This window comes from Mycolicibacterium wolinskyi (assembly GCF_002101965.1).
In the GTDB taxonomy this organism is placed as follows: Bacteria; Actinomycetota; Actinomycetes; order Mycobacteriales; family Mycobacteriaceae; genus Mycobacterium; species Mycobacterium wolinskyi.
The window spans coordinates 227,787-285,200 of sequence record NZ_LQQA01000010.1 but is presented as its reverse complement, the minus strand read 5'-3'; the positions used below and the strand labels follow the sequence as shown (position 1 = coordinate 285,200).

The 57,414-nt window shown below is 67.3% G+C and carries 54 protein-coding genes and 1 tRNA gene (2 of these 55 running past the window's edge); 26 read left to right on the top strand and 29 right to left on the bottom strand.

The annotated features are described in order from the left end of the window. On the top strand, nt 1-613 hold the 3' portion of the coding sequence (locus AWC31_RS10115; RefSeq protein WP_085144146.1) for an AfsR/SARP family transcriptional regulator. The gene continues 248 nt to the left of window position 1, outside the view; only the last 613 of its 861 coding nucleotides appear in the window; its start codon lies off the left edge, out of view; the stop codon is at nt 611-613. A gap of 2 nt (nt 614-615) precedes the next feature. Here AWC31_RS10115 and lpqN read toward each other — a convergent pair whose 3' ends face one another. After that, nucleotides 616-1,326: an envelope biogenesis lipoprotein LpqN gene (lpqN, locus tag AWC31_RS10110; RefSeq protein ID WP_085144145.1), complete on the bottom strand. Its 711-nt coding sequence runs from the start codon at nt 1,324-1,326 to the stop codon at nt 616-618. A gap of 252 nt (nt 1,327-1,578) precedes the next feature. Between lpqN and AWC31_RS10105 the strand changes: the two genes are divergently transcribed. Beyond that, nucleotides 1,579-3,057 (top strand): PE-PPE domain-containing protein, encoded by a 1,479-nt coding sequence (locus AWC31_RS10105; protein WP_234816790.1) that lies wholly within the window; start codon nt 1,579-1,581, stop codon nt 3,055-3,057. Nucleotide 3,058: 1 nt separating this feature from the next. Here the strand turns inward: AWC31_RS10105 and AWC31_RS10100 are convergent, their stop codons facing one another. Then, the gene (locus AWC31_RS10100; RefSeq protein WP_085144143.1) at nt 3,059-4,030 is read right to left on the bottom strand and encodes a bile salt hydrolase; all 972 of its coding nucleotides are present in this window, start codon (nt 4,028-4,030) and stop codon (nt 3,059-3,061) included. Between the two features lie 33 nt (nt 4,031-4,063). Next, on the bottom strand, nt 4,064-4,315 hold the full coding sequence (locus tag AWC31_RS10095) for a hypothetical protein (protein ID WP_165765940.1): 252 nt from the start codon (nt 4,313-4,315) through the stop codon (nt 4,064-4,066). A 186-nt stretch (nt 4,316-4,501) separates the two neighbouring features. Here AWC31_RS10095 and AWC31_RS10090 point away from each other — a divergent pair, with 186 nt between their 5' ends. Then, the gene (locus tag AWC31_RS10090; protein ID WP_085144141.1) at nt 4,502-5,164 is read left to right on the top strand and encodes a DUF5642 family protein; all 663 of its coding nucleotides are present in this window, start codon (nt 4,502-4,504) and stop codon (nt 5,162-5,164) included. A 28-nt stretch (nt 5,165-5,192) separates the two neighbouring features. Continuing rightward, on the top strand, nt 5,193-5,867 hold the full coding sequence (locus tag AWC31_RS10085) for a DUF5642 family protein (protein ID WP_085144140.1): 675 nt from the start codon (nt 5,193-5,195) through the stop codon (nt 5,865-5,867). Nucleotides 5,868-5,870: 3 nt separating this feature from the next. On the opposite strand, the gene AWC31_RS10080 is transcribed toward AWC31_RS10085, so the two are convergent. Then, the gene (locus AWC31_RS10080) at nt 5,871-6,467 is read right to left on the bottom strand and encodes an alpha-ketoglutarate-dependent dioxygenase AlkB (protein ID WP_067844309.1); all 597 of its coding nucleotides are present in this window, start codon (nt 6,465-6,467) and stop codon (nt 5,871-5,873) included. 33 nt (nt 6,468-6,500) lie between these two features. Beyond that, complete coding sequence (gene soxR, locus AWC31_RS10075; protein ID WP_067844312.1) at nt 6,501-6,932, bottom strand: redox-sensitive transcriptional activator SoxR; 432 nt, start codon at nt 6,930-6,932, stop codon at nt 6,501-6,503. A gap of 48 nt (nt 6,933-6,980) precedes the next feature. On the opposite strand from soxR, the gene arcA reads away from it, so the two are divergent. Continuing rightward, the gene (gene arcA, locus AWC31_RS10070) at nt 6,981-8,189 is read left to right on the top strand and encodes an arginine deiminase (RefSeq protein WP_085144139.1); all 1,209 of its coding nucleotides are present in this window, start codon (nt 6,981-6,983) and stop codon (nt 8,187-8,189) included. On the opposite strand, the gene AWC31_RS10065 is transcribed toward arcA, so the two are convergent. Both AWC31_RS10065 and AWC31_RS10060 read right to left on the bottom strand, forming a co-directional pair. Further along, the gene (locus AWC31_RS10065) at nt 8,186-9,019 is read right to left on the bottom strand and encodes a type IV toxin-antitoxin system AbiEi family antitoxin (RefSeq protein ID WP_085144312.1); all 834 of its coding nucleotides are present in this window, start codon (nt 9,017-9,019) and stop codon (nt 8,186-8,188) included. The genes arcA and AWC31_RS10065 overlap by 4 nt on opposite strands. Nucleotides 9,020-9,204: 185 nt before the next feature. After that, entirely contained in the window at nt 9,205-10,755 is a 1,551-nt protein-coding gene (locus tag AWC31_RS10060) for a dolichyl-phosphate-mannose--protein mannosyltransferase (protein ID WP_085144138.1), read from the bottom strand. A gap of 24 nt (nt 10,756-10,779) precedes the next feature. On the opposite strand from AWC31_RS10060, the gene rsmI reads away from it, so the two are divergent. Beyond that, complete coding sequence (gene rsmI, locus AWC31_RS10055) at nt 10,780-11,616, top strand: 16S rRNA (cytidine(1402)-2'-O)-methyltransferase (RefSeq protein WP_085144137.1); 837 nt, start codon at nt 10,780-10,782, stop codon at nt 11,614-11,616. On the opposite strand, the gene AWC31_RS10050 is transcribed toward rsmI, so the two are convergent. From AWC31_RS10050 to metG, 5 genes are all read right to left on the bottom strand, one after another. Continuing rightward, nucleotides 11,586-12,836 (bottom strand): aminodeoxychorismate synthase component I, encoded by a 1,251-nt coding sequence (locus AWC31_RS10050; RefSeq protein WP_085144136.1) that lies wholly within the window; start codon nt 12,834-12,836, stop codon nt 11,586-11,588. The genes rsmI and AWC31_RS10050 overlap by 31 nt on opposite strands. Before the next feature lie 20 nt (nt 12,837-12,856). Next, nucleotides 12,857-13,765 carry an RNA polymerase sigma-70 factor gene (locus AWC31_RS10045; protein ID WP_085144135.1) on the bottom strand — a complete coding sequence of 303 codons (909 nt, stop codon included), beginning with the start codon at nt 13,763-13,765 and terminating at the stop codon, nt 12,857-12,859. Continuing rightward, nucleotides 13,762-14,946: an NAD(P)/FAD-dependent oxidoreductase gene (locus AWC31_RS10040; protein ID WP_085144134.1), complete on the bottom strand. Its 1,185-nt coding sequence runs from the start codon at nt 14,944-14,946 to the stop codon at nt 13,762-13,764. Before AWC31_RS10040 ends, AWC31_RS10045 begins: the two co-directional genes overlap by 4 nt. Before the next feature lie 99 nt (nt 14,947-15,045). Further along, on the bottom strand, nt 15,046-16,395 hold the full coding sequence (gene gdhA, locus AWC31_RS10035) for an NADP-specific glutamate dehydrogenase (RefSeq protein ID WP_085144133.1): 1,350 nt from the start codon (nt 16,393-16,395) through the stop codon (nt 15,046-15,048). A gap of 1 nt (nt 16,396) precedes the next feature. Next, the gene (gene metG, locus AWC31_RS10030; RefSeq protein WP_085144132.1) at nt 16,397-17,947 is read right to left on the bottom strand and encodes a methionine--tRNA ligase; all 1,551 of its coding nucleotides are present in this window, start codon (nt 17,945-17,947) and stop codon (nt 16,397-16,399) included. A gap of 26 nt (nt 17,948-17,973) precedes the next feature. Here metG and AWC31_RS10025 point away from each other — a divergent pair, with 26 nt between their 5' ends. The 3 genes from AWC31_RS10025 to rsmA all read left to right on the top strand — a co-directional run bounded on the left by AWC31_RS10025 (nt 17,974) and on the right by rsmA (nt 20,945). After that, nucleotides 17,974-18,828: a TatD family hydrolase gene (locus AWC31_RS10025; protein WP_085144311.1), complete on the top strand. Its 855-nt coding sequence runs from the start codon at nt 17,974-17,976 to the stop codon at nt 18,826-18,828. Between the two features lie 81 nt (nt 18,829-18,909). Continuing rightward, nucleotides 18,910-20,037: a resuscitation-promoting factor gene (locus AWC31_RS10020; protein WP_067844340.1), complete on the top strand. Its 1,128-nt coding sequence runs from the start codon at nt 18,910-18,912 to the stop codon at nt 20,035-20,037. Further along, entirely contained in the window at nt 20,034-20,945 is a 912-nt protein-coding gene (gene rsmA / locus AWC31_RS10015; protein ID WP_067844343.1) for a 16S rRNA (adenine(1518)-N(6)/adenine(1519)-N(6))-dimethyltransferase RsmA, read from the top strand. The genes AWC31_RS10020 and rsmA overlap by 4 nt, the downstream gene beginning before the upstream one ends. Nucleotides 20,946-21,005: 60 nt before the next feature. Here the strand turns inward: rsmA and AWC31_RS10010 are convergent, their stop codons facing one another. After that, nucleotides 21,006-21,875, bottom strand: a complete 870-nt coding sequence (locus AWC31_RS10010; RefSeq protein ID WP_110775007.1) for a serine/threonine-protein kinase — start codon at nt 21,873-21,875, stop codon at nt 21,006-21,008. Between the two features lie 52 nt (nt 21,876-21,927). Between AWC31_RS10010 and AWC31_RS10005 the strand changes: the two genes are divergently transcribed. Both AWC31_RS10005 and AWC31_RS10000 read left to right on the top strand, forming a co-directional pair. Further along, nucleotides 21,928-22,896 carry a 4-(cytidine 5'-diphospho)-2-C-methyl-D-erythritol kinase gene (locus tag AWC31_RS10005; RefSeq protein WP_085144310.1) on the top strand — a complete coding sequence of 323 codons (969 nt, stop codon included), beginning with the start codon at nt 21,928-21,930 and terminating at the stop codon, nt 22,894-22,896. A 332-nt stretch (nt 22,897-23,228) separates the two neighbouring features. Further along, complete coding sequence (locus AWC31_RS10000; protein WP_067844347.1) at nt 23,229-24,866, top strand: fatty acyl-AMP ligase; 1,638 nt, start codon at nt 23,229-23,231, stop codon at nt 24,864-24,866. A 41-nt stretch (nt 24,867-24,907) separates the two neighbouring features. On the opposite strand, the gene AWC31_RS09995 is transcribed toward AWC31_RS10000, so the two are convergent. Further along, complete coding sequence (locus AWC31_RS09995) at nt 24,908-26,206, bottom strand: amidase family protein (RefSeq protein ID WP_085144130.1); 1,299 nt, start codon at nt 26,204-26,206, stop codon at nt 24,908-24,910. Nucleotides 26,207-26,324: 118 nt separating this feature from the next. On the opposite strand from AWC31_RS09995, the gene AWC31_RS09990 reads away from it, so the two are divergent. The 3 genes from AWC31_RS09990 to AWC31_RS09980 are packed head-to-tail and all read left to right on the top strand — an operon-like array spanning nt 26,325 to nt 28,940. Then, complete coding sequence (locus tag AWC31_RS09990) at nt 26,325-26,981, top strand: DUF1989 domain-containing protein (RefSeq protein ID WP_085144129.1); 657 nt, start codon at nt 26,325-26,327, stop codon at nt 26,979-26,981. Next, entirely contained in the window at nt 26,957-28,213 is a 1,257-nt protein-coding gene (locus AWC31_RS09985) for an NADH:flavin oxidoreductase (protein WP_234816789.1), read from the top strand. The genes AWC31_RS09990 and AWC31_RS09985 overlap by 25 nt, the downstream gene beginning before the upstream one ends. Beyond that, nucleotides 28,188-28,940, top strand: coding sequence for a polysaccharide deacetylase family protein (locus tag AWC31_RS09980; RefSeq protein WP_337360654.1), 753 nt, complete (start codon nt 28,188-28,190; stop codon nt 28,938-28,940). The genes AWC31_RS09985 and AWC31_RS09980 overlap by 26 nt, the downstream gene beginning before the upstream one ends. A gap of 21 nt (nt 28,941-28,961) precedes the next feature. Here the strand turns inward: AWC31_RS09980 and AWC31_RS09975 are convergent, their stop codons facing one another. Further along, a complete protein-coding gene (locus AWC31_RS09975; RefSeq protein WP_234816788.1) occupies nt 28,962-30,539 on the bottom strand; it encodes a PucR family transcriptional regulator in 1,578 nt (525 codons plus the stop codon). A 90-nt stretch (nt 30,540-30,629) separates the two neighbouring features. On the opposite strand from AWC31_RS09975, the gene AWC31_RS09970 reads away from it, so the two are divergent. Both AWC31_RS09970 and AWC31_RS09965 read left to right on the top strand, forming a co-directional pair. Beyond that, complete coding sequence (locus tag AWC31_RS09970; protein ID WP_085144126.1) at nt 30,630-32,051, top strand: cytosine permease; 1,422 nt, start codon at nt 30,630-30,632, stop codon at nt 32,049-32,051. Beyond that, a complete protein-coding gene (locus tag AWC31_RS09965; protein WP_067844368.1) occupies nt 32,048-32,632 on the top strand; it encodes a VOC family protein in 585 nt (194 codons plus the stop codon). Before AWC31_RS09970 ends, AWC31_RS09965 begins: the two co-directional genes overlap by 4 nt. Before the next feature lie 164 nt (nt 32,633-32,796). Here the strand turns inward: AWC31_RS09965 and AWC31_RS09960 are convergent, their stop codons facing one another. Continuing rightward, nucleotides 32,797-33,327, bottom strand: a complete 531-nt coding sequence (locus tag AWC31_RS09960) for a DUF6611 family protein (protein ID WP_085144125.1) — start codon at nt 33,325-33,327, stop codon at nt 32,797-32,799. 108 nt (nt 33,328-33,435) lie between these two features. Between AWC31_RS09960 and AWC31_RS09955 the strand changes: the two genes are divergently transcribed. Beyond that, the gene (locus AWC31_RS09955; protein WP_085144124.1) at nt 33,436-34,470 is read left to right on the top strand and encodes a 4Fe-4S binding protein; all 1,035 of its coding nucleotides are present in this window, start codon (nt 33,436-33,438) and stop codon (nt 34,468-34,470) included. Nucleotides 34,471-34,476: 6 nt separating this feature from the next. Here AWC31_RS09955 and pth read toward each other — a convergent pair whose 3' ends face one another. From pth to AWC31_RS09915, 8 genes are all read right to left on the bottom strand, one after another. Then, nucleotides 34,477-35,052: an aminoacyl-tRNA hydrolase gene (pth, locus tag AWC31_RS09950; protein ID WP_085144123.1), complete on the bottom strand. Its 576-nt coding sequence runs from the start codon at nt 35,050-35,052 to the stop codon at nt 34,477-34,479. Nucleotides 35,053-35,058: 6 nt separating this feature from the next. After that, nucleotides 35,059-35,718 (bottom strand): 50S ribosomal protein L25/general stress protein Ctc, encoded by a 660-nt coding sequence (locus AWC31_RS09945; RefSeq protein ID WP_067844380.1) that lies wholly within the window; start codon nt 35,716-35,718, stop codon nt 35,059-35,061. Between the two features lie 159 nt (nt 35,719-35,877). Then, a complete protein-coding gene (locus AWC31_RS09940) occupies nt 35,878-36,756 on the bottom strand; it encodes an oxidoreductase (protein ID WP_085144122.1) in 879 nt (292 codons plus the stop codon). Nucleotides 36,757-36,765: 9 nt separating this feature from the next. Beyond that, complete coding sequence (locus AWC31_RS09935) at nt 36,766-37,407, bottom strand: LpqN/LpqT family lipoprotein (protein ID WP_085144121.1); 642 nt, start codon at nt 37,405-37,407, stop codon at nt 36,766-36,768. Then, on the bottom strand, nt 37,404-37,751 hold the full coding sequence (gene arsC / locus AWC31_RS09930; RefSeq protein WP_085144120.1) for an arsenate reductase (glutaredoxin): 348 nt from the start codon (nt 37,749-37,751) through the stop codon (nt 37,404-37,406). Before arsC ends, AWC31_RS09935 begins: the two co-directional genes overlap by 4 nt. Next, a complete protein-coding gene (locus AWC31_RS09925) occupies nt 37,751-38,731 on the bottom strand; it encodes a ribose-phosphate diphosphokinase (protein WP_067844389.1) in 981 nt (326 codons plus the stop codon). The genes arsC and AWC31_RS09925 overlap by 1 nt, the downstream gene beginning before the upstream one ends. A gap of 102 nt (nt 38,732-38,833) precedes the next feature. Beyond that, nucleotides 38,834-40,264, bottom strand: coding sequence for a bifunctional UDP-N-acetylglucosamine diphosphorylase/glucosamine-1-phosphate N-acetyltransferase GlmU (glmU, locus tag AWC31_RS09920; protein WP_085144119.1), 1,431 nt, complete (start codon nt 40,262-40,264; stop codon nt 38,834-38,836). Nucleotides 40,265-40,345: 81 nt separating this feature from the next. After that, nucleotides 40,346-40,417, bottom strand: a tRNA-Gln gene (locus AWC31_RS09915). 85 nt (nt 40,418-40,502) lie between these two features. Between AWC31_RS09915 and AWC31_RS09910 the strand changes: the two genes are divergently transcribed. After that, nucleotides 40,503-41,096 carry a TetR/AcrR family transcriptional regulator gene (locus AWC31_RS09910; RefSeq protein WP_234816801.1) on the top strand — a complete coding sequence of 198 codons (594 nt, stop codon included), beginning with the start codon at nt 40,503-40,505 and terminating at the stop codon, nt 41,094-41,096. Here the strand turns inward: AWC31_RS09910 and lysA are convergent, their stop codons facing one another. Then, on the bottom strand, nt 41,097-42,437 hold the full coding sequence (lysA, locus tag AWC31_RS09905; protein WP_085144117.1) for a diaminopimelate decarboxylase: 1,341 nt from the start codon (nt 42,435-42,437) through the stop codon (nt 41,097-41,099). Nucleotides 42,438-42,543: 106 nt separating this feature from the next. Here lysA and mfd point away from each other — a divergent pair, with 106 nt between their 5' ends. From mfd to AWC31_RS09890, 3 genes are all read left to right on the top strand, one after another. Beyond that, nucleotides 42,544-46,176, top strand: coding sequence for a transcription-repair coupling factor (gene mfd / locus AWC31_RS09900; RefSeq protein WP_085144116.1), 3,633 nt, complete (start codon nt 42,544-42,546; stop codon nt 46,174-46,176). A gap of 235 nt (nt 46,177-46,411) precedes the next feature. Continuing rightward, the gene (locus AWC31_RS09895) at nt 46,412-46,930 is read left to right on the top strand and encodes a hypothetical protein (RefSeq protein WP_085144309.1); all 519 of its coding nucleotides are present in this window, start codon (nt 46,412-46,414) and stop codon (nt 46,928-46,930) included. A 138-nt stretch (nt 46,931-47,068) separates the two neighbouring features. Beyond that, the gene (locus AWC31_RS09890) at nt 47,069-48,181 is read left to right on the top strand and encodes a nucleoside triphosphate pyrophosphohydrolase (RefSeq protein WP_085144115.1); all 1,113 of its coding nucleotides are present in this window, start codon (nt 47,069-47,071) and stop codon (nt 48,179-48,181) included. Nucleotides 48,182-48,747: 566 nt separating this feature from the next. Here AWC31_RS09890 and efeB read toward each other — a convergent pair. Genes efeB through efeU form a run of 3 tightly spaced genes read right to left on the bottom strand, consistent with a single transcriptional unit; the run spans nt 48,748 to nt 52,149 of the window. Next, nucleotides 48,748-50,076: an iron uptake transporter deferrochelatase/peroxidase subunit gene (efeB, locus tag AWC31_RS09885; RefSeq protein ID WP_067844408.1), complete on the bottom strand. Its 1,329-nt coding sequence runs from the start codon at nt 50,074-50,076 to the stop codon at nt 48,748-48,750. Then, on the bottom strand, nt 50,057-51,226 hold the full coding sequence (efeO, locus tag AWC31_RS09880) for an iron uptake system protein EfeO (protein WP_067844411.1): 1,170 nt from the start codon (nt 51,224-51,226) through the stop codon (nt 50,057-50,059). Before efeO ends, efeB begins: the two co-directional genes overlap by 20 nt. Further along, nucleotides 51,223-52,149, bottom strand: a complete 927-nt coding sequence (gene efeU, locus AWC31_RS09875) for an iron uptake transporter permease EfeU (protein WP_085144114.1) — start codon at nt 52,147-52,149, stop codon at nt 51,223-51,225. Before efeU ends, efeO begins: the two co-directional genes overlap by 4 nt. Before the next feature lie 179 nt (nt 52,150-52,328). On the opposite strand from efeU, the gene AWC31_RS09870 reads away from it, so the two are divergent. From AWC31_RS09870 to AWC31_RS09850, 5 genes are all read left to right on the top strand, one after another. After that, nucleotides 52,329-53,060, top strand: coding sequence for a lytic transglycosylase domain-containing protein (locus tag AWC31_RS09870; RefSeq protein WP_085144113.1), 732 nt, complete (start codon nt 52,329-52,331; stop codon nt 53,058-53,060). Nucleotides 53,061-53,148: 88 nt separating this feature from the next. Continuing rightward, on the top strand, nt 53,149-54,432 hold the full coding sequence (gene eno, locus AWC31_RS09865; RefSeq protein WP_085144112.1) for a phosphopyruvate hydratase: 1,284 nt from the start codon (nt 53,149-53,151) through the stop codon (nt 54,430-54,432). A gap of 45 nt (nt 54,433-54,477) precedes the next feature. Continuing rightward, nucleotides 54,478-55,140, top strand: a complete 663-nt coding sequence (locus tag AWC31_RS09860; protein ID WP_067844427.1) for an FtsB family cell division protein — start codon at nt 54,478-54,480, stop codon at nt 55,138-55,140. Beyond that, complete coding sequence (locus tag AWC31_RS09855) at nt 55,133-55,624, top strand: DUF501 domain-containing protein (RefSeq protein WP_067844430.1); 492 nt, start codon at nt 55,133-55,135, stop codon at nt 55,622-55,624. The genes AWC31_RS09860 and AWC31_RS09855 overlap by 8 nt, the downstream gene beginning before the upstream one ends. Beyond that, nucleotides 55,621-56,565 carry a Ppx/GppA phosphatase family protein gene (locus AWC31_RS09850; RefSeq protein WP_085144308.1) on the top strand — a complete coding sequence of 315 codons (945 nt, stop codon included), beginning with the start codon at nt 55,621-55,623 and terminating at the stop codon, nt 56,563-56,565. The genes AWC31_RS09855 and AWC31_RS09850 overlap by 4 nt, the downstream gene beginning before the upstream one ends. Here the strand turns inward: AWC31_RS09850 and AWC31_RS09845 are convergent. Continuing rightward, nucleotides 56,549-57,414, bottom strand: the 3' portion of a protein-coding gene (locus AWC31_RS09845) for an FAD-dependent oxidoreductase (RefSeq protein ID WP_085144111.1). Its footprint extends 490 nt past the window's final position; 866 of the gene's 1,356 nt are visible here — the last part of the coding sequence; its start codon lies beyond the right edge, outside the window; the stop codon is at nt 56,549-56,551. The genes AWC31_RS09850 and AWC31_RS09845 overlap by 17 nt on opposite strands.

Genomic DNA, 57,414 nt, shown 5'->3' with positions numbered 1-57,414 from the left:
CGGTTACCGCCTGAACTTGGGCTCGGATCTCGTGGACATCTGTGAGTTCGAATCGTTGGTGTGCGACGGCCGTCGCCTCCTCGCGGCAGGCGACGATGTCGCTGCCGCACGTGTGCTGGAATGCTCGCTGCGCCTGTGGCGCGGCACGCCACTGGCCGATTTTCGCGATCAGCCGTTCGTCCACCACGAGGTGCACCGGTTACAGGCGCTGCGGGTCGATGCGCTCGAAGCGCGGTTCGACGCGCAACTCGGCATGGGTCGCAACTGGGAGCTGATCGCACCGCTGGAATCCGAGGTGGCGGCCCATCCGTTGCGCGAAAAGCTGTGGGCCCAACTGATGTTGGCGATGTACCGGGCGGGCCGACGCGGTGACGCCCTGCAGGCGTATCGGCGGGCGCAGGCTCTGCTGGACGCCGAGCTCGGTGTCGAGCCCGGTGCTGAGCTGCAACGGATCGCCGCGGCCATCCGTGACGAAGCAACCGAACTTCACTGGAGGCGAACGGGTTCTGCCGTTTCGTCGCCGAGTGCGCGGCCCAGCCACGTCGCGGGGCGCTCGCGCGAGGTGTGGCGCGTGCACAGTGCACTGCGTGCGGCCGGCCGGGGTGGCCGCTGACCTCAGGGCGTGATCGTGGTCTGCTCGTCGATGATCGCAGTGGCGTCGAGCAACGGACCTAGTTGGTCCTCGGTTCCATCGGCGTTGAGCTGCAACACGAACAGACCGTCCTGCCCGGGGACGACCACGGTCTTCTGTGCGATCAACCGGCGGGCACCGTCTTTAACGTAGATACCGCCGATCTGGTATGAGTCGAATCCGCCGAGCGTTCCGGCCGAGCCGTCGCCCTGATTCTCATAACCCGGCAGGTTCCTGATCTCGTTCGGTGCGTACTCGAGGATCTTCGCGGGGTCGACGTTGCCGGTCAGCTTCGACATCAGCGCGATGATCGACGGCGGGTCGGCGGCGAACGCGGGATCGGTCGAGACGATCGCACCCCACGCCCAGTCCGGGGCCGTTGCGCCGGCATCCTCCCACCCTTCCGGGATCGGGAGATTGACGGCGGGTGTTCCCGGATCGCCTCGGTGCACCGGGGTTTCGACGATCTTGTTGTCGCGGATGTAGTCGACGATCGTGTAGTTCGGACCGGACGCCTGCGCCGGTGACGTCGCCGCCGCGGTTGTTTCCTTCTCGGAGGTGGTCGTCTCACTGGTCGCGGTCGCCGACTCCGTGGTGGCATCGCCCGCGGTCGTGTTGGATCCACAGCCGGCCAGCGCGATGCCGAGCGCCATGGCGGCGACGGCGATACCGCCGGCGCGCAGCGATGTGGTCATGGGGTCTCCTATCCGTTGGAGAAATCGGCACGCACCGTAGCGGGTGTCGATTGGAAACGGATTGGAACTGCCGCAGCCGCCGGTTCGATGTTTGCCAGCATTGGGTGTCAACGCCATCTGTTGAGACATCAAGCAACTTTGATTGCGTGTTCACGGATTTCCTGGCCACCTTCGCGAATCTGCTTGACGGTTAGCTGAACGAGTGAAAAATACTGCTTTACCGGACACTTTGTATTGACGTTGGCGTAACTGATGAGGACTGTCCGGTCATTGCCCGAGCGGGGCGGGCATCGGGAGGAGGTCGACACCATGGTGCGTGCCCTACGTTCGCTGGGCTTGGCGGTGCTCGCAATGGTCGGAGTGGTGGCGCTTGCCATCTCGGCCTCCATGTCGACCGTCGTCCAACTCGTGTTGAACCAACCCCATGCCCTCGTCATCGGCGGCAACACCAATCCCGTTCCGAGTCCCGAGTACGTCGACAACATGGTCGACAACTACATCGGGGTGGGGATCCCGGATCAGGACCGCTACCCGGTGCACACGCCCCAGCAGTTCTGGCCGGTCAACGGCACCATGACGTTCGATCAATCTACCGCACAGGGCGTGGCGGACCTCGAAGCCGAGATGGCCAAGCCCGAACATCAAGGCGTGCCGCTGGTGATCCTCGGGTACTCGTCGAGCACGCGGCTGGTGTCGGCCGAGAAGAACAAGCTGATCGCGGCCCAGGACTTCGAAAGGGACATCAGCTTCGTGCTGGTGTCTGACGTCAACAAGGGCAACGGCGGCGTGCTGGCCCGGTTCCCGGGATGGGAAATCCCGTTGCTCGGAGTGACTTTCGACGGCGCCACGCGCACCGACAGCCCGCAGGTCGGACCGGGCGACTACGCGCTGGACACCAAGAGCATCACCATCGTCCACGACGGCTGGTCGGATTTCCCGATCTACCCGTTGAACGGTTTGGCGCTCGCGAACGGGATCGCCGGAATTGTGTTGCTGCACGGCACATATCCGGAGCTGGACCAGCCCGAGCTGGTACCGGTGGGCCGTACCGGCGACACCGAGTACTTCGTCATCGAAACCGAGATCGTGCCGCTACTCATGCCCCTGGAACAGATCGGCGTGCCCCGCCCGATCCTGCTCGCCGTCGACGAGCCCGTGCGGGTGCTCATCGAGTCCGGGTACCGCCGCGACATCGATCCCGGTGCACCCACGCCCGCGTATCTGGTTCCCGTCATCAACCCGGTATCGCTCACCACGAACTTCGTCGCCGCCATTCCGGTCGGTATCGACGACGGTTTGCAGGCAAGCGATCTCGGCCGGCCGCTGGGCACCACGCCGTCCGGCCCGTTCGGGGTCGGTGGCGAAGACGAGGACCTCGAAGGGGCGCCGCCCGGCTTCATACCGCTCGGGAACCCGGCTGCCCCCACCACGTCCACCACCACGGCGTCAACCGATTCCACGACGACGTCGGCCGCACCGGCCGCCGAACCAGCAGCCGACAGTGAAGACGCACCGGAACCCAAGAAATCCGATCGGCCAAAACCGGTGCGCCCCAAGGTTCGTGGACCCATATCCTTCGACGGCCCCAAGCTCTCGGTCAGTCGGCCGCTCAAGCGCGTGGTCAACGCATTGACCGGCCGTCAATCGGACACCGCCGACCAGACGTCGCAGCCCGAGCCGGCATCAGACCCGGAGTCTGGAGCGCAGGCGGGCGCGGACGCCGCCGAGTGACTCAGAAGGCGATGTCGCGCGGCGTGAAGCGTTCGGTGACGTTGCCCACCAGCGACTCGTCGTACGGGTCGATCGCGAGCGTTTGACCCCCGGCATGCAGTGCCAGCCGGTCGAATTCGACCCAGAGGGTGCTCGGGCTGGTGCTGAGCTCGAAGAAATACAGCCGCTGCGTGAGATCGCTGACGGTGCGGTATTCGGTGTTGTAGACGCCGAAGTCACCGTAGGGCGCGCCGAACGGCACCGACACGTTGCGCATGATCGCCATCACGCCGGCCACGGCCTGCCGGATGGTGGCCGGCTCGGGCAGCAGGGCCGAGTAGTAGGCGGCCCGTTGGAACCGGTCGACCGGATTCACGTTGCCCGGCAACGGCAGCTCCCGGCTCGGGTGCGAGAAATCCTGCTTGGCCAACAACGCGAGCTGTTCGTCATACGTCGGGTCGTTGGTCATCAGGGTGTACTGCCTGCCGTGGTGCACGACGAGCTTGCCCGAAGCCATCTCGAGGATCGCCGAGTCGCCGGAGGCGTCCTCGATGGCCAGGTGCAGGGTCGCCTCGCGGCCGCGGGCGCCCACCATGACCAACTGGACGCCGTCCATGAGGGCCAGCGCCTGCTCGACCGTGGCCGCCTGGTCGAGCAGATACTGCGCCCACACCCCCGTGTGCAGACCCGGCAGGTCGGGATTGCGTGGGCCGACGTCGGTGGAGCGCAGGTACAACGCATGGACGCCGAGGCCCTCGGAGTTGATGCCGTCGACGGTGCCGAGTCCGTAGACCGTGGTGGCCAGGCTCGCGTAGCGGCTCGTCCAGCGCAACGGGTTCTCGGCCACCACCGGGTGGCCGGCCAGCAGGCCGCCGTCGCGCGAGCGGCCCGCCGGGAACGCGACGATCAGCGGTTCAGTCGATTCCGGCCAATCCATGCTGCGGCCGGTGAGGACGGCGAGATCGTTGCTGTTCCACAGAACCCGAGTGCACATGGCCGCAGACTAGTTCACTGGCGGCGGTACCGGTCAGCACCTGGCCGTGAGGTAAACCGTCTGCGTCACGGCCTCGCCCGGCCGAACCGAATCCACCGTGCAGCGGTCCAGCGGCGCAGGCCCCATCTTGTAGAGGACGACGCGGTAGCCGCCCTGCTCGAGTTCATTCACGGTGTCCTGCGCCGACCCGATGCCGGACGGTGCGGCCAGCGTCTCAGCCGGGAACCCCAGCGTCAGTGCGGACAACGCACTGCCGGTCAGCGCAGCGACTGCCAATTCGTACACCTGTCGTGCCTCTCGCAATGTCATCGCCGGGGTACCGCGACCTCGGCGCTCTGCTGGTTGAAACCGACCGTGCCGCCGTTAAATTCCGCTGTATCGCAACGCTTGCCGTGTTCTTGCCGCCGGAAAACGGCTTGACATTCCCGCCGGACGGTTCCTCGGTAGCAAACTTTGTGATATCAACGCGCCGTGCGCCTGATTGCTGCCGGAGTTGCCGTTGCCTTGTGTACGGCGGCCTGCGGGCAGCCGCCGGCTCCGGCCCCGACGTCGACACCGGTCACCACCACAGCCCCGGACGGGCCGGTGAATCCCGCGAGAATCGACCGGGTACGCCAGGAGTTGCCGGACGGGTATGAGGTGACGGGCATCGACACCCGAACCAGTCCGATAGCGCTGTGGGGTTTCGGCCCCGACTGGCAGGCCGAGCCGGAACCGTGCGCGACGCTGGCCGCCGCGGCGGTGGACCCGGCAACCGCACGCGGCTGGTCGGCGTCGGGCTCCGGCGGGATCGTCTACGCCGTCGTCGCGCGCACCACCGCGCCCCCGGACCCCGCGCTTGCCGATCGGTGCGGGCAGTGGACGCTGTCGGGTGGGCACGCCACCGCGATCGTCACGGGCCTTGCCGCCCCGGCGATCGACGGCGCACAGACGGCCGGGATGGCGGCCGCCATCGACACCGTCGTCGAAGGCGGCACCGAGACGCGCTCGCACGCCGACACCTTCACCGCGGACCTCGGCGCGTACCACTGCTTCGTCACCGTCGTCACCGACCCGGGATCGCCGAATGCCGCACTCGGCGCGGACTTCGCGGCGGACCTGCTGGTGAAAACGGTGTCGGCGTTACGGGGCTGAACCGGTTGCGGCGGGTACATTTACCGCGATGCCGAACCGGAACGTGCTACCCGTCGTGATGTGCATTGGAGCCTGTGCGGCCGCATTGGTCGCCTGCGGTCAATCCGACGAACCGGAGTATCCCAACGGTGACATCGCCAACGTCAGCAAGGTGCGGTCCAACTTCGGCCCGGAGTACAAGGTCAGCGATGTCGCCCCGACGGGGATTGACCCGAAAATGCTCGCACCGCAGAAGTTGCCGCCCGGGGTCAAGTTCGAACCCGCCGACTGCGCGAAGTTCGCCGAAGGGCAGTCGATGCCGCCTGGGTTGAAGGGCAACATGGCCGCGACCGCGGCCGAAGGCGCGGGCAACCGGTTCATCGTGCTGGCGGTCGAGACCTCGGAGCCCATACCGCTGAGCGATCCGGGCGATGCGTGCAAGCAGGTCAAATTCCTCGGGCCGGGGTCGCGCGGGCAGGTCGACGTGGTCGAATCGCCCCAGATCGATGGCGCGCGCACGGTCGGCACGCATCGTGTCGTGCAGACGACGGTTCAGGGCAAGCCGCGGACCGGCGAGCTCTACAACTACGTCGCCAGCTTCGGGTCGTTCATGGTGATCGTGACGGCCAATCCGCTCGTGGTGCCCGACAAGCCGGTCGCCCCCGTCGACACCGCCCGGGCCCGCGATCTGCTGACGGCCGCCGTCGCCGCCGTGAAAGGGTAGGCGTTAACGCACGTCGTGCGGCCGGAACTGGATGCTGATGCGCGGCCCGATCAAGCGGCTGGTCTTCGGTATCGAGTGCTCCCACGTGCGCTGGCACGAGCCGCCCATCACCAGCAGGTCACCGTGCCGGTGCTGTAGCCGCAGCGCGTGCCCGCCACCGCGTGGCCTAAGCGCGAAAACCCTTGTCGCCCCGAGGCCCACGATGGCCACCATGGTGTCCTGATCACGGCTGCGCCCGATCGTGTCGCCGTGCCAGGCCACACTGTCGTTGCCGTCGCGGTACAGGCACAAACCCGCGGTGGTGAACGGTTCACCGAGCTCACCGCCGTAGGTGTCGTTGAGCCTGCGGCGGATCTGCTTGAGCCGCGGGTGTGGCACCGGCTCGTTCACCAGATGGTGAAAGCTGACCAGGCGCGGCACGTCGACCACGCGGTCATACATCTCCCGTTGTTCGGCCCGCCACGGGATGGCGTCCATGAGCTCTTCGAACAGCGAATCGGCGTCGGGCAACCAGCCCGACCGCAGCTCGACCCACGCGCCACTGCCGAGTCGGCGACGTTCCGCGTGCTCGAACAGCGAGCCTTGCAGCGCCAGCTCCATGCGCGCGAGTGTATCGCACACACGTTCGATATGTCAGAGGCGAGCCGCGCCCGGTCCCTGTTCGGCCAGGACGTCGCCCGGGTTGGTCAGCAGACACGTTTTCAGGCTCAGGCAGCCGCAGCCGATGCAGCCAGTCAGGTTGTCGCGCAAGCGTTGCAGGTGCAGGATCCGGTCGTCGAGATCCTGGCGCCAGCCCGCCGAGAGGCGTGCCCAGTCCTTGCTCGTCGGCACCCGGTCGGTCGGCAGCGTGGCAAGGGCTTCGCGGATTCTGGCCAGCGGGATGCCCAGGCGCTGCGACATCCGGATGAACGCCACGCGGCGCAGCGTCTCGCGCGCGTAGCGGCGCTGATTGCCCGAGGTGCGACGGCTCGTGATGAGCCCTTCGCGTTCGTAGAAATGCAGCGCCGAGACCGCGACGCCGCTGCGCTGCGCCATTTCGCCCGGGGTGAGTTCGTGCATATCCATGACACCTAAACCCTACTTGAGGTGATGGATGGGGTTACCGTTCTAGACGTGACTGATGTGGTGTTGGGCTCGAACTCCGAGGTTGGCACGCTGCGCGTGGTCATCCTGCACCGGCCCGGTCCCGAACTGCAGCGCCTCACACCCCGCAACAACGACGCCCTGCTGTTCGACGGACTGCCGTGGGTGACCAAGGCGCAGCAGGAGCACGACGCGTTCGCCGACCTGCTGCGCTCACGCGGCGTCGAGGTGCTGCTGCTGGCCGACCTGCTGACGGAGGCGCTCGCGCACAGCGGTGCGGCCCGCATGCACGGAATCTCCGCCGCCGTCGACGCACGCCGGCTGGGCCTGCCCCTGGCGCAAGAGCTTTCGGCATACCTGCGCACTCTCGAACCTGTCGCGCTGGCCCATGTCCTGATGGCCGGGATGACGTTCAACGAGCTGCCGTTCAGCGGCGCCGAGCTCTCGCTCGTCCGGCTCATGCACCACGGCGGGGATTTCGTCATCGATCCGCTGCCCAACCTGCTGTTCACCCGTGACTCGTCGTTCTGGATCGGGCCACGCGTGGCCATCACGTCATTGGCGCTGCCGGCCCGTGTGCGTGAGACGTCGCTGACCGACCTGATCTACGCGCACCATCCCCGCTTCCTCGGTGTGCGCCGCGCCTACGAATCGCGGTCCGCGCCCGTCGAAGGCGGCGACGTGCTGCTGCTGGCGCCCGGCGTGGTCGCAGTCGGGGTGGGGGAGCGCACGACGCCTGCCGGTGCCGAAGCCTTGGCCCGCAGCCTGTTCGACGACGACCTCGCGCACACGGTGCTCGCGGTGCCGATCGCGCAAGAGCGTGCCCAGATGCATCTGGACACCGTGTGCACGATGGTCGACGTCGACGCCGTCGTCATGTATCCCAACATCGTGGATTCGTTGTCGGCGTTCACGATTCATCGTGATTCCGGTGAAGTCCGCATCGACGACGAGGTGCCTTTCGTGCGGGCCGCGGCAGAGGCCATGGGCATCGACAAACTGCGGGTCATCGATACCGGGCTCGATCCGGTCACCGCCGAACGCGAACAATGGGACGACGGAAACAACACCCTGGCCTTGGCGCCGGGCGTGGTCGTCGCTTACGAGCGCAACTCCGAAACCAATGCCCGCCTTGCCGATTCCGGCATCGAAGTGCTGCCGATCGCGGCGTCGGAGCTCGGCACCGGCCGCGGCGGGCCACGCTGCATGTCGTGCCCGGCGGCGCGGGATCCGCTCTAGATCGCACCGCGTTGCCGTAACGCCTGGCGCACGCGGTAGATGATCGAGGCGGTCGTGTGCGCGGGTGCCACGCGGATGTCAAACCATCCGAGGCGCTGCCGGAGTTCTGCGCGGGCTATTTTCTGCACGATGGAATAAGGGTCGCTCACCGGAACCTCCGCGATGTCGATGCCGACTTTTGGACCCCTCCAGCCGATGGCCACGGTTGTTTCCCAGTCGGAATCGGCCAAGGCGATAGCCGTTTGCGGCTTCGGCATGCCGGCGTCGATCAGCAACAGCCGCAACCACGTCTGACGCGGAGTCTCGGCGCCACCGTCCATGAGCGCCACGCTCTCGCGTGCTTGACGTATGCCTCGCGTGTGGGGATACCGTTCGGCCAGTGACAGGACCTCCTGAACCGTCACGCCCGTTTTCGAGGCCAATGCATCGAGGTGCGCGACGGCATCGTCTCGTGGAAGACGGCGAGCCAGGTCGAGTGCCGTTCGGGCGGGTGTCGTGACGGGAAGGTTCGCCACTTGGCATATTTCGTCTTCGCCGATTCGTTCATCGCGGATCGTCACGCCTGATTGTCGTCGGCCGTGCTTGCCGATCAATTCGATTGGCACGGTCTCCTCAATCCAACTCACGCCGTACAGTGCCGCGGCAGAACGGCCGGCTACGACGCCTTTGCGCCCGCGCCACAGCCATGCCGCGGCGGCGTTCGTCGACACCGATGGCCGTACGCCTTTCGGCAGGTAGATCTTCGGAAGCAAAGCAGTGTGATTCCAGCGCAGCTCGCCCCGGGTAAGCACGCCCGCTGCGATGGCTTCTGTTCCGATGATTGGCCACATGCGGTTGATGGTGTGCACCGGCGCCGACATTTCTCGGTCGTGAAGGCTTGGCTGACCCGCAGGCTGTGGATAACTGCGGTCACGCTTCCCGGCGTTGACTTCGACACCAGGGCTGCAGTTCATGGCTACGGGCGTGGGTTCACAGCCGTGGCGTCGAAGTCAACGCCAGGCACGAGAACCGAGCACTACCGCCAGCTCGGCAACCAAATCTGCAGGTTCCACGTCGCCTGTGAGATCGGCAGGCCCGTGAGGATCGGATACATCCAGGCGAAGTTCGTGATCACCAGCGCCACATAGAAACACACCGTCAACAGGCCCAAGGTTCGTCGCTCGGGGTTCTGATTGGGTTTGTACAAAATATCGCCGAGGATCAGCGCGATCGCCAGGACGAGGAACGGCGCCATCACGGTCGCGTAGAAGAAGTACATCTGCCGGTCGATGTCGGCGAACCATGGCAGAAAGCCCGCCGAGTAGCCGACGAGCACCGCGCCATAACGCCAGTCACGCCGCACCACCGCGCGCCACAACGCCCACCCGATCACCGGCACCGCGATGAACCACATCGCCGGGGTGCCGACGAGCATCACGGCCTTCACGCACGATTGGGCGCCGCAGCCCGGCACATCCTGGTTGTCGATCGCGTAGAGCACGGGCCGCAAGGACATCGGCCAGGTCCACGGCTTGGACTCCCATGGATGGTGGTTGCCGTCGGCGTTCGTGAGCCCGGAGTGGAACCGGTACGCGGCATACGTGTAGTGCCACAGCGACCGGATCGCGTCTGGCAGCGGGAGGATGCTGTTCTCGCCGATCGACTGGCCGACCTCGTGGCGGTCGACCCCGGTCTCGGACGCGAACCACGGAGCATACGAGGCCAGGTACACCCCGAATGGAATCAACCCGAGGGCGTACACCGCGGGGCCGACATCGCGCCGGAGCACGCCGCGCCACGGTTGCGGCACGTGGTACTGCTTGCGCGCGACGGCGTCGAACACGAGCGTCATCACGCCGAAGAACAGCACGAAGTACAGGCCGGACCACTTTGTCGCACAGGCCAACCCGAGAAGCACCCCGGCGCCGAACCGCCACCACCGCACCCCGAGGCGCGGGCCCCACGGCGTCTCGGCGATGCGGCCCTCCATGAACGCGACGTGCATGCGTTCGCGGACCTGATCGCGGTCGACCATCAAGCAGGCGAACGCCGCGACCACGAACATCGTCAGGAACGCGTCCAGCAGTGCCGTACGCGCCGAGACGAAGCTGACGCCCTCGGCGATGAGCAGCAGTCCGGCGATACCGCCGACGAGTGTCGAGCGGGTGATCCGTCGCGCGATCCGCACGACGAGCATCACGAGGATGACACCGCACACCGCGCCGGAGAACCGCCAGCCGAGCCCGTTGTAGCCGAACAGCCACTCACCGATGGCGATCAGTTGCTTGCCGACCGGGGGATGCACCACGAGCCCGTAGCCGGGGTTGTCCTCGACACCGTGATTGTGCAGAACCTGCCAGGCCTGGGGTGCGTAGTGCTTCTCGTCGAAGATCGGCGTGCCTGCGTCGGTCGGCGAGCCCAGGTTCAGGAATCGGCTCACGGCGGCGAGAGCGGTGATGACGGCCGTCATCGCCCAGCCCTGCAACCGGTCGACCGGACCGAAATCGGGTGCCGGTATGACCGGCGCCGGGCTGATCAGGGGGACCGAGCGTCCAGCCGTCGGCACATCGGTGGCGGGGGCGGTCACGCAAGCGATCGTAGGCTGTCGGTCGTGACACCCGGCAAACTGTTGATCGGCGCCACGCCGTTGGGCCAGCCTTCGGATGCGTCGGCGCGGCTGGTCACGGCGCTGAAGAGCGCTGACATCATCGCTGCCGAGGACACCCGGCGGATCCGGTCGCTCGCGCAGGCCCTTGAGGTCACCCCACGTGGTCGGGTGTTGAGTTTCTTCGACCAGAACGAGGCCAGCCGAGTGCCTGGCCTGATCGACGACATCGCGTCCGGTGCGACGGTCCTGGTGGTCAGCGACGCCGGAATGCCGCTGATCAACGATCCTGGCTACCGCCTGGTGGGTGCCTGCATAGAGGCCGGCCTGCCGGTCAGCTGCCTGCCGGGCCCGTCGGCGGTCACGACGGCGCTCGCGGTATCGGGGCTGGCATCCGACCGGTTCTGCTTCGAAGGTTTCTCGCCGCGCAAGCACGCGGCCCGCATGACGTGGTTGCGGACGCTCGCGGCCGAGCAGCGCACGTGCGTGTTCTTCGAGTCGCCGCGACGGCTCGCCGAGACGCTGCGTGATGCGGTCGACGCGCTCGGCCCGGCGCGTAGAGCGGTGGTCTGCCGCGAGCTGACCAAGACCCACGAGGAGATCGTGCGGGGAACTCTCGAAGAGCTGGCCGAGTGGGCCGCCGACGGAGTCCTGGGAGAGATCACCGTCGTGCTGGCCGGTGCCACGCCGACCGCCGATCTCGACACGTTGGTGGCCGAGGTCGAGGACCTGGTCGCAGGGGGCGCCCGCGTGAAGGACGCGTGCGCCGAGGTGATCGCCGCACATCCCGGCGCACCGTCACGGCGCGAGCTCTACGACGCCGTGCTGCGCGCGCGGAGCTGAGCCGGTTTTCCATCTCGCGTCCGGGCCACGAGGCTCGATGCCTTGTGCAGACACTCGTCCCACTCGCGGTCGGGGTCGGAGTCCGCGGTGATACCGCCGCCGACACCCAGCACCGCGGCCCCCGAGGCGTCGAACTCCACGGTACGGATCGCCACGTTCAGCTCACACCCCGCCACAGGTGACGCCAAACCGACTGTGCCGCAATAGACCCCACGCCGCGCGGGCTCCCACACCCGCAGTAGCTCGCGGGCCCGGCCCTTGGGCGTTCCGGTCACCGACGCAGGCGGAAACGTCGCGTCGAGCAACGCCGACATGGGCACCGCGGTGTCGACCTGCGCGCTGACCGTCGAGACGAGATGCCACACCCCGGGGGCGGGGCGCACCGCGAGCAGTTCGGGCACCGTCACGCTGCCGGTGCGCGCCATGCGGCCCAGGTCGTTGCGGACGAGGTCCACGATCATGATGTTCTCGGCGACATCCTTGACCGAGGCCAGCAGGCAGGCCGGATCGGCATGCTTCGGCAACGTGCCCTTGATCGGGCTCGACGTCACCGATGTGCCGCGTCGGCTCAGGAACAGCTCCGGTGACAGCGACGCCACCGCGCCCCAGTCGCCCGCGATGTATGCCGCGCGGGCGGGTGCGGTCCGGGTGACCGCATCGGCGAAGAACTCCAGTGGCGGCCCCTCGATCCGGCCGGTGAACCGCGTGCAGACACAGGCCTGATACACCTCGCCTGCCGCGATGGCCTCCAGGCACGCGAGCACACCGCGCCGGTGGCGGGCGCGGTCGGGCGCGATCCACTCGAGGGTGTACGGCGCAGGCGGCGCGGGCGGCAGAGTACCCAGCCAATCGGGAAGTGCCGCGCCGGTGAGGCTTTCGTACCACCAACTGCCGCCGCCGTCCTGGCGCAGCACGCAGTCCGACCAGCCACCGGCGGCCTCGGGGATACGCGGCGCCGACTCGTCGGCGCCTGGATCGGGGTAGGACAGGTAGCCGAACCAGCCGCCGCCGATCACGTCCGCGGTCCCGGGCGGTGCGTCGAACACCTCCGCCGGACCGACGGGCGCGGCCGCCAGTGACGGCGCGATCACCGCGCGGGAGCCGAACCAGTCGCCGATGAGTGCGGCGGGCGGCGGCAAGTGAGCGGCGGTCGCCGCGGCCGCGACGCTGCGCAGCACGGCGGGTGCCTCACCCAGGTCACCGAGCCGCTCGATCCGCATGCCACCAGCGTGGCAGAACGCTAGCGGCTGATCGTCCGCGGGATGTCGACGCCGGTCAGCTTGTCGGGATTGCGCATCGCGTAGAAGTGGGTGATGCGGCCGTCGACGATCTCGACGGTGATCACGCCTTCGAAGCTGTCGCCGAGGTAGAGCTTGAGTGCGGGGGAGTTGTTGAACATCGCGGGCTCGACGCGCGCGGACTCGCCGCCCATCCGCACCAGGCCCATGACCAGCCGGGCCACCGCCACGGCGCCCGAAACCGGGCGCCGGGCGGCGCTGCGCTTGCCCGCACTGTCGGCCGTCCACACGACGTCGGGTGCCAGCACCTCGAGCAGCGTGTCCATGTCACCGGTCGAGGCCGCCGCGAAGAACCGCGCGGTGACCTCCATCGAGAGTTGCGGATCGACCGGCTCGAAGCGCTTGCGCCGCGACTGCACGTGCTCGCGAGCCCGGTGGGCCATCTGCCGCACGGCGCTCCCGGATTTGCCTATCGCCGAGGCGATTTCGTCATGGCTGAACCCGAACACCTCCCGCAGCACGAACACCGCACGCTCGTCGGGCGTCAACGTCTCCAGCACCACGAGCATGGCCATCGACACCGACTCGGCGAGCACCGCGTCGGCCGCGCCGTCGCGGTGGTCGAGCAGCAGCGGCTCGGGCAGCCACGGCCCGACGTAGTCCTCGCGCCGCCGAGATTCGGCGCGCAGCGCGTTGAGGGCCTGGCGGGTGACGAGCTTGGCCAGATAGGCCTTGGTGTCGGTCACGGTCGCCAGGTCCACCTCGGCCCAGCGCAGGTAACTCTCCTGCAGCACGTCGTCGGATTCGGTTGCCGTGCCCAATATTTCGTAGGCAATCGTGAACAGCAACGGCCGCAGCAGCGTGAACCGTTCGGCGTGCTCGGTCGAGTTACCCGCGCTGGGTGACGTCATCGCGCCACGGCCTCCTTGCGTGCCTCGGCGATCTGGTGTTCCCGGTCGCCGCCCTTGAACCAGAAGTACGAGCCGGGTTTGCGGGCTTCCTTGCGCATGAAGGTCAAGGTGGCCCGGCAGACCTGTTCTTTGACGAAAGCCGCGGTGCGCCCGCCGATGTAGATGCGTCGCGGAGTGTCGTCGGAATGCGAGATCTGCACAGTTCCGAAGGTACGGCCGATGCTGATGCACTGCCCGCTGAACGCCTGGTTCAGCTCGGCCGGCTTCTCCCCGGCGATGCGGGCGAGGACCGTGTTGGCGGCCTGCACGCCCATGGGCCCGGCGGCCTGGCAGCTCATCCGCAGCGGCACGCCCGACGGCGATGCGGCGTCGCCGGCCGCGACGATGCGGGCATCGTCGACGCTCGTGAGGGTTTCGTCGGTCAGCAGCCTGCCGAGTCCGTCGGTGGTCAGACCGCTGGCCGCGGCCAGGCCGGGGACACCGAATCCGGTGGTCCACACGGTCACCGCGCTGGGCAGCCGATTGCCGTCGGCCATGAACACCTCAGTCGCGGAAACCGATGCGACCAGGATGTCGGGCCCATCGACGATCGTGACGCCGAGTTTCGTGAGCGCCTTGACCACCGAGCGCCGGGCCTGGACGCCGAGGGAAGCCCCGACCACATCGGTGACGAGGGTGACGTTGCGTCCCGCTTCGGCGAACTCACTCGCGGCCTCGATTCCGGTCAGGCCGCCACCGACCACCACAAGGGGCGCGGACATCGGCACGTCCTGCAGCCGGGCCCGCAGGCGTTGGGCCTGTTCGAATTCGCTGAGCGGATAGGCGAATTCGGCTGCGCCCGGCACCGATGCCGGCACGCCGCCGGTGCTGCCGACGGCGTAGATCAGATAGTCGTAGTCCAGCACGTCCCCCGAGGCCAGCTGCACCTGACGAATGTCGGCGTCGATGCGCTCGGCACCGTCGACCACGAGCCGGACCCGGTCGCCCAGCAATTCGGCGTAGTCCGCGGCGGCGTCGTAATTGCCTGCCGCCATCTGGTGCAGCCGGATCCGCTCGGTGAACGTCGGCCGCGGGTTCACCAGGGTGATCGCCACGCGCGGGTTGCTCTGCAGGTGGTTGGCGGCCAGGACGCCGGCGTATCCACCGCCGATGACGACTACGTGTGGTGTCTGGTTGGTCACGAGTGTCTCCTTTCAAAGGCTTGTGCCCTCAAGACACCGCGCGTCGCCGGAATGTGACAGCCAGGCCGCGCCTGTGGTCTACATCACCTCGATGATCGCTCAGACCAGGCCGAGCGCCAGCATCGCGTCGGCGACCCGGATGAACCCCGCGATGTTGGCCCCGGCGACGTAGTTGCCGGGTTGCCCGTATTCGTCGGCGGTCGACAGGCAGCGATCGTGGATGCGGCGCATGATCTCGGCGAGACGCTCCTCGGTCTCGTCGAACGTCCACGAATCGCGCGACGCGTTCTGCTGCATCTCCAATGCGCTCGTGGCGACGCCGCCGGCGTTCACGGCCTTGCCCGGTGCGAACGTCACGCCGGCTTGGTCGAACAGCTTGACGGCCTCGGGTGTGCACGGCATGTTGGCGCCCTCGGCGACTATCCGGCAGCCCGATTCGATCAGCAGGCCGGCATCCGTCTCGGACACCTCGTTCTGCGTCGCACAGGGCAGCGCGATGTCACACGGCACTTCCCAGACACTGCGGTCGGCGACGAATTGCGATGTGCCGCCGCGGGCTTCGACGTAGTCATCGATGCGGCCGCGGTGCACCTCCTTGATCTCTTTGATGATCTCGAGGTCGATGCCCTTGTCATCGACCACGTAGCCGCCCGAATCCGAACAGGCGACCACGATCCCGCCGAGCGCGTGGACCTTCTCGATCGCGTAGATCGCGACGTTGCCCGAGCCGGACACCACGACGCGCTTGCCGTCGAAGGATTGCCCGGTCGCACGCAGGATCTCGTCGACGAAGAACACCGTGCCGTAGCCGGTGGCCTCGGTGCGGACCTGCGATCCGCCCCACGTCAGTCCCTTGCCGGTGAAGACGCCCGACTCGTAGCGGTTGGTGATCCGCTTGTATTGGCCGAACAGGTAACCGATTTCGCGCATGCCGACGCCGATGTCGCCGGCGGGAACGTCGGTGTATTCGCCGATGTGACGGTAGAGCTCGGTCATGAAGGACTGGCAGAACCGCATCACCTCGGCGTCCGAGCGGCCCTTGGGATCGAAGTCCGATCCGCCCTTGCCGCCGCCGATGGGCAGGCCGGTCAACGAGTTCTTGAAGATCTGCTCGAAGCCGAGGAACTTCACGATGCCGAGGTAGACCGACGGGTGAAACCGCAGCCCGCCCTTGAACGGCCCGAGCGCCGAGTTGAATTCGACGCGGAACCCGCGGTTGATCTGCACGGTGCCGGAGTCGTCGTGCCACGGCACGCGGAAGATGATCTGCCGTTCGGGCTCGCACAGCCGGCGGATCACCGCGTTGTCGGCGTATTCGGGATGTTTGGCGACGACCGGCCCGAGGCTCATGAGCACCTCGGTGACGGCTTGGTGGAATTCCGTCTCGCCGGCGTTGCGGCGCGTCACTTCCTCGAAGATGGCCTGCAGCTTGGGATGTAGTTCGGCCACGTCAGTCCGCCTGGTAGCGCGGGAACACGCCGGTCGGGGACGGGAGCGCGACGCCGGGCTTGATCCGGGTCGCGATCGCGGTGAAGCTGCGCTCGTCGGCGGGCTGGCCCAACAGGTCGAGCAGCTTGGCCGTCGACTCGGGCATCACGGGCTGGGTCAGCAGTGTCGCGATGCGGACCACCTCCAGCGTCGTGTAGAGCACGGTGCGGAACCGCGCCTGGTCGGCGGGAGCGTCGGACTTGCGCAGCACCCACGGCTCCTGCGCGGAGAAGTAGCGGTTGGCCGCACCCAGCACCGACCAGATCGCCTCCAGCGCAAGGTGCATCGCAGGCACGTCGTAGTGTGCGCGCACCTGTTCCAGCAGATCGTCGGCCGCGGCCAGCAGCGCGGTGTCGTCGTCGGTGAACTCACCCGGATCGGGGACGACACCGTCGAGGTTCTTCGCGACCATCGACAGCGAGCGTTGCGCGAGGTTGCCGAGCTCATTGGCCAGGTCGGCGTTTACGCGGCCGATGATGGCCTCTTCGTTATAGCTGCCGTCCTGGCCGAACGGCACCTCGCGCAACAGGAAGTAGCGCACCTGGTCGAGGCCGAACGTGTCGACGAGGTTCACCGGGTCGATGACGTTGCCGATCGACTTGCTCATCTTCTCGCCCTTGTTGAGCAGGAAGCCGTGTACGAATACCCGCTTCGGCAGTTCGATGCCCGCTGACATCAGGAATGCCGGCCAGTACACGGTGTGGAACCGGATGATGTCCTTGCCGATCATGTGCAGATCCGCCGGCCAGTACCGCTGGAAGGCTTCCGACGCGGTGTCGGGGAATCCGACGCCGGTCAGATAGTTGGTCAGCGCGTCCACCCACACGTACATGACGTGATCGGGATGGTCCGGGACGGGCACACCCCAGTCGAACGTGGTGCGCGAGATCGACAGATCGCGTAGTCCGCCCGACACGAAGCTCTTCACCTCATTGCGGCGCACTTCGGGTGCGATGAACTCCGGATGCGCGTCGTAGTGCGCCAGGAGCCGCTCGGCGTATGCCGACAGCCGGAAGAAGTAGGTCTGTTCCTCGGTCCAGGTGAGCGGCGCGCCGGTTTCCGTCGCGATGCGCGTGCCGTCGGGTTGCTCGGTGGTCTCACCTTCGGTGAAGAACCGCTCGTCGCGGACCGAGTACCAACCCTTGTACGAGTCCAGGTAGATGTCACCGGCCTCGTTCATCCGCTTCCAGATCTCCTTGGACGCCTCGTAATGGTCGGCGTCGGAGGTCCGGATGAACCGGTCGAAGGAGACGTTGAGCTTCTCCTGGAGACGCTGGAACACGTCGGAATTGCGGTTGGCAAGCTCGGCGGCGGTGACGCCCTCGGCGGCTGCGGTCTCGGCCATCTTCTGGCCGTGCACGTCGGTTCCGGTCAGGTACCGCACGTCGAAGCCGTCGAGCCGCTTGAACCGCGCGACCGCGTCGGTTGCGATGTACTCGTAGGCGTGGCCGATGTGCGGCGCACCGTTGGGATAGGCGATGGCCGTGGTGATGTAGTAGGCAGGCTTGCTCATCAGGGCTCCCACTCTATTGTTCGGTGGTGAGTTCCAAACGCTCAGCCAGGGACAAGCCGCCCGCCCCGGATCCGTTGACGCCGTTGGTCGACGCGCACACCCATCTCGATGCGTGCGGCGCCGAGACGGCCGACGACGTGCGGGCCATCCTCGACCGGGCGGCCGCGGTCGGCGTGCAGCAGGTCGTGACCATCGCCGACGATCTCGCGTCGGCGCACTGGGTGACCACGGCCGCCGACGCCGACGATCGGGTCTACGCGGCCGTGGCGCTGCACCCGACGCGGGCCAATGCGCTCACCGACGACGCGAAGGCCGACCTGGAGCGGCTGGCCGCCCATCCGCGGGTGGTCGCGGTCGGCGAGACCGGGATGGACATGTACTGGCCCGGCCGGCTCGACGGCTGCGCGACGCCGGCCGAGCAGCGCGACGGCTTCGCCTGGCACATCGACCTGGCCAAGCGCAGCGGCAAGCCGCTGATGATCCACAACCGCGACGCCGACGCCGAGGTGCTCGACGTGCTGCGTGCCGAAGGTGCGCCCGAGACTGTGATCTACCACTGTTTCTCGTCCGGACCGGACATGGCTCGCACATGTGTGGACGCCGGCTGGGTGCTGAGCCTGTCCGGCACCGTCAGCTTCAAGAACGCGCATGAGCTGCGGGAAGCCGCGCGGCTGATCCCGGCCGGCCAGATGCTCGTCGAGACCGACGCGCCGTTTCTGACGCCGCACCCGTACCGCGGAGCGCCGAACGAGCCCTATTGCCTGCCATACACTGTCCGGGCACTCGCAGAGTTGCTGGACCGGCCCGCCGAGGAAGTCGCGTCCGAGACCGCAGCCACTGCGGCGCGGGTGTACGGACTTAACGGGAGTTGCCGGTCCTAGACCGATTCGTTACCGTCTTGTGATCAAACGCTCCGACTGGCCGGCGGTGAACTGTGCCGGCAGAACCGAAACGCGAGAACCGTGGACGCGCTGAACAAAATTCATGAATCCCGATCCCCCCTGCTTCGCGGCGTCGTCGGCGCCCTGTTGGTGACTCTCACCGCGGCCGGTGGTTACGCCGTGTCGTCGCACAAGACGGTGACGCTGAGCGTCGACGGATCGCCCATGACGGTGACGACGATGAAGTCCCGCGTGATCGACGTCGTCGAGGAGAACGGGTTCGACGTCGGCGAGCGTGACGATCTCTACCCGGCCGCCGAGCAGGCCGTGCACCAGTCCGACACCATCGTGCTCCGCCGTAGCCGGCCGCTGCAGTTGTCGCTCGATGGTCAAGACAGCAAGCAGGTTTGGACCACCGCATCGACCGTCGACGAGGCGCTCGCGCAGCTGCGGATGACCGACAAGGCGCCCGCCGCGGCGTCGCGCGGCAGCCGGGTGCCGCTGGCCGGCATGGCCCTGCCCGTGGTCAGCCCCAAGACCGTGCAGATCGACGACGGGGGAGTGGTCTCGACGGTGCATCTCGCGGCGCCGAACGTCGCCGGCCTGTTGCGGGCCGCCGGTGTTCCGCTCGAGCAGAACGACACCGTCGTTCCTGCCGCATCGTCGCCGGTCATCGACGGTATGCAGATCCAGGTGACGCGCATGCGCATCGAGAAGGTGACCGAACGCGTGCCTCTTGCCCCGGGCAACAAGCGAATCGAGGACGTCACCCTCAACATGAGCCGTCAGGTCGTCGAGGATCCGGGTGCGCCGGGCACCCAGGATGTAACTTTTGCCGTCGCAAAGGTAAACGGGGTGGAAACCGGCAGGCTGCCAGTAGCCAATGTCGTTATCAATCCGGCCCGCGACGGTGTGCTCCGAGTGGGAGCAAAGCCGGGCACCGAAGTGCCGCCGGTTACCAACGCGGCCGCCTGGGACGCGCTTGCGCAGTGCGAAGCCGGAGGTAACTGGGCCATTAACACTGGTAACGGTTTTTACGGTGGTGTTCAATTTGATCAAAACACTTGGGAGAGAAGCGGCGGTCTGCGGTATGCTCCGAGAGCCGACTTGGCGACTAGAGAAGAGCAGATTGCGATTGCTACGGTGACGCAAGCCCGGCAAGGTTGGGGAGCCTGGCCGGTTTGTAGCGGGAGGATTGGGGCGCGCTGACTATTCGACTGCTCGGGCGGACCGAGATAAGACGCTTGGCCAAAGAGATCGACTTTCGGCCACGCAAATCATTTGGGCAGAACTTTGTCCATGATGCCAACACAGTGCGGCGCATCGTGTCTGCGTCCGGTGTCCATCGAAACGACCATGTCCTCGAGGTCGGGCCGGGACTCGGTTCTCTGACACTTGCGTTGCTGGATCGCGGGGCGCGCGTCACCGCAGTGGAGATCGATCCGCTGCTGGCACGGCAACTTCCCGCCACGATCGCCGACCACTCGCACAGTGAGATCAACCGTCTCACGGTGCTCAACCGCGACATCCTGACGTTGATGCCGGCCGATCTCACCGAGCAGCCCACGGCGCTCGTTGCGAACCTGCCGTACAACGTCGCGGTGCCCGCGTTGCTGCACCTGCTGGCCGAGTTCCCGTCGATTCGCACGGTCATGGTCATGGTGCAGGCCGAGGTGGCCGAACGCCTGGCCGCGGAGCCGGGCGGCAAGGACTACGGCGTGCCCAGTGCCAAGATGCGTTTCTACGGGAACGTGCGCAGGCACGGCATGGTCTCGCCGACGGTCTTCTGGCCCATCCCGCGGGTGTACTCCGGGCTGGTCCGCCTCGACCGGTACGAGAATCCGGCATGGCCGATGGACGCGGAGTTCCGCGACGAGGTGTTCAACCTCATCGACATCGGGTTCGCGCAGCGTCGCAAGACGTCGCGTAACGCGTTCGCGGAGTGGGCCGGGTCGGGCAATGAGTCGGCGGAGCGGTTGCTGGCTGCCAGCATCGACCCGTCGCGTCGTGGCGAGACCCTCGGAATCGCCGATTTCGTCCGGCTGCTGCAGCGGGCGAAGGAAGCCGCGGGCGACGCCTGGGAAAGCAAGACGGCCGAGACCATCCGCGCCACCTAGGGCGCTGAGATCGACGATATGGTCGTCCACCTTTCGCGGTGCGCGACCATTTCGTCGTTTTCAACGCAGCGCGTTGGCGATCAGGCCGATGAACTCGGCGCACGAGTCATAGCGCCGCTCGGGGTCTTTCGCCAGAGCCTTGGCGAGGATCGAGTCGACGGCGTGGGGTATCCAGTCGAGTTGCCGTGAGATGCGTGGCGGCGCGGCCTGCAGCTGTTGGTCGACCATGCCCATCGCGGTTTTGGCGGCGAACGGCGGCGACCCGGTGAGCAGCTCGACCGTCGTGCAGGCCAGGGCGTACTCATCGGTGGCGGCCGAAGGCGAACGGCCGCAAAGCAATTCGGGCGCCGAATAGGGCAGTGACGCCTGCACCTGCGGATGCGGGCCCTGGGCTTGGCGGGCGATCCGTTTGGCCGGGTCGAGGGTGAGACGTCCGCCGTCGTGTGACAGGCGCATGGCCACGTCCTCGGCGACCGAATGCGCCACGCCGAAGTCGATCAGCACCGCCCTCGGCCGGTCAGCCGGGACCGATTGGTCCACAAGAATATTCGTCGGCTTGACGTCGCAGTGCACGATTCCGAGCCGGTGCGCATGGTCGAGTGCGGCGGCGATCTGTCGCAGCGCGGTCAGGCGTTCACCGGTCGTCGGCAGCGCGCTGACGGTTCCGCCGTCGATCAGTTCCATGGCCAGCCAGGCCGGCCCGGCTTCGAAGACCTTGACGATGTTGGGGTGCTCGACGCGCCCGGCGAAGTCGAACTCGCGCTGCAACCGCGCGAGATGATCGGGTTCACGGTGCGCATCGTCGAGCACTTTGAGTGCGACCGCACGCCCGGCGCCGTCGCGGGCCCGGTACACCACGGCCCAGCCGCCGCGGCCCACGACCTCTTCGACGGCGTATCCCGCGATCGTCTCGCCGGGTGACTCCACCATCACAGCTTAGGTTCAGCGACGGTATGGACCGGTCGGCGATAGTGTCGTGGCCGTGTCCGCATCCGACGGCAGTACCGCATCCGAGTGGGTTCCCACTGGGTCGGTGACGGTGCGTGTGCCCGGCAAGGTCAACCTGTACCTGGCGGTCGGCGATCTGCGCGACGACGGCTACCACGACCTCACGACGGTGTTCCACGCGGTTTCGCTGCTGGACGAGGTGACCGTGCGCAACGCCGACGTGTTGTCGCTGACGCTGTCGGGCGAGGGCGTCGAATCGTTGCCCACCGATGAGCGCAATCTGGCGTGGCGCGCCGCGGTGCTGATGGCCGAGCACGTCGGCCGTGCGCCCGACGTCGCGATCAGCATCGAGAAGTCCATCCCGGTCGCCGGCGGCATGGCCGGTGGCAGTGCCGACGCCGCGGCGGTGCTCGTCGCGATGAACACGCTGTGGGAGCTCGGCGTGCCGCGACGCGACCTGCATGCCCTTGCGGCCCAGCTGGGCAGCGACGTGCCGTTCGCGCTGCACGGCGGGACCGCGCTCGGGTCCGGGCGCGGCGAGGAGCTCGCGACGGTGCTGGCGCGCAATACGTTCCACTGGGTGCTGGCGTTCGCGCACCGCGGGCTGTCGACGCCGAAGGTCTTCGGCGAGCTCGACCGCTTGCGGGCCGACGAGAGCCGCGGTGAGCTGCCGCGCGCCGAGGAGCCCGAGCCCGTGCTCGCGGCGCTGGCTTCGGGCGATCCGGCCGAGCTCGCCGCGCTGCTCGGCAACGACCTGCAACCGGCCGCGCTGAGCCTGTATCCCGATCTGCGCCGCACCCTGCGGGCAGGCGTCGAGGCAGGCGCGCTGGCCGGCATCGTGTCCGGCTCGGGGCCGACGTGCGCGTTCTTGTGCCCGTCATCGACCGCGGCCGTCGACGTCGGCGCTGAGCTGGCGGGGGCCGGCGTGTGCCGGACGGTCCGGGTCGCCAGCGGACCGGTGCACGGGGCCCGCGTCGTCCCTGCTCCGTCGCCGTCGGTCTGACGGGCGCGGGGTGTGACACAGGCCTCAATTGTCGCGAGAGTTTGGCAGCTACTTAAGGGTCTCTTAAGATGATCGACGGTGAAAGCTAGCGGTCAAGCATCGGACGCGACTTCGCCCGCCGCAGGTGTGGGCGGGCGGTTCTGCAGGCCTGTAGCCGGTACCGGTGCCCTTACTCCCGCAACGTTGCGGGCGGTGGCTGTGCCCTTACGGGAGTCATCACCGAACCGAGACATAACTGCTGCCCAATTGTGTGCGTGTGCCTACTTAAAAGCGCCGCGCACAGGGCGGAGCATGGATAGCCGGGCAATGACGCCGGCACCTAGGAGGTCGTCGTGAGCAGATTCACCGAGAAGATGTACCGCAACGCTCGTGAGAGCAAGCGCGGCATGGTGACCGGTGAGCCGCACGAGCCGGTGCGACACACCTGGGGCGAGGTGCACGAGCGCGCCCGGTGTATCGCAGGCGGTCTGGCCGCGGCCGGAATCAATCACGGCGACGCCGTCGGCGTCCTGGCCGGTTTCCCGGTGGAGATCGCGCCGACCGCGCAGGGCGTGTGGATGCGCGGCGCGAGCCTGACCATGCTGCACCAGCCGACCCCGCGTACCGACCTGGCGGTGTGGGCCGAGGACACCATGAACGTCATCGGCATGATCGAGGCCGACGCCGTCATCGTCTCCGAGCCGTTCCTCGTCGCGATCCCGGTACTGGAGGAGAAGGGCGTCAAGGTCCTCAAGGTCGCCGACCTGCTGGCCGCCGACCCGATCGACCCCGTCGAGACCGGCGAGGACGATCTGGCTCTCATGCAGTTGACGTCCGGGTCGACAGGATCGCCCAAGGCCGTCCAGATCACGCACCGCAACATCCACTCCAACGCCGAGGCCATGTTCATCGGCGCGGAGTACGACGTCGACAAGGACGTCATGGTCAGCTGGCTGCCGTGCTTCCACGACATGGGCATGGTCGGGTTCCTGACCATCCCGATGTACTTCGGCGCCGAGCTCGTCAAGGTCACGCCGATGGACTTCCTGCGAGACACGCTGCTGTGGGCCAAGCTGATCGACAAGTACAAGGGCACCATGACGGCGGCGCCCAACTTCGCCTACGCGCTGCTGGCCAAGCGGCTGCGCCGGCAGGCCAAGCCCGGCGACTTCGACCTGTCGACGCTGCGGTTCGCGCTGTCGGGTGCCGAGCCGGTCGAGCCGGCCGACGTCGAGGACCTGCTGGACGCGGGCAAGCCGTTCGGGCTCAAGTCATCGGCGATCCTGCCGGCCTACGGCATGGCCGAGACGTGCCTGGCGGTGTCGTTCTCGCCGTGCAACGCCGGCCTGGTGGTCGACGAGGTCGACGCCGACCTGCTGGCCGCACTGCGCCGCGCCGTGCCCGCCACCAAGGGCAACACCAAGCGGCTGGCCTCGCTCGGCCCGTTGCTCAAGGACCTCGAGGCCCGCGTCGTCGACGAGAACGGTGAGGTCATGCCCGCCCGCGGGGTCGGCGTCATCGAGCTGCGCGGGGAATCGCTGACCCCCGGCTACATCACGATGGGCGGCTTCCTGCCTGCGCAGGACGAGCACGGCTGGTACGACACCGGCGACCTCGGCTACATCACCGAAGAAGGCAACGTCGTCGTGTGCGGCCGCGTCAAGGACGTGATCATCATGGCCGGGCGCAACATCTACCCGACCGACATCGAGCGCGCCGCGGGCCGCGTCGAGGGCGTGCGCCCCGGCTGCGCCGTGGCGGTGCGCCTGGACGCCGGGCACTCACGCGAAACCTTCGCTGTCGCAGTCGAATCCAACGCCTGGCAGGATCCGGCCGAGGTGCGTCGCATCGAGCATCAGGTGGCCCACGAGGTGGTCTCCGAGGTCGACGTGCGGCCACGCAACGTCGTCGTGCTCGGCCCCGGCACCATCCCGAAGACGCCGTCGGGCAAGCTCCGCCGCGCGAATTCGGTTTCGCTGGTCACCGGCTGACTCGACACCGCGAGCGACCGTGTCTGTACGCCGACACGCCGCTATCCGGCGGCATTTTGCGGTCGCTCGCGGCCCTCGGGCGGGCTGAATTCGGTTGCCGTAGCGAGTAGAACGCCGTCGTCCCCGTCAGGCGCTGAGAGCAGTAACCCGCTCGGCAATTCGTCGTCGACCCCGGGCACGGGCAGGGTCACCCCGCACGCGCCCAGATAGCTCAACACCATCGTGGTGCGCAGCGTCGACGCGTTGGCGGCGTCGTACGCCGCAGCGCTGGCGAGCAGGTCGGCAATGTGTGGCGGTTCGTGGCGCACCGTCGGACACAGCATTATCGCGCCTCCGAGTTCGGCACGGAATCGCAGGCGCAGCAACGGCATCGCCGCGCGCAAGGGGGCCACCGCGGCACTGGCATTGCGGCGCAACCGACGTCGGGTCGCCGCCTCCATCGCGGCCGGGTCGGCAAGCAGCGCCCCGAATGCCGCGTAGGCCTCGGCGCCGACGATCGTGCCGTGCGTGTCGAGTAGGCGCTGAGCCTGCCGCAGTGACGGCAACTCGCGGGTGGTGACGACGACTCCGTTGCGCCGTAACGCCTCGACGGCTGCCGTGAACGACGCGTGCACGCCGGGACTGCAGTCGTCGACCCATTCGCCTGCCGGGATGATCAGCTGCGATGCCGGTGGGACGGGATGTTGCCCGCGCACCAACAGCCGGTCGACACGTTGGATGTCGCCGACCGAGCGCGCTATGAACCCCACACTGTCCAGGGTCGGCGACAGTGCGTGAAAGTCGTTGGGCCCGTAGCGGTGGTGGCTCGCCCGAAAGCCGACGCAGCCGGTGAATGCGGCCGGGACACGCACTGAGCCGGAGGTGTCGGTGCCGACGGCCAGCTTCGCGACCCCGACGGCGACGGCAACAGCGGCACCGCAGGAGGATCCGCCAGGTACGCGCGCCGCATCCAGCGGGTTGATCGGTGTACCGAAGTGCTGGTTGATGCCGAGCCCTGAGAACGCGAACTCGCTGAGGTTGGTCTTGCCGACCGTGACCGTGCCGAGCGCACGGAGGCGGCGCACGAGCGTGCTGTCCGCCTGCGCGGGCGGTTCATCGAGCCGCGAAGACGACCCGCAGGTGGTCACGGTGCCGGCGACGTCGAACAGGTCCTTCCACACCACCGGAATGCCGTCGACTGTGCTGCGGAGGGTGCCGCGCAGCCGACGGGCATCACTGTCGAAGGCTTCACGACGGGCCCGATCAGCGGTCATCGTGATCATGGTCGAGCGGGCAGCGGGGGTGTGGGCGCGGGCAAGGCTGAGCTCACACATCTGCTGCGCACTGGTGGTCTGCGGCATTACCGCAGGCTAGGCAGCCTCCTGAGAGCACCTGTATGGAGGAAGCTCCACTACGCGGGGGGTGAGAGTGTGTGAACAACCATGATGGTCGACACGGTGTCGCCCGTTGAATGCGTACATGAAGCTGAGAAACACCACCGGCTACCTCGAGGTGCCGGCCGGCGCCGGGCGCGCTGTGCAGATCTGTCGTGGTGACCGATTGCAAGTGATCGACGTTGACGGCGGGCAGGTGGGCGACCTATTCGCCTTCGCGACAGCCGATGTCGGCGAGTATCTGTCGGCCAGCCACACTCGCACGGCAACCGGCAGTCTGTTCCCGCAGATCGGCGATCAGTTCGTCACCAACCGCCGTCGGCCCATTCTGACCCTGGCCGAGGACACTTCGCCGGGCACGCACGACATGCTGATCGCCGCGTGCGATCCCGAGCGCTACCGCAAACTCGGTGTCGACGACCACAATTCGTGCGCCGCCAACTTGCAAGCAGCGCTGGCCGGGCTGGGACTCGTCACGGATGTCGTGCCTCAGCCGGTCAATCTGTTCATGAATATCCCGGTCAGCGCGGAGGGCACGTTGAGTTGGCTGCCCGCGGTGAGTCGTTCCGGCGACTCCGTCACCCTCGAAGCGGAAATGGACTGCGTGGTCGTGGTCTCCGCCTGCCCCATGGATCTCAACCCGATCAATGGTGATCGGCCCACTCCGCTCGCCCTACGCATCACAACGCCCCACATCGACACCGAGGAGATTCGAGCATGGCCAACGCACACCCGGCACTGACGGCCCAGCGGGTCGGCACCCTGACACTTGACAACAAGTTCGCCGTCGCGCCGATGACACGCGTGTCGGCAACTCCGGATGGCGCTGCCACTACTGAAATGGCGGATTACTACAGAGATTTCGCGCGCGGGGGATTCGGCCTGCTAGTGACCGAAGGTATCTACACCGACGTCACCCACAGCCAGGGCTATCTCAACCAGCCAGGCCTGGCCACCGACGCCCATGTTCAGGCGTGGCGGCCGGTGACCGATGGTGTGCACGCTCATGGCGTACCGATCGTCGCGCAACTCATGCACGCCGGCGCACTGTCGCAGGGAAATGCGCACGGCGCCGGCACGATCGCGCCGTCGGCGATCACACCGCGCGGTACGATGCTCGACGAATACGGTGGCTCTGGTGGATGGCCAACCCCGCAGGAGATGACCCGCGATGAGATCGATACTGTGGTAAGCAGTTTCGGCGATGCCGCCGTCCGTGCGCAAGCCGCCGGTTTCGACGGTGTGGAAGTGCACGCGGCCAACGGCTATCTTCTCGACCAGTTCCTGACCGCGTACACCAACACCCGCGATGACGAGTACGGCGGCGGTGTCGCCAACCGGATCAAGCTCGCCGCACGCGTGCTCAGTGAGATCCGCAACCGGGTCGCCGAGGGATTCCTGGTGGGAGTCCGGCTGTCACAGACCAAGGTCAACGACTTCACCTACCGGTGGCCGGGCGGCGCGGCCGACGCGGAGATCATCTTCGCGACACTGGCCGGCACCGGTGCCGACTATCTGCACATCGCCAGCGAGGGCCGCGATTTCATCGACACCGCGCGGTTCTCGGATGGCCGGACCATCACGGCGCTCGCCCGCGAGGTCAGCGGGTTGCCGGTGATGGCCAAGGCGGTATGCACGACCTGCGACAGGCCGCCGACGTACTCGAGGGCGGACATGCGGATCTGTTGTCGATCGGCCGCGGCGCACTGGCCAATCCCGACCTGCCGAGGCGGGTGGCGGCTGGGGAGGACCTGGAAGGGTTCGATCACGAAATGCTCTCGCCGATGGCCACAATTGCCAACGCCCGCAACTGGCGAACTGCCGAGAGCGTCTCATGAGCACGCCGTGGCATCGCGGTGCTGCGGCCGTCGCGACACTGACGTTCGACGTCGACGCCGAAACGCCGATCCTTGCGCAGGGGCGTCGCTATGCAGACCATATGATGACCATGTCGCACCAGTCGTACGGGCCTGATGTCGGAGTGCCGCGCATACTGGATATGCTCGACGAACTTCAAGTGCTGGCAACGTTTTTCGTGCCCGGATGGGTGGCCGAGCAGCGGGTCGGGCTGGCGGCCTCGATTGTCCAGCGCGGGCACGAAGTTGCACACCACTCCTACAGCCACCGATCGCCTGTGACGATGACGGCGGCAGAGGAGCGCGCGGACTTCGAGCGTGGAATGGAGGTTTTCGGCAAGCAGGACATCGACATTCGAGGACACCGTGCCGCCCTGTGGGGTGCGAGCTGGCAGACTCCGAGCCTGATCGCCGAGTACGGTCTGTCCTACGACTCCTCCCTGATGGGCGACGACCGGCCATACCGCATCAACACCGACGTCGCACCCATCGTGGAGTTGCCGGTGCACTGGTCGTTGGACGACTGGGAGCAGTACGCCTACCTGCCCGACCCGCACGTCGGTTCGGTGATCGAGTCACCGGTGAAGGTCGCCGAGATGTGGCGTGCAGAGCTCGACGGGATGCGCCGATACCGGTGTTTGTTCAACCTCTGTGTGCACCCGTTTCTTTCGGGCCGCCCCGGGCGCATCATGGCCCTGCGCGGCGTGATCGAACACGCGCTGGAACTGGGTGACGTCCGGTTCGCGCGGTGCCGCGACGTGGCCGAGGCAGTGGACGGGGACCGCGCGATCCAGCCGCGCACCCTCCGACCGCCGGTGGCGCAGGCGGACGTGTACCCGGACTGACGCAGCGTCGTCAACTCTTCGTCAACTCAAGGCATCGGCTTCCAGCGCCAGGAACAGATCGACGCGGTCCTCGAGTCGAGTCACATCACGTCCGGTCAGCTCGCCGATGCGAGACACCCGGTTACGGAGGGTGTTGACATGTACGTACAGATCGCTCGCGGTGGCCGACCAGTGCCCGTCGTTGCTCAAGAACGTGCGAAGGGTGCGCTCCAGCTCGGTGCCGTTGTGCTCGTCGTTCGTGCGCAACGGGCCGAGGATGTCGTCGGCGAAGCGGCGCAGCAGCGCCCGGTCGTGCAGTCCGAGCAGCATTCGATGGGTACCGACATCGGCGAAAGTGCCGACGCGCGAGTCTTTACTGCGTCGGCGAAGGACCTGGCACACTTCTCGGGAGCCGATCAGCGGTTCGCGCAGTTCCGTCGAATCGGCCGCCGGTGCACCGATCCCCACCACGACACGGTGTTCCGGAAAGCGTCGGCGCACTGCGTCGGACAGCTGATGACAGAATCCGGCGAGGTCCTCGCCGGTGCTGTTCCAAGGGAACACGACCACCGTGTCTTGGCTGCCCGCCACCACCACCGCCGGGATGCCACGGCGCCGGAAGAACCCTTCGATCTCGTCGGTGGAACCGGCGGGTCGCATCGGCTCGTCGCCGACCACCATCGTGATGACGGCCAGCTGCGCGGCGGGGTCGATGCCGAACGCCCGCAATCGATCCTGAACATCGGCAACCCGAGCGGCACCGGACAGGATCATCTCCAGCAGCTCGCTGGAGAAGCGTGACTCTATCGCATGCAGCGCTTGCTGTTTGGTGACCTCGAGGCTGAGGAATCGCGCGGCCTGATCGATCGCGTCACGCTCGACTCCGCTGAGTTCTGCCAGCGGACGCAGGCAGAACAGCCCGGCGTCGATATCGCCCATTGCGCCTTCGACGAGGTACACCGAGGCCAGCCCGGCGCCTGGCAGATCGACTTCGAGCGGCGGTGGCCGACGAGCCAGCGCCTCGGCGGCCGCCCGGTCGGTGTCGGCGTCGGTACCGGGCGCATCGCCGGCCAGCCGCCTCCCCATCCTGTCGACCACCAGCAGCGGCAGTTCGTGGTCGCGCCGCAAGACCTCCAGCACGCCTTCGGCGCCGCCGCCGCGCGAGATGGACGTTGCCAGCGCATTGCCGCGGCGGACGAGACGAGCCAGCGCATCCTGTCGTGCCGCACCCTGTATCCGTGCCGCTGTCTCGGTGATGGCGGTGAACGGCACCCTGATCGACACCGTGGCGAGCGGAATTCCCGCGGCGACACAGGCTTCGACGAGATCGTCTGGGGCGACTGGTGTCTGCGCGGTGAGACCGAAGATCAGTCCGGCGGCGCGGGCACGTTGCAGCGCGGCGACAAACTCGCCGGCGGTCACTGAATCGCGCCACAAGCCGTTGGTCAACACCAGTTCCGTGGGTCGGATGTAGGGCGACGGGTCGGGCAGTTCGGTGTTGTGCAGCCACAGCACCTCGCTGTCGAGCGCGTCGACCGGACCAGGCGTCAGCAGGGTGAGTTCCAAGGTGGAGTCCGCGAGGAGTGTCTGCAGGCTCAGCATCGGTGTATCTACATCCATTCAAATGGGCAGTTTGTGGATGTTTATACACTCGGCGCCTTCAGTTCGCGGTGTTTCGATGAGCGGAAGCCAACCAGCGAGGAGCCGCCGATGTCCACCAGTCCGCTTGAGACCAGGCCGCCCACTCAGGGGTCTGACCCAGCCGTACCGTTTGACGCGCATGGCATCGAACCCATTCCCGACGACAGCCGGGACTGTTCACCGTGGGAACTGTTCTGGATCTGGGCCGGCGCCAACATCGCGCCCATCAACTGGGTGCTCGGTGCACTCGGGATCACGCTTGGTCTGAGCCTCGTCGAGACACTCGCGGTCGTCGTGGTGGGAAACCTTCTCGGCTGCAGCGTCTTCGGCCTCTTCAATGTCGTCGGCCACCGCACCGCGGTGAATCAGATGGTGCTGGGCCGGGCACCGTTCGGCCGGCTCGGTGGCATCGTGCCGGGCGTGGCGCAGTTCCTGCTCACGATGGGCTGGGTCGGGGTGAACACCTGGGTGGTGCTCGACCTGGTGCTGGCCGTCCTGGCGGAACTCGGCGTCACCGGCGGGGCCTGGCTGGATTTTTTGGTAGCCGCGGGAATCATGGCGGTACAACTCGGTCTGGCGTTGTACGGGTTCTATGCGATCCGCAGCTTTGAGAAGTGGACCGTGCCGGCCACCGTGGTCGTGATGGCGGCGATGACCGTGCTGGCGATCGCGACCACCGATATCAATTGGAGTTTCGCCGGAGCCGAGCTGCAGCCCGGCGAGAAGATCACGGCGGTGACACAACTGTTGACGGCCATCGGCATCGGCTGGGGTCTGACGTGGATCCCGTATGCGTCGGATTACAGCCGATTCGTTCGCGTCGACGCGTCGGCCCGCGCGGTGTTCTGGTCGTCTTCGCTGGGCATGTACATCCCGACGGTGTGGTTGGCCGCACTCGGGGCGTGTCTGGCCAGCGCAGGCGGCGGCAGTGACCCGTCGGCCCTGGTGGTCGGGACGTTCGGCGTAATGGCCGTCCCCGTGTTGCTACTGCTGGTGCACGGTCCGATTGCAACCAACATTTTGAACCTCTACTCGTGCTCGCTCGCGGCGTTGTCGATCGGAGTGCGGGCCACGCGATGGAAGGTGACTCTGATCGCCGGATTGGTGGCCTCGGCGGTGCTCGCGGTGTTCGTCAACGCCGACAGCTTCGCGCATGCCTTCGACAACTGGATGGTCTCCATCTTGGTTTGGATCAGCCCGTGGGCGGCCATCATGCTGGTGGACTACTTCGCAATTCGCCGTGGCCGTCTCGACACCGACTCGCTGTATCTGCCGGCTGAGGCGTCTACATACGGAATGTTCAACTCCGCCGGGTTGACGAGCCTCGCAGCAGGCGTCGTCGCCGGCTGGGCATGGCAGTACGGTCTCGTGCCGGCAATGCAGGGCCCGCTCGCGACCGCACTCGGCAACACCGACTTCTCATGGCTGTCAGGGAGCCTCGTCGCCGGCATCCTGTACTTTGTGCTCGCTCGGCGTGCGGTGCGGGCATGACCGACGACAGCAAACTACCGCAGGTTGTAAGCGCAACGGAACTGTCGAACAGCTTCCTCGGCAAACTGATCGAGGTCTGCTTCGTCACGGCCGACCACCGGCGCACGATGGAAGGCCTCGTGCGGCTGGGCATCGGGCCGTGGCGGGTGTACACCTTCGACTCCGCCACTGTCACCGAGCGGACCTACCGCGGGGAGACGGCGGACTACGGCATCAAGGTGTGCTTCGCTGACGTCGGAGACCTGGCTGTAGAGATCATGGAACCGCTGTACGGGCCGTCGATCTTCCAGGAGTTCCTCGATACCCACGGCGAGGGCATCCAGCACATTGCCTTCGACTGCGACGAGAAGCCGTGGCAGGACCGGCTGGGCGAGTTCGGGCGTCGCGGATTCCCGCTGGTGCAATCGGGCCGGTTCGTCGACGCCAACGCCTTCGCCTTTTTTGACACCGAGTCGGTGACCGGCACCGTATTCGAAACCTATTCGATCCCTTCGGGTTTCGTGTGGCCGGAGCCCGAGGAGTGGTACCCGGCGCCGCCGCCGCCCGGGCAGGCGCCGCCGGTGCGGCCGCAGCGGCATTAGGGATACAGGCGCTGCCCGCTGGCACCCAAGGCACACGCTCGAAACCATCGGCATCCGCTCAGTGTTCGCGGCGGCCCGGTTCTGCCGGACGATGTTCGCGCGCATGGCCAGCAGAAGCACGGCGGGCGCAGCCATCAACGCCAGCTCCTCGAACAGGTCGGCCATCACGCATGCGGTCCGGCGGCGACGCTGTCGGCCAGCCGGTCGTAGACCTGCCACCAGATCAGCTCGTGCTCGACGACGCCGATGTCACCGTGCGCGAGCCGTTCGTCGGCCTCAAGTAGCACGGCTGCGAGCTCGGCGAGCCGGTCACGGTTCGCCTCGGCCGTCGCATCGGGGTAGCCGAGCATCGTCGTCACGAGCATGCTGCGCACGCGCGTGCGGGCGTCACCGGCCATCGCGAACGCGACGACGCCCGCGCCGATGGCCGCTGCGGTGGACGCGCCGAACACCGCCCACGACGTCGTGGTCCCGGTCAGCACGATCTGGCACAGCAGCCACAACAGGAAACCCCATACCGGCCAACCCCGCGCGAGCCGCAGCCAGCGGCGTTCTGAGCGGCTCAACCCGGGCGGGTAGACCACCAGTCGGTACTGAACGATCCCGAATCGGCCGGGCCGGATCTCGACCGACCCCCACGCACGGGTGCCGTCGAGCAGGCGCTCGCCGAAGCGATGCAACGCCCCGGTGTTCATACCTCCGGTGTACCCCGACCCGCGGCCCTCATATCCGGCCCGAACGGATTATTTACGCCACTGCCGCCGCCCTTTGCAGTCTGGGTATAGATCTCTATACTCAGCTGCATGGCCGAAAGACTCCCCGCCCGCCTCGCCGACCACCCGACAGTGCGCGCGGTACGGGCTCGCAGTGCCGCGCCGCCACCGCGCGTGATCGACGCCGATTGGCTGCGTCAGCTGTGCCTGGACGCGGGAGCCGACGACGTCGCCTTCGCCGGCGTCGACGATCCCGCGCTGGAATCCGAACGCGAGCACGCCGGCGTGGCGTTGCCCGGCGTGCGCAGCTACATCTCGCTCGTCGTCAAGATGAACCGCGACAACGTCCGGTCCACCGCCCGCAGTGTCGCCAATCAGGAATTCCACCGCAGCGGCGAGATCATCAACGAGGCCGCCCACCGGATCACCCGCGCACTGGAGGATGCCGGCCACCGCGCGGTGAATCCGTCGGCCACCTTCCCGATGGAGATGGATCGGTTCCCCGGCCGGATCTGGGTCGTCGCACACAAACCGATCGCGGTGGCCGCGGGCCTTGGCGTGATGGGCATCCACCGCAACGTCATTCATCCCCGCTTCGGCAACTTCATCCTGCTCGCCACCATTCTGGTCGGCGATCCGATCAGCAGTTACGGTGCACCACTGGACTATTCACCGTGCCTGGAATGCAAACTGTGCGTGGCGGCCTGCCCGGTCGGCGCGATCGGCAAGGATGGCGAGTTCGACTTCGTCGCCTGCTCGGTGCACAACTACCGCGAATTCATGGGCGGGTTCACCGACTGGGCGCAGACCATCGCCGACAGCGAGGACGCAGCCGATTTCCGCTCGCGGGTAAGCGATTCCGAGAACGCGTCGATGTGGCAGAGCCTGTCGTTCAAGGCGAACTACAAGGCTGCCTATTGCCTGGCGGTGTGCCCGGCGGGGGAGGACGTGATCGAGCCGTACCTCGACGACCGCAAGGGCTTCATGGACCTGGTGCTCAAACCGTTGCAGGACAAGAAGGAAACGCTCTACGTGCTGCCGAACTCCGCGGCCAAGGCGCACGCCGAGAAGCGGTATCCACACAAGACCGTGAAGGTCGTCGACAGCGGCATCCGCGGGAGGTGAACGGAACTACCAGGCGTGCACGGTGTTCTGGGCCGGCTCCAGACCTTGGGTGATCAGCAGTTCGGTTGCGTCGGCGGCCTGTTCGCAGATCGTCGGAACCTCGGCACGCTCGGCGGCGGTGAAGTTCTCCAGCACGAACGCCGCCGGGTCCTTGCGGCCCGGCGGGCGTCCCACGCCGATGCGTACGCGCTGAAAGTCCTTGGTGCCCAAGGCTGACGCCACCGAGCGCAGCCCGTTGTGCCCGCCTTCGCCGCCACCGAGCTTGAGCCGGATCCGGCCGAAGTCGATGTCGAGCTCGTCATGGAGAACCACGACGCGTGAGGCCGGAACCGAATAGAACTTCGCCAACGGCCCGACCTGGCGGCCTGATTCGTTCATGTAGCAGCGTGGCTTGGCCAGCACCACCGCTGCACCGGCGAGCCGGCCGGTCGCCACCTCGGCACCGGATTTCTTGTGCACCTTGAAGGCCGAGCCCATTCGCCCGGCCAACAGGTCGGCCACCATGAAGCCGAGGTTGTGCCGGGTCTTGGCGTAGGCGGGCCCGGGGTTTCCCAGGCCCACCACCAGAAGCGACTCGGCCACGAAGAATTACTCGGCCGACTCTTCGGCCGCCTCGGCCGCTGGCTCCTCGGCGGCCGGAGCCTCGGCGGTCTCGCCCGCACCCTCGGCCTCGAGATCCTCGGCGCTCGGGGCCTCGACGACGTTGATCACGAGCAGCTCGGGATCCGAGATCAGGTTGACGCCCGCGGGCAGCGCGATCTGGCCCGCGGTGAACTGCGTACCTGCCTCGACGCCCTCGACCGAGACCGTGAGCTGCTCGGGGATCGACAGGGCCTCGGCCTCGATCTCGATGGTGTTGGCGTCCTGGGTGACCAGGGTGCCCGGCTGCGCCTCACCCTCGACGACGACGGTGACCTCGACGGTCACCTTCTCGCCGCGCTTGACGACGAGCAGGTCGGCGTGCTGGATGTTGCGGCGGATCGGGTGGATGTCGAGCGCCTTGGTCAGCGCGAGCTCTTCCTTGCCGTCGATGTCGAGGGTCAAGACGGCGTTGGTGCCTGCCTTACGCAGCACGGCGGCGAACTCGTGGGCGTTGAGTTCCAGGTGCTGGGGGTCGGTGCCGTGGCCGTAGAGCACGGTGGGCACCAAGCCGGCACGGCGGGCCTGGCGCGACGCGCCCTTGCCGGTGCGGGTGCGGACCGTCGCGGTCAGCTTGTTGGTGGCATTGGTTTTTGCGGCCTTGGCCATTGTGTTGCTCCTCATATGCGGTACTGCGGTCATTCGTCAGCACGGCCAGGGTCGCAACACTTACAGAAGTTCCCGTCGATAACGGTGGTCCACCAGGTCCACCCTCGCCGTGACGCCTGGTCAGGTTAGCAAAGGCCGGGCGCGGTTCCCAAAACGGCGTCAGCGGTCGAGCGGATAGGACACCCCGGTGAGCTGCTCGGACAGGTCCCACAACGCCTTCTGGGTGTCCGTGCGCTTGGCCAGCGGACTGCGCCCGACGGGCTGGGTCGGGCCGAACTGCCCGAACCGCGGCCCGATGAAGCTGTCGCCCGGCACGTCCTCTGACACGGCGTACAGCGTCTGGCGGGCCCCGAACTCGGGTTCGGTGGCCATGAACCGGTTGCCCGCCGCGGCCATCCGCGAGCCGAACCGGCTACCGGTGTGGCCCTGCAGGTTGGTGGCCGAGTAGCCGGGATGGGCGGCGACCGCACGCACCTGCGAACCGGACGCCGACAGCCGGCGCTGCAGCTCAGAGGTGAACATCAGGTTCGCGAGCTTGGACTGCCCGTAGGCCAGCCACGCCGAGTACGGTCGCGACTTCCAGTTCAGGTCCCGTAGGCTGATGACGCCGATCCAGTGCATGAGCGACGACACCGTGACCACGCGGTCGGAGACCTTGGGCAGCAACAGATTCGTCAGCGCGAAGTGGCCGAGATGGTTGGTGCCGATCTGGCTCTCGAAGCCGTCGGCGGTGCGGCTCAGCGGGACCGCCATGATGCCTGCGTTGTTCACCAGAACGTCGACGGTCTCGACGGTGTCGGCGAACTCGTGCACCGAGGCCAGGTCCTGCAGGTCGAGCTTGCGCACCTCGACCGTCCCGCCCGTCATGGTCGCCGCCGCGGCCGTGCCCTTGTCCAGATTGCGGACGGCGACGATCACCTTCGCGCCGACGCGGGCCAGCTCGCGTGCGGTGATGAGGCCCAGCCCGCTGTTGGCGCCGGTGACGACGACGCTGCGGCCGGTGAACGAGGGCAGGTCAGCGCTGGTCCATTCGGTCATGCGGACAACTTACTTCTTCGCGACCGTGAACCCCGAGATGATCGATTCGATGTCGGCGGCCTGCGCCTCGGCTTCGTCGGCGTACGTGGTGACGGTCAGCTGGATCAGGTACCGCTGCGGGGGTGCCTCGACGGTTGTGGGGATCACGACGCGGTTGTAGCTCTGCATGCGCCTGCCGTTGAGGTCGTAGCTGCCTTCGATCATCGCCGACGGGAAACCACGCCAGTCGTCGGTCGAGGCGTTGAGCTGTTTGAAGTTCTCCGACAGTTGGGCATCGGCGTAGCCGTGGTCTTTGAGGGCCTGAGGCACGTCGAAGTCGCCGTGCAGTTTGAACACCAGCAGCATGGCCGTCGGATATGTGTCGCCCTTGGCGATCATCCGGGTGCGGGGCGCCAGGTTGGGATTGTTGTACGGGTGCCAGCCCGGTGGGGTCGGCATCGTGATCGTCAGGTCCGGGATGTCTTCCGGTGCGACCGGTTCGCCGACGACGCCCGAGTTCTCCAGGTACTGCCACAGCGGCACGGGCGGCGCGTCGGACGACGACGTGGTGGTCGTGGTCGTCGTCCAGATCGACTGGTAGTCAGGGGTCTCGGCGCCGCACCCGGTGAGCAGCACGGCGGCGGTGGCGCCCACGGCGATCAGCCGGTTCACAGAATCTCTTGCACCGAATCGATCGGCCGGGCCAGCCGGGTTCCCTTGGCGGTGACGACGAACGGACGCTCGATCAGGATCGGATGCTCGGCCATCGCATCGAGCAGCTCGTCGTCGGACGCATCGGCCAAACCCAGCTCGGCATAGAGGGATTCGCGCTTGCGCACCGCGGTGCGCACGTCGACGCCCGCGTCGGCGATCATCTTCTTCAGCTCGGCCCGCGTCGGCGGCGTCTTGAGGTACTGCACGACCTCGGGCTCAATGCCGTTGTCCCGCAACAACTCCAACGTCTTACGCGACGTCGAGCATTTGGGGTTGTGATAGATGGTGGCTTCGCTAGCCACTAGGCCGACCCGTCGAAGAGGCTGGTGACCGAACCGTTGTCGAACACCGCGCGGATGGTGCTCGCGAGCAGCGGCGCGATCGACAGCACGGTCAGCTGCGGGAACTGCTTGTCCTCGCCGATCGGCAGGGTGTTGGTGACGATCACCTCACGCGCCCCGCACGACGCCAGCCGCTCGCGGGCCGGATCCGACAGCACGCCGTGGGTGGCCGCGATGATGACGTCCGCGGCGCCGTCCTCCTTGAGCAGTTTGACCGCGCCGGCGATCGTGCCGCCGGTGTCGATCATGTCGTCGGTCAGGATGCAGGTCTTGCCCCTCACCTCGCCGACGACGCGGTTGGACTTCACCTGGTTGGGCACGAGCGGATCGCGGGTCTTGTGGATGAAGGCCAGCGGCACGCCGCCCAGCGAATCGGCCCACTTCTCGGCGACGCGCACGCGGCCCGAGTCGGGGGAGACGACCACCATGTCGTGGTCGGAGTAGTTCTCGGCGATGTAGCCGCACAGAAGCGACTGCGCGCGCATGTGGTCGACCGGGCCGTCGAAGAAGCCCTGGATCTGGTCGGTGTGCAGGTCGACGGACACGATGCGGTCGGCGCCCGCGGTCTTGAGCAGGTCGGCGACCAGTCGCGCGGAGATCGGTTCGCGGCCGCGGTGCTTCTTGTCCTGACGCGCGTACGGATAGAACGGCAGGATCGCGGTGATGCGCTTGGCGCTGCCGCGCTTGAGCGCATCGATCATGATGAGCTGCTCCATGAGCCACTGGTTGAGCGGCGCCGGATGGCTCTGCAGCACGAATGCGTCGCTGCCGCGCACGGACTCGTCGAACCGCACGAAGATCTCGCCGTTGGCGAAATCGCGCGCGGTCTGCGCCGTCACGTGGACGTCGAGTTCTTTGGCGACCTGTTCCGCCAACTCCGGATGGGCTCGGCCGGAGAACAGCATCAGGCTTTTGCGATTGTCGGTCCAGTCCGTGGCCACTGTGTGCTGCCTTCGCGGTCGGGAATCGATACGGGCCAATCGTACGTAGCGTTTCCTGGTGCTCGTAGCCGGGTTACCAGATTGCCAACGGAAAACGTCGAGTTAGTCTTTTTCACCCCGCGCTTTGCGCGCGGCTTCCGCGGCCGCCGAGCCCGGGCGTTTGCGCTCGACCCAGCCCTCGATCGTGCGTTGTGCGTTGTCGGAGACGGCCAGCGCACCTGGCGGGACGTCTTCACGCAGCACGGTACCGGCGCCGGTGTAGGCACCGTCACCGACGTTGACCGGGGCGATGAACATCGTGTCCGAGCCGGTGCGGACATGCGAGCCGACCGTGGTGCGATGCTTGCTCTCGCCGTCGTAGTTGACGAACACACTCGACGCGCCGATGTTGCTGTGGTCGCCGATGTCGGCGTCTCCGACATAGGTGAGATGCGGCACTTTGGTGCCGGTGCCGATCGTGGCGTTCTTGGTTTCGACGAACGCGCCCAGCTTGCCGTCGGCGCCGAGCGTGGTACCGGGCCGCAAATAGGTGAACGGGCCGACGGTCGCGGCCTCGCCGATCACCGCGAGCTGTGCGTGCGTGCGGATCACCGAGGCGCGGTCGCCGACCTCGACGTCGGTCAGCGTGGTGTCCGGGCCGATCTCACAGCCGCTGCCGATCTCGGTCGTGCCGAGCAACTGCGTGCCGGGGCGGACGACGGTGTCGCGCCCGATCGTCACGTCGACGTCGATCCACGTGCTGGCCGGGTCGATGATCGTCACCCCGGCGCGCTGATGTCCGGCGACGATGCGCCGGTTAAGTTCGGCACCGAGGTCGGCGAGCTGGACCCGGTCGTTGACGCCCGCGACGAGCGCACTGTCGTCGACGTGCTCGGCCTGCACCGGCAGACCCTGGTTGCGGATCAACGCGATCGCGTCGGTGAGGTACAGCTCGCCCTGGGCGTTGTCGGTGCGCAACTGCGTGAGCGCCGAGCGCAACGCGGCGGCATCGAAGGCATACACCCCGGAGTTGATCTCGGCGACGGTGCGCTGCGCCTCGTCGGCATCGGCGTGCTCGACGATCGCGGTGACCGCACGGTCGGCGTCACGGATGATGCGGCCGTAGCCGGTGGGGTCGGCAAGCGTGGTGGTCAGGATGGTCACACCCGCGCCCTGGTGCGCTTCGGCCAGACCGGCGAGCGTCGTACCGTCGAGCAGCGGAACGTCGGCGGTGGTGACGATGACGGTGCCGCCGAAATCGCTCGGCAGCCCGGCCAGGCCGACGCTGACCGCGTGTCCGGTGCCGAGTTGTTCGTCCTGCACGACGGCGGTGGCCACGCTGCTGACCCGGGCCACCTCGGCGCTGACCTGCTCACGACCATGTCCGACGACCACCACGATGTGGCTGGGCGTCAGCGCGGTGACCGCGTGCAGCGTGTGGGCCAGCATGCTGCGCCCGCCCACGGCGTGCAGGACTTTCGGGATGGCCGACCGCATCCGGGTACCGGCGCCCGCGGCCAGGACGATCACGGCGGTTTCGGTGGTGGACACCAATCTCCTCCTCCGCGAGCGACCGTGTCTGTACAGAAACACGCCGTCAACGCTGTCAGTTTGGGGTCACTCGCGCTGTTTGAGCTCCGTCGCCAGGACTCGAACCTGAACTATCTGAACCAAAATCAGAGGTGCTGCCGATTACACCACGACGGAATGTCCGGGTGAGACTCTAGTCGAAAGGGCTAGCCTGATACGCGTGGCAGCACCCGACAAGGAAGTGCGTGCACCTCGCGCCCGGATGACCGGTAGCGAGCGGCGGCAACAGCTCATCGAGATCGCCAAGTCGCTGTTCGCCGAACGCGGCTATGAGGGCACCTCGATCGAGGAGGTCGCGCTGCGTGCGAACGTCTCGAAACCCGTCGTCTACGAGCACTTCGGCGGCAAGGAAGGGCTGTACGCCGTCGTCGTCGACCGGGAGATGTCGGCGCTGCTCGACGGCATCACGTCGTCGCTGACCAACAACCGGTCCCGCGTGCGGGTCGAGCGCGTCGCGCTCGCGCTGCTGACCTACGTCGAGGAACACACCGACGGCTTCCGCATCCTGATCCGCGATTCGCCCGCGGCCATCACGTCGGGCACCTACGCCACGTTGCTCAACGACGCGGTCAACCAGGTGGCCTCGATTTTGGCCGGCGACTTCTCCCGGCGCGGACTCGATCCCGACCTGGCCCCGCTGTACGCGCAGGCCCTCGTCGGGTCGGTGTCGATGACCGCGCAGTGGTGGCTCGACGTCCGGGAGCCGAAGAAAGAAGTGGTCGCCGCACATGTGGTCAACCTCATGTGGAACGGGCTGACCCACCTCGAGGCCGATCCGCACCTCGAAGCCGACTAGCTAACCCACATCCCGCGCGAGCAGGTCGGCCGTCGTCTCGCGCCGCACCAGCAGCCGCGTCGCACCGTCGCGCACCGCGACCACGGGCGGGCGGCCCACCATGTTGTACGTCGACGCCATGCTGTGGTGGTAGGCGCCCGTGCCGGCCACCGCCAACAGGTCGCCGGGATGGATGTCGGCGGGTAGGTCGACGTCGCGCACGATCTCGTCACCGGCCTCGCAGTGCCTGCCCGCGACCGTGACCCGCATCGTCGGCCCTAGCGCGTGCCGGTTGGCAAGCGCCACAGTGTATTTCGCGCCGTAGAGCCCGACCCGCGGATTGTCGCTCATGCCGCCGTCCACTGCGACGAACGTCCGCCCGCCGGGCTGGGCCTTCACGGCGCACACGCGGTACAGCGTGACGCCCGCGCGGGCGCTGATCGCCCGGCCGGGTTCGACCACCAGCCGCGGCCGCGGGAACCTTTCGGCGGCGCATGCGCTGTCGAGGGCCTCGTCGATGACGCCGGCCAGCGCGCCCAGGTCGAGCGCGGCGTCACCCCCGACGTAGGGAACCCCATGCCCGCCACCGATGTTCAGCTCGGTCAGCACCACGCCGTGGGCGTGGCGAATGTCGGCCATCGCGGTGATCAGCCGCCGGATCGCCTCGCCGTACAGCAGCGAATCGGTGACCTGTGAGCCGATGTGGCAGTGCAAGCCGACCAGGTCGAGCTGTGGTGTGGCCAGGACCCGCGCCGCGGCCTGCGCGGCCTGCCGGTCGGCGAGCGTGAAGCCGAACTTCTGATCGCACACACCCGTCGCGACGGCCCGATGGCCCGCGACGTCGATGCCCGGCGTCACCCGGATCAGTACGCGTTGACGCGTACGTGCGAGCCCGGCCAGGTAGGCGATCTCCATCGACGAATCCAGCACGATGCGCCCGCCCCCGACGTCGACCGCGTTGCGCAGGTCATCGCATGACTTGGCGTTGCCGTGCAGCACGATGCGTTCGGGGGCGACGCCGCCGGCCAGTGCCGTCGCGAGCTCACCTGCCGAGCACACGTCGAGCCCGAGACCCTCCTCGGCGACCCACCGCGCCACCGCCGTGGTCAGCAGGGATTTGCCCGCGTACACCACCTCGGTCCCGCGCAGTGCCTCGCGGTAGCGCTGTGCCCGCGTCCGGAAGTCGGTCTCGTCGAGCACATAGGCGGGGGTATGGAACTCGTCGGCGATGTCGGTCAGCGCCACCCGGCCGACGGTGATCCGGCCCTGCGCGTCGACCCCGGTGGTGAGCGGCCAGATCGCCGGATCGAGGCGCGGGATGGCGGCGTATCGCAGCGACGGCAGGATGTCCAGCAATGTCATGACTTCACGGTGGACCGCGCTGGTGAGACGGTCAGCGGGCTTGACGGTCTCTTTACGTCACCGGGCCCAATCCTGACGAACTGACGCCGCCTAGGATGGAGCAATCATGACCGCACCGGGGCACACCCATGTCCAGACCCCGATCGCGGGTCTCGTCGAGTTGGCATTGTCCGATCCGTCCCTGCAGGACGTCATTCGTCGTGCCGCAGGCCGGCCCGCCGATCTCGCCCTGGTCGGACCGGCCAGCGCACGCGTGCTGGTGACTGCCGCACTGGCGCAGAACGGCCCGTTGCTCGTGGTGGCGGCCACCGGGCGCGAGGCCGACGATCTGACCTCCGAGCTGCGCGGCGTGTTCGGCGACGCGGCCGCGCTGTTCCCGTCGTGGGAGACGCTGCCGCACGAGCGCCTGTCACCGGGCGTGGAGACGGTCGGCGCGCGGCTGCTGTTGCTGCGCCGGCTCGCCCATCCCGACGACGCGACGCTCGGCCCGCCGCTGCGGGTGGTCGTGACGACGGCCCGGTCGCTGCTGCAGCCGATGTCACCCGACGTGGTCAACGTGGAGCCCGTGCAGCTGTCGCTCGGGCAGGACGCCGACTTCGACGACGTGATCGCGCGGCTCGTCGACCTGGCCTACACGCGTGTCGACATGGTCGGCAGACGCGGTGAGTTTGCGGTCCGCGGCGGCATCCTCGACGTGTTCCCGCCCACTGCCGAGCATCCGGTTCGCGTCGAGTTCTGGGGCGACGAAATCTCCGAGATGCGCATGTTCTCGATCGCCGACCAGCGGTCGATCCCCGAGATTCCGGTCGAGACGGTGGTCGCGGTGCCGTGCCGCGAGCTGTTGATGACACCCGACGTGCGCGAACGTGCCGCCGCGCTGGCCGCGGAGCACCCGACGCACGAGAACACCGTGCCGGGCAGCGTGCCCGACATGCTCGCCAAGCTCGCCGAAGGCATCCCGGTCGACGGCATGGAAGCGCTGCTGCCGCTTCTGCATCCGGTCGAGCCGACGACGCTGACCCACCACCTGCCCGACGGCGCCCCGGTTCTGGTGTGCGACCCGGAGAAGGTGCGCACGCGCGCAGCGGATCTGATCAAGACGGGCCGCGAGTTCCTTGAGGCGTCGTGGTCGACGGCCGCGGTGGGTGGCGACGCCCCGATCGACATCGAGGCGCTCGGTGCGTCCGGCTTCGTGCCGTTCAGCGAGGCGCGTGACGGTGCCCGCAAAGCCGGTCACCCGTGGTGGACGCTGTCACAGCTGTCGGACGAGTCCGCCACCGAACTCGATCTGCGTCCGGCGCCATCGGCCCGCAGTCAGCAGAGTCTCGAAGAGATCTTCGCGATGTTGCGGGCGCACGTCTCGACCGGCGGCTACGCCGCCATCGTCACGCCCGGCACCGGCACCGCGCACCGCGTCGTCGAGCAGCTCGCCGAATCCGACACCGCGGCAACGATGTTGGAGCCCGGCGCGGCGCCCAAGGCCGGCGTGGTCGGCGTGCTCAAAGGTCCGCTGCACGACGGCGTGATCCTGCCCGGCGCCAATCTCGTGATCATCACCGAGACCGACCTCACCGGTAACCGCGTGACGGCCTCGGAGGGCAAAAAGCTTGCCGCCAAACGGCGCAACGTCGTCGACCCGCTCGCGCTGACCGCCGGCGACCTGGTGGTGCACGATCAGCACGGCATCGGCAAGTTCGTCGAGATGACCGAGCGCGTGGTCGGCGGGGCGCGCCGGGAGTACCTGGTGCTGGAGTACGCGTCGTCGAAACGCGGCGGCGGGTCGGACCGGCTGTACGTGCCGATGGATTCGCTCGACCAACTGTCGCGCTATGTCGGCGGTGAAGCGCCGTCGCTGTCCAAGCTCGGCGGCAGCGACTGGGCCAACACCAAAACCAAAGCGCGCCGGGCTGTTCGGGAGATCGCCAGCGAGCTCGTCGCGTTGTACGCCAAACGCCAGTCCGCACCCGGGCATGCGTTCGGCCCGGACACGCCGTGGCAGGCCGAGATGGAGGACGCGTTCGGGTTCACCGAGACCATGGATCAGCTGACCGCGATCACCGAGGTCAAGGCCGACATGGAGAAGCCGGTGCCGATGGACCGCGTGATCTGCGGTGACGTGGGCTACGGCAAGACCGAGATCGCGGTGCGGGCCGCGTTCAAGGCCGTGCAGGACGGTAAGCAGGTTGCGGTGCTGGTGCCGACGACGCTGCTGGCCGATCAGCATCTGCAGACGTTCACCGCACGGATGGCCGGGTTCCCGGTCACGGTCAAGGGCCTGTCGCGGTTCACCGATCCGATGGAATCCCGCGCCGTCATGGAAGGCATGAAGGACGGTTCGGTCGACATCGTCATCGGCACCCACCGCCTGCTGCAGACCGGCGTGACATGGAAAGACCTGGGCCTCATCATCGTTGACGAGGAGCAGCGGTTCGGCGTCGAGCACAAAGAGCACATCAAGTCGATGCGCACCCACGTCGATGTGCTGACCATGAGCGCGACCCCGATCCCGCGCACCCTGGAGATGAGCTTGGCCGGCATCCGCGAGATGTCGACGATTCTCACCCCGCCCGAGGAGCGCTATCCGGTGCTGACCTACGTCGGCCCGCACGACGACAAGCAGGTGGCCGCCGCGCTGCGCCGCGAGCTGCTGCGCGACGGGCAGGCGTTCTACATCCACAACCGCGTGCGCTCGATCGACCAGGCCGCCGCCCGCGTGCGCCAGCTCGTTCCGGAGGCCCGAGTCGTCGTCGCGCACGGTCAGATGAACGAGGAGACCCTCGAGAAAACCGTCGAGGGCTTCTGGAACCGCGAGTACGACATCCTGGTCTGCACCACGATCGTCGAGACCGGCCTGGACATCTCGAACGCGAACACGCTGATCGTCGAGCGGGCCGACACGTTCGGGCTCTCGCAGCTGCACCAGTTGCGCGGCCGCGTCGGCCGTAGCCGGGAACGTGGCTATGCCTACTTCCTGTATCCGCCCGAGGTGCCGCTGACCGAGACCGCCTATGACCGCCTGGCGACCATCGCGCAGAACAACGAGCTGGGCGCGGGCATGGCCGTGGCCATGAAGGACCTGGAGATCCGCGGCGCGGGCAACGTGCTCGGTGTCGAGCAGTCCGGACACGTCGCAGGCGTCGGCTTCGACCTGTACGTGCGGTTGGTCGGCGAGGCCGTCGAGGCGTATCGGGCGGCCGCCGACGGGAAAACCGTTGCCACACCGCAGGAACCCAAAGAGGTACGGGTCGATCTGCCGGTCGACGCACATCTGCCACCCGACTACATCGGCAGCGACCGGCTGCGGCTCGAGGGCTACCGGCGACTCGCCGCGGCTTCCGACGAGGATGCCGTACGCGCCGTCGTGGAGGAACTCGTCGACCGCTACGGCCCACTGCCCGAGCCCGCGCAGCGCCTGGTCGCGGTCGCGTTGCTGCGGCTGCTGTGCCGCGAGTACGGCATCACCGAGATCGGTGCGGTGTCGGCGTCGACGGTGAAGCTGTCGCCCGTGGTGCTTCCGGATTCCGCACAGTTGCGGCTCAAGCGCATGTACCCCGGCGGGCATTACCGCGCCACCACGTCGACGGTGCAGGTGCCGTTGCCCCGCGCCGGTGACGGCGTCGGCGCGCCCCGCATCCGCGATCTTGAGCTCGTGCAGTGGGTGGCCGGACTGGTGCTCGTGCTCAACGGACAGACACCGGGCAGTGTCGACCTGACCGCGAAATTTAATTTCTCGGGCTGATTGCCTGGTAAGCGCGCATTTTTCGCGCCCGTGGCGGTCGAATCGCCGAAACGCTGCTAACGCATCCGGGGTGGAAATTCGACATACACCACGGGGGGTCAAGGTGTTGCGTTGTCGTCGAGAAGAGACGGCAAGATCGTCAGCCATAGGGCGGTCATGCAATTTCCTAAACCGAACATCACGCGATTGCCACCGATTGGTGAGTTTTCGCATGACGCAAGGCGAAGGAGTGACCATGGACATCAAGAAGCTCGCAGTAACCACGACGACGGCCGGTGCACTGGGACTCGGCGCGCTCGGCCTGGGCACAGGTCTCGCGCAGGCGGAACCGAATGTGCCTGCGCCACCGCCGATTCCGAGTCCTACCGTCCCGGATGTGGACGTGCCGGACGTGAACGTTCCCGATGTGGACGTGCCGGATGTGGACGTGCCGGATGTGAACGTTCCCGACGTCGACGTGCCGGATGTGAATTTGCCGGATGTCAACGTGCCGGACGTGAATGTCCCGGACGTCGAAGTTCCGACGGTGCAATTCCCTGAGGTAGACAACTTCTTCGGGCTCCCGAACGGCCACATCCCGCCGGGACAGCTGAAGAATTCACCGACCATCAACGGCGTTGCGAATCCGTTCTTCGGAATTCCCCCTGGCGAGCTGAAGAAGCTTCCCACGGTGAACGGAATCGTCAACCCGTTCTTCGATGAGGTGCCGGGTCACTGGGTGATCCCGGACGATCCGTTCCCGCCGGAGTCCTGACTCACCCGGATGTGACATGATGGCCGCCTTGCCTTCGGGCAGGGCGGCCATCCCGTGTGACCAGGCGCGTCCGGGTCCGGCAACGTGTTGGTATAACCGAGATCAGCGGTCTCGAAATGCGTGAGGGGGTGTTGCCCGATGACCGTCGTATTGGTCGACCCCCGCCGCCCGTCACTCATCCCAGTCGACGCGATCGATCTGCTCACCGGTGATGTGCAGTACACCGAGGAGATGCCAGTCAAGGTGCCGTGGTCGCTGCCTGCCGCGCGCCCCGCTTATGACGGCGACGACGCTCCCGTCCTGCTGTCCTCCGATCCCGAGCACCCAGCGGTCAAGGCCCGTCTCGCAGCAGGCGAACGCCTCATCGCCGCGCCCGAGGCGCAGCCCGGTGAGCGGATCGTCGATGCGGTGGCCATGATGGACAAGCTGCGCACCTCCGGGCCGTGGGAGAGTGAGCAGACCCACGACTCGCTGCGCCGCTACCTCCTCGAAGAAACCTACGAGCTGTTCGACGCGGTCCGCGGCGGCAACGCCGACGAGCTGCGCGAGGAACTCGGCGACGTGCTGCTGCAGGTTTTGTTCCACGCGCGCATCGCCGAGGACGCGCCACACCATCCGTTCAACATCGACGACGTCGCCGACGCGCTCGTCCGCAAACTCGGCAACCGCGTTCCGGCAGTCCTTGCGGGCGAATCGATTTCACTCGACGAGCAACTCGCCCAATGGGAAGAACGCAAGGCCCAGGAGCGGTCGGTGAAATCCCGCACGTCCAGCATGGACGACGTGCCCACCGGACAGCCGGCGCTGGCGTTGGCGCAGAAGGTGATTGCCCGCGTGACGCAAGCCGGCCTTCCCGCCGATCTGGTACCCGCATCGCTGACATCGGTCACTGTGTCGGGCGATACCGACGCCGAAAATGAGCTCCGCACAGCGGTGTTGGAGTTCATGGACACCGTGCGGCTGGTAGAATCCGACGTCGCCGCCGGCCGCCGCGGCGAGGACGTCCCCGAGGAACTCGACGTGACCCCACTGGGCACGATCACCGAGGACGAGTGGCGCACTTACTGGCCGACAGGTGATTTCGCCGCGGCAGAGCCGGAACCCGAAGTCGACGAAACCGCCGATGTCGACGAAGAATCCGCGCCCGACGAGACGCCGGTCGAGGCGCCCACGCCGGACGAGGAATCCGAGCCCGACGAAGCGCAGACCGAATCCGAGGGTCCCGCACAACCCGACCGCGCCGACGACTGAGCCCGACCTTCGCGCCGCTCTGGGCCAGGTGCCGTGCTGCCCGCCTATTAGCGACAATGTCGCGGAAATCGCCACATGCGCCGCATAGGCCTCTGGTGTCTCAGCTGCCGGATCACATGGCTACCCTCAGCACCATCCACCACGTCCGTCGCACGTTTTCGGCTGCCCGCATTACAGCGACAAATTCGCTGGCGGTCGGACGACCACTCGAAATTTGTTGCCAGATACATCAACCATTCGAGCTCCACGTTCCGCGATTGAAGCGTGATGGCGGTCCCGGGGCTCTTTTTGGCCATAAAGCTTCACGCGCGGGCCGTGGCTACGCGCCGCGCTTGATACGGCCAACAGCGACAATGTCGCTCGTAGGTGGGCACGCCGAATTCCGTTGCAGGAGAGGCGCTTGCGACTCAAGTGCCTGAAGGTGTTCACGGCGTGGTGCTTACGGGACCAGTGGGCTTCGTGAGGCGATTTCCGCGACTTTGTCGCTAATAGGCGGGCACAACCCCACCGTGGGGACAGCGGCGGCGCTCCGGCCGGCGCAGAAGAACAGCGCAGGGGAACAGCGCTCAGGTGAACAGCGTCGAACCCCAATAGGCCGACGTGTCGCCTTCTTTCAGCCCGGGCGGGCAGGCGAACACCGCAGTGCCGGTGTGGGTGATGTACTCGTTCATGGCGTCCTTGCGCGACATCTCGCCGAGCATCGGGATGAACTGTTTCTCCGGGCTGCGCACGAACGCGATGAAGAACAAGCCCGCGTCGAGATGGCCGAAACCGTCTGTGCCGTCGGTGAAGTTGTAACCGCGGCGCAAGATCTCGATGCCGCCGAGATTCTGCGGTGAGACGAGCCGGACGTGGGCGTCGACGTCGATCAACGGTGTGCCCTTGTCGTCGGCGAGGTCGAGATCGAGTTCCTCGAATTCTTCCTGCAGACCATTGGGGGCGCCGCTGCCCTTCTGGCGGCCGATGACGCGCTCCTGCTCGAGCAGGGTGGTGCGGTCCCAGTTCTCGATGCGCATGCGGATGCGTCGCGTCATGAGGTAGGTGCCGCCGGTCAGCCAGGCCGGGCCGTCACCGTCGGCGACCCACACGTGCTTGTCCAGTAGGTCGGTCTGGTCGGCCTTGATGTTGTTGGTTCCGTCCTTGAACCCGAACAGGTTTCGCGGCGTGGCCTGATCACGCGTGGTGGACGACGTGCGGCCGAACCCGAGTTGCGAGTAGCGCACTGCGACGGTCCCGAATCCGACGCGGGCCAGGTTGCGGATCGCGTGCACGGCAACCTGCGGATCGTTGGCGCACGCCTGTACGCAGATGTCGCCGCCGGATTTGGCGGGATCCATCGTCTCGTTGGGGAATTTCGGCAGGGCGGCGAGCTCGGCGGGTTTCTGGTCGGCGATACCGAAGCGGTCCTTGCCGTCCTTGAGAAAGAAGGTCGGCCCGAAGCCGATCGTCAGGGTCAACTGCGAGGCGGGCAGGCCGAGAGCTTCGCCGGTGTCGGAGGGTGGCGCGTAGGGGTTGCCGTCGACCGCTCCGCCCGGCTCGGTTTCCTCGCCGCGGGTCATGCGCTCGGCCATCTCCGTCCACTGCTGCAGCAGCGCGATGACGTCCTCGCGTTTGTCGGTCGTGACATCGAACGCACAGAAGTGCATCCGGTCCTGGGCTTCGGTGATGATGCCGGCCTGCCGCTCACCGCGGAACGGCACCGGACCCTGCAGCTGGCCGTGGGGCGAGCTGGCCGCCGCCGAAGCACGGCCGGCCAGCGCACCCGCGCTGGCCGCACCGACTACCGCCGCGGTGACCCCAGCCGCACCGAACAGCTTGCGTCGAGAAATGCCCGACGGCTGGGGTTCCCGCTTGTCGACGGACTCGTCGACGGACTCACTGTGGGGCGATGACACCTTGCACCTGGCTGACCTCTTTGCTCAGCGCGTCGATGGCGCGCGAGAGCTCCTGACGTTGCGGTTCGGTCACCTTGTCGTAGGAGACGAAACCATCGCCTTCACGATACTTCTCCAGCAAGGCTTCGACCTCGGCGAAGCGCTGATCGACGCGCTTGCCCAGATCGGGGTTGCGCTCGTCGAGGATCGGGCGCACCGAGGCGACCGCGGTCTGCGAGCCTTCGACGTTGGCCTTGAAGTCCCACAGATCGGTGTGGCTGAAGATGTCCTCTTCGCCGCTGATCTTGCTGATCGCGACCTCGTCGAGCAGGCCCTGCGCGCCACCGGCGATCTGGGTGGAGTCGATGCTCCAGTCCGGCGCCTTGACCCCGGCGTCGAGTTCCTTGACGTCGGCCACGAGCTGGTCGGCGATCGCGTTGGTGTCGGGCTGCAGACCCGTCACCCACAGGTCCTTCTCCAGGCGGTGGAATCCGGTCCACTTCTGGCCCGGCTCGAGGTCGGCCTCACGCAGGTCGATGCGCGGGTCGAGGTCGTTGGGGAACGATTCGGCGACCGGCTCGATCCGCTCGTAGTACGTGCGTGACGTCGGGAACAGCGACTTGGCCTTGGCGATGTCCTTGGCCTTGATCGCGGCGACGAACTCCTCGACGGCCGGGATCAGCGCGTCGGTCTGACTGTTGACGTAACGCTTGTAGCTGTCGGCGGCCTCTTTGAACTTGCCCTCGGTGTCGACCTGCACGGCTTCGCCGCTGACAACGAAGTCACCGCGGATGCCCTCGCCGACCATCCCGGGCCGGCACGAGGTCTGGTAGGTGCCGGGCTGGGTCAGCTGCACGATGAGCTGACGCTTGAGCCCGGGGGAGATGTTCTCCACCTCGCCCATGACGCGCTCACCCTCGCCGTAGACGTAGAACTCGGTGACCTTGGTGCCATTGTTGGTGACGACGAACGTGCTCGGCCCGGTGACGGCCTCGGTGCCCGACAGCTTGCACTCGGTGTCCGACGCGTCGACGGTGATCTGGGCAGGCTTGTCGCCGCCCGCCTCGCCGCTGGGCGCGGATTCCTTGGCCTGGCAGCCGGCCAGGGAGAAACCGGCAAGCACGGCGGCAGTGGCCGCAACTCCAGACTTCACAGCGGGGGTGATCTTCACTTGGACGACCTTTCGGAGGAGGTGGAGGACTCCGGGTCGACACTCGGCTCGGAGGATGCGGGGACGTCAGCTGAGCGGGCCGGCTTGAGGAACAGCGCGAGCACGATGACGATGTAGGCCAGCCACGCGGCGAACTGCAGCAGCGTCGGCGTCGGGTCGATGTTGAAGATGCCCTGGATGATCTCGCCGTACCAGGCCGACCAGTCGAACGCACCGCTCATGTCGAAGGCCACCGAGCCGAGGCCGGGGATCCAGCCGACGGTCTGCAGCGCCTTGATGCCATAGGCGAGGATGCCGGCCGCCACGACGATGAGGAACACGCCGGTGTACTTGAAGAACTTCGCGAGGTCGATCCGGACGGCGCCGGCGTACATGCCGTAGGCGATCGCAGCCGCGATCAGCACGCCGATGATGAGGCCCGTCAGCGGCCAGAGTGTCTCGGCTTCGGCGTAGCCCACCATGAACAGCGCGGTCTCGACGCCTTCGCGGCCGACCGCGAGGAACGCCAGCAGCGCGACCGCGGGCCCGCCGGTCTGCAGTGCCCGCGACATCTCGCTGCGTAGCTCGCCCGACATCGACGCGGCGGCCTTCTTCATCCACAGCACCATCGTGGTGACGATGACGACCGCGAGCAGTGAGGCGATGCCGGCGATGGCTTCCGCGCCGAGACCGCTGATCGTGTTCTCCCCGAACTGGATCGCGAGGAACACGATGATGGTCACAGCAATCGCACAGCCAACTCCCAGCCACACCCATTTGAGTGCGTCTCGGCGCTCGGATTTGACGAGAAACGCGACGAGAATCGAGACCACGATCGCGGCTTCCAAACCTTCGCGCAGGCCGATCAAACCGCTGCCGAACAGCTGCGATGTGATGTTGGATGCGGCCAGAAGGCTGGTCGGAGCGTCTGCGATGGCAGTCATCAAAGCGTCCTCGCTTGACCGGAGAAAATACGTAGCCTTGGCTTGCCATAGCAAGGCGTGGCTCACCTTAGCAGGGGGCGGTCAACGTTCGGTCGAGTTCGCGCTGGGGCTGTCGGTCACCGAGCCGCGCCCCGCGCATGGGACGATGGGCCACGAGTAGAGCAGGTTGAGGGAGTCCGGTGTCGCCAGTTCGTTGGCTGCGGGCTGTCGCGGTGATTGCAGCGACAGCACTGCTGATGGCTTCCAGCTGTTCGTGGCAGCTCGGCACCCCGATCCCCGAGGGCGTGCCACCACCCGCAGGCGATCCGGTTCCCCAGATCGACACCTACGCCAAGGGCAGGCCCGCCGATGCGCTCCGCGAGTGGGCGGCCGAGCGGGCGCCCGCGCTGGGCATGCCCGTCAATGCCCTGGAGGCCTATGCCTACGCGGCCCGCGTCGCCGAGGTCGAGAACCCGAACTGCAACGTCAAATGGACCACGCTGGCCGGCATCGGCATGGTGGAGAGCCATCACGGCACCTACCGCGGCGCGATGGTCGCCCCGAACGGTGACGTCAGCCCGCCCATCCGGGGTGTGCAACTCGACGGGACCGCGGGAAATCTGCGGATCGCCGACACCGATGGCGGCAAGCTCGACGGCGACGACCAGCTGGACCGCGCGATGGGGCCCATGCAGTTCATCCCCGAGACGTGGGGTCACTTCGGGGTGGACGCCAACAACGACGGCAAGGTCAGCCCCGACAATTTCGACGACGCCGCGCTCTCGGCGGCCGGACTGCTGTGCTGGAACGGCAAGGACCTGTCGAACCCGCGCGGCTGGATGAAGGCGCTGAAGGCCTACAACAACTCCGAGCAGTACGCGCGTGCGGTGCGGGACTGGGCCACCGCGTACGCGTCCGGTCACCCCCTCTGACACGACTCCGGCTACCGCAGGCTCTAGGCTCATGCAGTAGCGCCAAGCACGCCAAGGACTCGATCAAGGACGCAATAAGGAGAAGCCAGTGCCCATCATCGAGCAGGTTGGAGCCCGCGAGATTCTCGATTCCCGCGGCAACCCGACGGTCGAGGTCGAGGTGGCCCTGACCGACGGCACGTTTGCCAGGGCGGCGGTGCCCTCCGGCGCGTCGACCGGCGAGCACGAGGCAGTCGAGCTGCGCGACGGCGGAGCCCGCTACGGCGGCAAGGGTGTCGAGAAGGCCGTCGAGGCGGTGCTCGACGAGATCGCGCCCGCGGTCATCGGGCTGGGCGCCGACGACCAGCGGCTGGTCGACCAGGCGCTGCTCGACCTGGACGGCACGCCCGACAAGTCCCGGCTGGGCGCCAATGCCATTCTCGGTGTTTCGCTTGCGGTTTCGAAGGCGGCCGCGGAATCGGCCGGGCTGCCGCTGTTCCGCTACATCGGCGGACCGAACGCACACATCCTGCCGGTGCCGATGATGAACATCCTCAACGGCGGTGCCCACGCCGACACCGGGGTGGACGTGCAGGAGTTCATGGTCGCCCCGATCGGTGCGCCTTCGTTCAAGGAAGCGCTGCGCTGGGGTGCCGAGGTCTACCACTCCCTCAAGGCAGTGCTTAAGAAGCAGGGCCTGGCGACGGGCCTCGGCGACGAGGGCGGTTTCGCACCCGACGTCGCGGGCACCAAGGCCGCGCTGGATCTGATCTCGTCGGCCATCGAGGCCACCGGCTTCAAGCTGGGCTCGGATGTGGCGCTCGCGCTCGACGTGGCGGCCACCGAGTTCTACACGGAGGGTTCGGGTTACGCGTTCGAGAAGGAGACCCGCACGGCCGACCAGATGGCCGAGTTCTACGCCGGTCTGCTCGAGTCCTACCCGCTGGTGTCGATCGAGGATCCGCTGTCGGAGGACGATTGGGATGGTTGGGTCGCTCTGACCTCCGCGATCGGTGACCGGATCCAGCTCGTGGGCGACGACCTGTTCGTCACCAACCCCGAGCGCCTTGAGGACGGCATCGAGCGCGGCGCTGCCAACGCGCTGCTGGTGAAGGTCAACCAGATCGGCACGCTCACCGAGACTTTGGATGCCGTGGCGCTCGCGCACAACAGCGGTTACCGCACGATGATGAGCCACCGCAGCGGTGAGACCGAGGACACCACGATCGCAGATCTGGCGGTCGCGGTGGGCAGCGGCCAGATCAAGACCGGCGCGCCGGCCCGCAGCGAGCGGGTGGCCAAGTACAACCAGCTGTTGCGCATCGAGGAAACCCTCGGCGACGCCGCCCGCTACGCAGGCGATCTGGCGTTCCCGCGGCTCGAAGCCAAGTAGCCGAGCGCCCCATGATGCGGACCTGACCGGGTTGGCCTGACCACGATGCCCGATCCGAAGCGACGATCCCCGGCCTCCCGACCTGGAGGGCCGGGGAAGTCGGGCAAGTCGAATCGGCCGCGACCGGCGCAGGCCCGGCGCCGGGTGACCGACAACCGGCCTGCGCAGATCGAGCAGGCGCCCGACGAGGCCGTCACCAAAGCCATTGCGGTACAGGCACAACAGCAGGCCGAGCTGCAGTCCGAACAGCGGTTCGGCTCGGCGGCCCGGCGCGCTGCGATCCTGGCTGCCGTGGTGTGTGTGCTGACGCTGACGATCGCCGGCCCGGTCCGCACATACTTCGCGCAACGCACCGAGATGAAACAGCTCAAGGCCAGCGAGGAACAATTGCGAGCGCAGATCGCCGAGCTCGAACAGCAGAAGGTCAAACTGGCCGATCCGGTGTACATCGCGGCCCAGGCGCGCGAGCGGTTGGGCTTCGTCATGCCCGGTGACACCCCGTACCAGGTTCAGTTGCCGCCGACGGCTGCCGTGCCCGCCGAGCCAGGGGTCCCCGGCGCTCCCGGCTCCACGGTTCCCGCCGGTCAGCCCTGGTACACCTCGCTGTGGCACACGATCGCCGATCAGCCGCACGGGGTGACGTCCGCCGTCCCGCCGGCCCCGCCGCCAGCGGGCCCGCCACCACCCACGCCGGCGCCCGGTGGTTGACCCCGCCGACATCGACGCTGTCACACGGCAATTGGGCCGTGAGCCGCGCGGTGTCCTCGAAATCGCCTACCGCTGCCCGAACGGTGAGCCCGGCGTGGTGAAGACCGCGCCCAAGCTGCCGGACGGCACGCCGTTCCCGACGCTGTACTACCTCACGCATCCGGTGCTGACCGCGGCCGCGAGCCGGCTGGAATCGTCGGGCCTGATGCGCGATATGACCCAACGGCTGCAGGAGGATCCGGAGCTGGCCGCGGCGTACCGGGCCGCGCACGAGTCGTATCTGGCCGAACGCGACGCGATCGAGCCGCTGGGCACGACGTTCACTGGCGGCGGTATGCCCGACCGCGTCAAGTGCCTGCATGTGCTGATGGCGCACTCGCTGGCCAAGGGCCCCGGTGTCAACCCGTTGGGCGATGAGGCGTTGGCGATCCTCGCCGTCGAACCTGCCATGGCCGGGATACTGGATCGGAGTACGTGGGCATGAATCGCGTCGGAGCAATCGACTGTGGCACCAACTCGATTCGTCTGCTGATCGCCGACGCCGTGGACGGCCGGCTGCGCGACGTCCATCGCGAGATGCGGATCGTGCGGCTCGGTCAGGGTGTCGATGCGACGGGTGAGTTCGCGCCGGAAGCGTTGGCGCGCACCGAGTCCGCGTTGGCCGACTATGCCGCGCTGATGACCAAGCACTCGGTGTCGGCGGTGCGGATGGTCGCCACCTCGGCAGCCCGCGATGCCGGCAACCGCGATGAGTTCTTCGCGATGACCGCGCGCCAGTTGGGCGCGGTCGTGCCGGGCAGTGTCGCCGAGGTGATCACCGGAACCGAGGAGGCCGAACTCTCGTTCCGCGGCGCGGTGGGTGAACTCGACCCGGCGCAGGCGCCTTTCGTGGTCGTCGACCTGGGCGGTGGCTCCACTGAGCTGGTCGTCGGAAGAGATTCGGTTCAGGCCAGCTTCTCGGCCGACATCGGCTGCGTGCGGTTGACCGAGCGGTGCCTGCACAGCGATCCGCCGACCGCCGCCGAGGTCGAGGCTGCCCGCGCGGTGGTGCGTGACGGGCTTGCCGAGGCGCTGCGTGCGGTTCCGGTGGACGGCGCGCACACGTGGGTGGGTGTGGCGGGGACGATGACGACGCTGTCCGCGCTCGCGCAGGGGATGACCGAATACGATGCCGACGCTATTCACCTGTCGCGCATCGGTTTCGATGATCTGCTGCGAGTGTGCGATGAGCTCATCGGTATGACGAAGCAGCAGCGCCTCGCGCTCGGGCCCATGCACGAGGGGCGGGCCGACGTCATCGGGGGCGGCGCGCTCATCGTCGAGGAACTGGCTGCGGTGTTAGGTGACCGGGCCGGCATCGATCAGGTCGTGGTCAGCGAGCATGACATCCTCGACGGCATCGCGTTGTCTATCGCACCGGGCTGACGCGCCCGCCCGCGAGCAGGCGCCGCAGCATGGCCGGTTGCAACATGGCAGTCGGCGGGTCGACCAATTGCAGTGTGCGGATGAATGTTTCGGCGAGCACGATGTCGGTGGCCAGCGCTGCCCACACTCTGTCCATGCCACGATTGAGTAGCCGCCTGGGTTTCGTCCGCCAGTCATCGGTCGGCGTGAAGTTGAAATCGGTGAACCGGTTCGACCACCAGATCGGCGCGAGTTTCTTGGCGGCCGTGCGGAAGTAACGCGTGGCGAGGTCGGTGGTATCGGCCGAGGACAAGCATTGCCGCAGCGCCATGGCCTGCAACGCGGCCGACGTCATGCCCTGGCCGTATACCGGGTTGAAACTGCATACGGCATCGCCGATCACGAGGAGACCTTGCGGTAACCGGTTGAGCTTGTCGTAGCGGCGCCACACGCTCACGGGGTAGTGCTGAGCGGTCACTGCGCCGAGCGGTTGCGCGGCGCGCAGCGCCGAACTGAACTGCGGCGGCAGTAGTTCGGTGGCGGCGTCGAGCACACCCGGTAGGTCCGTGGGCAATTTGTGCCCCGCGACCCCGATCAGGGTGAGGATTGCCGTGCCGTCCTCGTACGCCAACACGCCGGCGCCGCGGCGTTTTTCGACGAGATCGTTGACCGCGGCGACCTTCTCGGTGAGCGCGCCGGACGGCAACCGGAAGAACTGGCTCGAGTAGCTGAGACCGACCGGGTACTTCCGCTCGCGTGGACGCTCGTAACCCCGCGCTTCGAGAAATGCGGGCGTGCGGCCGGCGCGGCCGGTCGCGTCGACCACGAGATCGGCCTCCAGCATCCGTTCCGCACCCGTCTCACGGTCGG

Bases quoted from the DNA above. Each gene is read 5' to 3' on its own strand.
- mfd (WP_085144116.1), top strand. From the start codon at position 42,544: ATGACCGCACCGGGGCACACCCATGTCCAGACCCCGATCGCGGGTCTC.
- AWC31_RS09945 (WP_067844380.1), bottom strand. From the start codon at position 35,718: ATGGCCAAGGCCGCAAAAACCAATGCCACCAACAAGCTGACCGCGACG.
- soxR (WP_067844312.1), bottom strand. From the start codon at position 6,932: ATGGATATGCACGAACTCACCCCGGGCGAAATGGCGCAGCGCAGCGGC.
- efeU (WP_085144114.1), bottom strand. From the start codon at position 52,149: ATGACTGCCATCGCAGACGCTCCGACCAGCCTTCTGGCCGCATCCAAC.
- AWC31_RS09980 (WP_337360654.1), top strand. From the start codon at position 28,188: ATGTCGCACCAGTCGTACGGGCCTGATGTCGGAGTGCCGCGCATACTG.
- AWC31_RS09910 (WP_234816801.1), top strand. From the start codon at position 40,503: ATGACCGGTAGCGAGCGGCGGCAACAGCTCATCGAGATCGCCAAGTCG.
- AWC31_RS09995 (WP_085144130.1), bottom strand. From the start codon at position 26,206: ATGCCGCAGACCACCAGTGCGCAGCAGATGTGTGAGCTCAGCCTTGCC.
- AWC31_RS09990 (WP_085144129.1), top strand. From the start codon at position 26,325: ATGAAGCTGAGAAACACCACCGGCTACCTCGAGGTGCCGGCCGGCGCC.
- lpqN (WP_085144145.1), bottom strand. From the start codon at position 1,326: ATGACCACATCGCTGCGCGCCGGCGGTATCGCCGTCGCCGCCATGGCG.
- metG (WP_085144132.1), bottom strand. From the start codon at position 17,947: ATGAGCAAGCCTGCCTACTACATCACCACGGCCATCGCCTATCCCAAC.
- AWC31_RS09975 (WP_234816788.1), bottom strand. From the start codon at position 30,539: ATGGATGTAGATACACCGATGCTGAGCCTGCAGACACTCCTCGCGGAC.
- AWC31_RS10105 (WP_234816790.1), top strand. From the start codon at position 1,579: ATGAGGACTGTCCGGTCATTGCCCGAGCGGGGCGGGCATCGGGAGGAG.
- AWC31_RS10050 (WP_085144136.1), bottom strand. From the start codon at position 12,836: ATGCGGATCGAGCGGCTCGGTGACCTGGGTGAGGCACCCGCCGTGCTG.
- AWC31_RS10100 (WP_085144143.1), bottom strand. From the start codon at position 4,030: ATGTGCACTCGGGTTCTGTGGAACAGCAACGATCTCGCCGTCCTCACC.
- AWC31_RS09940 (WP_085144122.1), bottom strand. From the start codon at position 36,756: ATGACCGAATGGACCAGCGCTGACCTGCCCTCGTTCACCGGCCGCAGC.
- AWC31_RS09850 (WP_085144308.1), top strand. From the start codon at position 55,621: ATGAATCGCGTCGGAGCAATCGACTGTGGCACCAACTCGATTCGTCTG.
- AWC31_RS10065 (WP_085144312.1), bottom strand. From the start codon at position 9,019: ATGTGGCCAATCATCGGAACAGAAGCCATCGCAGCGGGCGTGCTTACC.
- AWC31_RS09955 (WP_085144124.1), top strand. From the start codon at position 33,436: ATGGCCGAAAGACTCCCCGCCCGCCTCGCCGACCACCCGACAGTGCGC.
- AWC31_RS10085 (WP_085144140.1), top strand. From the start codon at position 5,193: ATGCCGAACCGGAACGTGCTACCCGTCGTGATGTGCATTGGAGCCTGT.
- AWC31_RS10010 (WP_110775007.1), bottom strand. From the start codon at position 21,875: ATGGTGGAGTCACCCGGCGAGACGATCGCGGGATACGCCGTCGAAGAG.
- AWC31_RS09960 (WP_085144125.1), bottom strand. From the start codon at position 33,327: ATGAACACCGGGGCGTTGCATCGCTTCGGCGAGCGCCTGCTCGACGGC.
- AWC31_RS09860 (WP_067844427.1), top strand. From the start codon at position 54,478: ATGCCCGATCCGAAGCGACGATCCCCGGCCTCCCGACCTGGAGGGCCG.
- AWC31_RS10080 (WP_067844309.1), bottom strand. From the start codon at position 6,467: ATGGAGCTGGCGCTGCAAGGCTCGCTGTTCGAGCACGCGGAACGTCGC.
- AWC31_RS10045 (WP_085144135.1), bottom strand. From the start codon at position 13,765: ATGACGTCACCCAGCGCGGGTAACTCGACCGAGCACGCCGAACGGTTC.
- AWC31_RS09970 (WP_085144126.1), top strand. From the start codon at position 30,630: ATGTCCACCAGTCCGCTTGAGACCAGGCCGCCCACTCAGGGGTCTGAC.
- AWC31_RS09890 (WP_085144115.1), top strand. From the start codon at position 47,069: ATGACCGTCGTATTGGTCGACCCCCGCCGCCCGTCACTCATCCCAGTC.
- AWC31_RS09895 (WP_085144309.1), top strand. From the start codon at position 46,412: ATGGACATCAAGAAGCTCGCAGTAACCACGACGACGGCCGGTGCACTG.
- AWC31_RS09965 (WP_067844368.1), top strand. From the start codon at position 32,048: ATGACCGACGACAGCAAACTACCGCAGGTTGTAAGCGCAACGGAACTG.
- lysA (WP_085144117.1), bottom strand. From the start codon at position 42,437: ATGACATTGCTGGACATCCTGCCGTCGCTGCGATACGCCGCCATCCCG.
- AWC31_RS09985 (WP_234816789.1), top strand. From the start codon at position 26,957: ATGGCCAACGCACACCCGGCACTGACGGCCCAGCGGGTCGGCACCCTG.